We start from the raw sequence: 57671 nt of genomic DNA on the forward strand, positions 1-57671 counted from the left end.
CTTCATTTGCACAATCCCTTCCTCACTTAGGCGTAAAGTACTAGAGATTTGCTGAGTGGTTGTCTCGACATTGTTACTAATTAGGTTGGTCGACTCATTAAGCGTTTCAGCAGCATTAGAAGCCTCATGGGTATTTTGCATTTGCTGTTGAATATGTTGACGGTTTTCAATAACTGAGTGGGAAAGTGAATCTGCTTGTCCTGCAACCCCTTTAGATACTTCGCCTAAGTGTTGGATGATCTGGTGAACATTATCAGTAAAACGGTTAAAGTCGTTAGCAACTAGACCAACTTCATCACGGCTTTTTATATTAATTCTTCGTGTTAAATCTCCATCACCATTAGCAATATCATTTAACGCTTTGCGTAGAGAGAATAGATCTCTAAATAGAATATTGACTAACCAATTAACCATAAAGACAGCAATTAACGTAAAGCCAATACTAATTAGCATTAGGGTATAAAATGTTTCCCAATACTCAGCGAGTTCTGTTGCTTGATCTGCTTCTACACCAAGTACCCATGAAGAATCCTTAATCGGTAAGAAATGAAGAATCTTATTACCTGATTGGCTATTCAAAGTTAAATAAGCGCTTTCATTAAGTGCTGCTTGATACTTCTCTTTGGAGAAGGCTTGATATAAATCAGCGACATCTTTTTGAATGAGATCTTTTTGTTTGTGGGCGATAACTTGGCCTTCGCCATTAAGTAAAAAGATATGGCTATTTTTACCTGTCTCAACATTGGTGATTGCTGAGAATAAATCTTTAATTTTTAAATCGACACCCATAACCCCTTGTACCTTGCCTGACTCGTAAATCGGTCTAGCAATGGTAAAGGTCATTTCTTGTGTATTAACATCTTTATATGGGCCAATCAGCTCTATTTCACCAGAAGATGTTACCTTCTTGTACCAAGGGCGTTGGCGTGGATCATAATTGTTGACGAACTTTGTGAAACCATTGGTTCCAACTCGAGTTCCATCATTTAAACCTGCATAGATAGAAGAAAAGTTACCCGCTGTGATCGCCATTGTAAGCTGCTTTACAAAGACTCCTTCATCTAAGGGTTGCTCAGCAAGAGAGCTAAGTATTTGATGCTTGGAGTTTATCCAGGTTTCGACACTATCACTTACTGTATTGGAGATGCTTCCAATACGTTGGTACATGCTTTGTTCCATCGCAGTTGAAAGTTTTTGCGTAGAAAACAAGGTGAGTACAACACTGGTAAAAAGAACGGCAGCAGTTGCGATTAGACTAATTTTTATTTTTAAAGAATGGCTAAACATATTTCTCTCTAAATAGATCCTTGAGGGAAAGATATAAATAGACCTAATTCACCTTAGAAAAAGTTAATTGCAATTTTTATGGCTGAAAGAGAGTAAATTTAAGCTTTCCTTAGATTAAACTTATTTTGAACTGAACGGTTTTAACTATGAGTTTTTGCTATAGATTTGGCTGGGAAAAACCCTATAAAAAAAGTGTTATTTCATCTAGCAGCCATACTTTATTGTATAAATTTATCTAAATCTACATGATTTCATTAAAATTATAATAAAAGTTATAAGCAACTTAAAAAGTACGTATTTAGCCGCATTTAGGATAAATTATGTAATATTTAGCCTTATTTATTGAAAGCACTTGAATGAAGTTCACTTATTATTTTTATTGATAAATATCAAATAAAAGATGTTTTCTAAGTAGGGTTTTATGAATAAATTCATTTGTAGCCCTTACTATAAAAGGGGTTAGCGATTTTAAAGCCTATTAAAATTGATTTTATTTTTTATATGAGATGTGATTTATAGGTAACAAAATGTAGTTCTTGCTAATACAGTGTTTCGCAAAGAGGAATATGTTAAAAGTAAGAAAAGGTCTCATAATGAATGTCATTAGAGACACTTTATACATATGTCCGTCTGTAGAAGGTTTAATGTAAAAATAATTGTTTAGGTTATTTTAGTATCGTGAATGCCAAGTTTATTTTTGACTGAAGTTGGGAAGTGCACGTTTTTCCAAAGCTGTTGGCAGATATCTTTCGTATTGTGCCACTCTTTGCTTACTATCCAATCGATTAATAAAGCTGGATCGGATTGAAACCCAACTGCTTCAGGCTGATTCTCGGTTAACCAAGCTTTGACTGCGTCTGAATCCAGCGTTGGCATAGTATGACAAAGCCCCATTTTTTGCAGTGATACAATATTTGAGTATTGTTCGAATTGTCCATGCAGTGGTTTTATCAAGAGTTTCTTTCCTAGCTTTAAGCATTCACTTGAAAGCTCAAAGCCTCCATTTGCAATGACGCCACCGCAAGATACTAACTTTTCATGAAAGCCTTCTTTACTGGTTTTACGCCAGTGGATATGGCCTTGATCAAAGTCTTGTTTTAATTCTGGGTGAAAACAATGAAATCGATAGCCTGTAAAAGGGAGCAGTAGTCGGCGGATCTCTTTTAAATTTTCAAATGGGAAATAAACAAGTATATCTTTTTCAGACATCTCATCACTCCCTTGATCATCAACAAAAGGAGGAATGATAGGGTGACCAAAGTGGTAATAATGTACACCTAACTTAATGTCACAAGGAGCAAACTGTTTTAACAACAATTGACTATATAAAAAGTTACCCTTTTGTGGAATTGGATTAAGAAAGGCAGCTTGGTGACTTATTGCTATTGAAGGGATTTTCTGTTTTTTTGCTGCCCAAGCACTAATAGGTTCGAAATCATTTAAGACGAGATCATAACCTGTTAAATCAAGTGCTTTGATGTCATTAAAAAATTGGTTTGGTTTGAAAGACTGTAAGGTTTTCCATTTAGCTATGGTGCCATTTTCAGTCTTAAAACTTAGACCTTGTCGAGTTTGGTAATGGCCAAATACCTGCATATCAAAGTATTTATCCGAATCACGACCTGTAAATAGGTAATCGACTTCTATGTCATCTCTTTGGTTAAAGGCTTTAGCTAATACTCTGGCACGACTGATGTGGCCATTACCTGTACCTTGAACACCATAAAAAATTTTCATATAACTCCGTCATTAAGTCAGGATAACAAATAAGTGAAGGCCTGCGGCTGACATGCTTAAGCCAAGAATGGTTCCAGCGAGAATGTCAGTAGGGTAGTGAACACCGAGCAATACACGTGATAAACCAATCAAACTGGCCCAGGTATAAACTAAATAGGTAACAGATGGGTAATAATGTGCCAGTAAATAGGCCATCAGAAAGGCCGCTGCAGTATGCCCAGATGGCAGGCTAAATTTATCAGAAGGTGAAATATGAGCACTAAGGTTAGCCAAACTGTCGCAGGGTCTATCCCGTTTAAAGAGCTTTTTTAATACCAGATACAGTGGAAGCTCTAGCGCATAAGCTAACAGTGCTGTGTAAAGAAAAATAGCACCATCTTCTTGTTCAAAGAGCCAAAGCACTATCCCTAATATTAAGTAATAGTGGCCATCACCAGTGTGAGAAACTGCTCTAACTAAGGTGCAATTCTTATGGTTTGTTTTTCTAAACAACCAATGAAACAGGTGCATATCTGTACGGCTGATAATATTCATAACCTGTCCTACTCTCTCGATTATATTGGTATATTAAAAAGGCAATATGAATAAAAAGTGACAGTTCTAAGAAGGGTTTATGACAGCCTAAAAAAGCTGACGCCTTTTAAAATAAGCGTCTATAGTTAAGGAACCTGAGAATAAGCCCTCCCGCCTCAGCGTGTGGATAAAAGCCGCTAGATTTATGGCGAGGAGCGTAACTTAATAGTTATTCTATTAATGAGATTCTCAACGTAAAGATAGGGCTTTTAGACCACGCCCTTCGGGTCTTTCAGAAAAAGTAACACCCTGTGTTGTCACTTCTCGAAAGGTAACTACATTACGTCAAAGTAACGCCTTGTGTGATATTTTTTCTGGAAAGACTGAGAAGAGGTGACTTAATCACAGGCTCCTTAAGAGCTTACAAATAAAAATAATAGTTTAACTAACCCAAGGATAAGACGATGTCATTACGTATTAACGATCAAGCGCCAAACTTTAAAGTAGATACAACCCATGGGATGATAGATTTTCATGAATGGATTGGTGATCAGTGGGCGGTTTTATTTTCACACCCTAAGGACTTTACACCAGTGTGTACGACAGAACTTGGTTATATGGCAAATATTCAGGAAGAGTTTAGCAAACGTAATACTAAAATTATTGCGCTAAGTATCGACTCAAAAGAAGACCATGAAAAATGGCTAAAAGATGTTGAGGATGTTGGTGGTGCTGGCGTCAAATACCCAGTTATCGCTGATACAGATTTAAGTGTGGCCAAGTTATATAATATGTTCCCTGCTGATGAAGCTGGCTCTGCTGAAGGTCGTACAGCCATGACAAATGCCACTGTGCGTGCAGTTTATATTGTAGGGCCAGATAAAAACATTAAGTTAATCTTGATTTACCCAATGACCACGGGCCGTAACTTTGACGAAATTTTGAGAGTAATAGACTCAATGCAATTAACTGCAAAACATAAAGTTGCAACTCCCGTTAACTGGCAACAGGGTGAAGATGTGATCATTGTGCCAGCAATAAATAATGAAGAGGCAGCAAAAATTTATCCTAATGGGTGGGAAACGGTAAAACCCTATTTAAGAAAAGTAAAACAACCAGATTAAGTCTATAAAAAATGAGATGTAATTAAAAAAAGGTCGCCTTGTGAGCGACCTTTTTTATGAAGTTTTTAACGTCCTGTTTAAACTTAAAAACTTGTTATGCTACCAAGCATTCTTTTTTTACCTGCCCAACCTTTTAGATTGAGCCGGTGATAGTTTTTAAGCTTTGTACCTAAAGGCAAATGTCTTTGTAAGTAACAGATAGCCTAGGCAACATTTTGAGCTTTATTGGCAATTGTATATTGGTTAACAGTCGCAATTAATGCCTGCATTGATGCTGATACGATATCTTCATCTATCGCGACACCGTTATAGCGTTTACCATTAATGTTAGTTTGAACATAAGTGATAGCTTGAGAGTCTGTGCTACCAGTTAGTGCATGCTCTTGGTATTGAACAACATCTAACTTAAGATTGAAGTGTGTACTCAATGCTTGACTGAAAGCGGATAGGGCGCCATTGCCTTGACCATGAATACTGATAATCTCTCCATCAATAGCCAAGTCTGCACGAACTGTATCTAAACCATCTTTTTGCAGTTCATACTTACCTAGTTTATAAGGTGAATTACCTGTTAAATAAGTATCTTCAAACAATTGCTTCATGGTATCGCCATTTACAACGCCACCGTCTTGCTCAGCAAAAATTTGAACAACAGGGCTGAACTCAACCTGCAACCAACGAGGCAAGGCTAAACCATGCTCTTGTTCTAGGGTGTAAGCAACACCACCTTTACCCGATTGACTGTTTACACGAATCACTTCTTGGTATGTACGACCCAAATCTCTTGGGTCGATTGGTAGATAGGCAACATCCCAAGGCTTATCAGCTGTTTGGTTAGCCAAGCACTTATTGATAGCGTCTTGGTGTGAACCTGAGAAAGCAGTGAAAACTAATTCGCCTGCGTAAGCGTGTCTTGGGTGAACTGGTAAGTTTGTAACTGCTTTAACAACGCTTACTATACGGTCCATATCACCAAGTTGAAGTTCTGGATCAACACCTTGGCTATACATATTCATTGCCATGGTAACAACATCCATATTACCAGTACGTTCACCATTACCTAATAATGTACCTTCAATACGGTCGGCACCCGCCATCATGCCAAGCTCAGCAGCGGCAACGCCACAACCACGGTCATTATGTGTGTGCAAGCTGACATACATACAATCACGCTTCGCAACATTACGGCAAAACCATTCGATTTGATCTGCGTAACGATTAGGCGTAGAGACTTCTACTGTAGCAGGAAGGTTAATAATGATTTTATTTTCAGGTGTTGGTTGCCAAACCTCTGTTACAGCATCAACAACTTCAACCGCATAATCCATTTCTGTACCAGTAAAGCTTTCTGGAGAGTATTGGAAAACCCATTCAGTATCTGGGTACTTCTCTGCGAACTCTTTAACACACTTGGCCCCGTTTACAGCGATGCTTTTTACGCCTTCTTTATCCATGCGGAAAACTTGTTCGCGCTGAGTTGTCGAGGTCGAATTGTAGACGTGTACAATGGCACGACGTGCACCAATCAAAGATTCATATGTACGTTCGATTAACTCTGGGCGAGCTTGAGTTAATACTTGTAAGGTTACATCAGCAGGCACCTGATCTTCTTCAATTAACCAGCGACAAAAGTCAAAATCTAATTGAGAAGCAGCAGGGAATCCAATTTCAATTTCTTTAAAACCAACATCAACCAATAATTTAAACAGTTCTTTCTTCTGTTCTACCGTCATAGGTTCAACCAGGGCTTGGTTACCATCACGTAGATCAACACTGGTCCAAATAGGTGCTTTAGTAATGGTTTTATCAGGCCAAGTACGATCAGGCAAACTGACTGGTGTAAACGGACGGTATTTTGTGTGGTCGAAGTTACTCATTATTTTTCCTTTATCCCTTTAGATAGTCATTCTTGAGATGGATAATCTCTTTAAACTCATATGCTTATGTTGTGTAAGCTAGTTTAACCTTTTTTTATGGATAAAAAATTGCGTTTTTATAAAAATAATAGTTATTTTGGCAATATTATTGCGGTATATTTTTAAATGTTGAAATTTTATGGTGATAACCTATGTTGGATGCAATAGATATACGAATACTTGAGGTACTTCAGCAAGATTCTAGCTTAACTAATCAGGAATTGGCCGATAAGGTAGGTTTATCGCCGTCACCTTGTTTAAGGCGGGTTAAGTCACTCGAAGAGTCTGGTATTATCACTAAATCAGTTACCTTGCTTGACCAGAGAATGCTAGGCTTAAAATTAACTGCATTTATTCAAGTGAGTATGGATCGTCATACTCCAGATAGGTTTGAGCTATTTGAATCAAGTTTAACCTCTTACCCTGAAGTAAAATCTCTTAGTTTGGTTACAGGACATTCTGCTGATTATTTAGTTGAAGTTGTGGTTGAAGATATGGACAAGTATCAGGAATTTCTATTGGTGAGATTACTACGTATTCCTGGTGTGACCGATGTGCATTCAAGTTTTTTGATGCAGAAGGTAATTGATAGAACAAGTTTACCATTGGAGCACTTAACGAAGACAGTCAAGGCAACTCCTTAGTCTAAGTATGATATGCGATGTTTTTATAATGAGCTAAGACCTTATAAAGCTAAGTAAAATGAAATTACGACTTTAAAAACTAAAAATGAACCCCATTATGCCTTCATTAGATTAATTGCATGTCATGGCAATCAAGGTAGAGATGAATATATGAGTGAGTTGAAAGAAAGACGTCGAGTCGTCATTCCGGTCCGTGCAGGTGATGTTATGGCCGAGTTTATTTCCTTTTCTGGTGATGAGACAGGTAAAGAACATATTGCTATTCATTTTGATGGCAAAGAAAAAAACAACGAAACACCCTTAGTAAGAATCCATTCGGAATGCTTAACGGGTGATGTGTTTGGTTCAGGTCGTTGTGATTGCGGCGAACAGTTAGATGAAGCGATAGATAAGATTGACCTTGAAGCTGGCTATATTCTTTATTTACGTCAAGAGGGCCGTGGGATTGGCTTGTATGCAAAACTTGATGCTTATGACCTGCAAGATCAGGGCTATGATACTTACCAAGCTAATGAAATGCTGCATTTACCTCAGGATGACAGGGATTTTGCGATTGCAGCAAAAATGCTTAAAGCTGTTGGTGTTACTAAGATTCGTCTTTTAACCAATAATCCTGATAAAGCAAAGCAAATGGCTGAGAATGGTATTGATGTCGTTGAGATTTTACCAACAGGTGTTCATGTAAACGATCATAACCGTCAGTATCTTGAGACTAAAGCACAGAAAATGAATCACACATTAGATTCAGAAAAGCTAAAGAAATAAGACTTTGCTTTTTAATTAGGTTAAAAGTAAGCAAGTTTAAAAAAGGCACTCAAATATTTTGAGTGCCTTTTTTAGTCATCTCGACCTGAAAAAAACAAGCATTAATTGGCTCTTGCAAGATTACGACACTGCTCTTGGTTCCATTTCTCTATAACGTCATTTTGATGTGTTTCATACCAATTCGATTGACTGATTTTAAGCATTTCATGACGAGTTGAATTGATGACTTTTTTATCAGTATTATGGCTAAACGCCGCCCACAAAGGGTTAGCAAACTCATTAATCGTAAAGTTATACTTTAACCTTTCACTCGGGTAGCCACTTCGACATAAGGTGCCTTTAGCCAAAAACTCTGTTAACGGCAAGAAATCGATACGACCAGCGAATAACATTTTTATTGCAATTAAATAGTGTGTAACAGGGTAAAGCTGCTCATCTAGCATGGCTAAATCCGTTGAAACATAGTTTTGAAGCTGACTACCGGATTGTATGGCAAGTATTCGGTGAGAGTGGACTAGTTCTTGCCAGTTATTAAAGGGCGTTTCTGATTGGTTTTTGCCTGTTTTTTCTAATGAAAAGATCGCTTGGCGATAAGGTGAAACTTCAGCCATCCAGATAAATTTGTTTTCTCGCTGTGGGGTTCTCGATAGAGAGAAAAAGAGGGTGTTTTTATCATTCGAGGCTATTTGAATTGCTCGGCGCCATGGGAAAAACTCAATATTACCTAATTCAATATTATGCTTTTTAAGTAAAATTGGCCTGAGTTTATCTAAAAGGTCTACAACATAGCCTTTTGGGTTGTTATTGCCGTATTGAAGAGGGGCAAACTCTGAAGTGACTAATCGTACTTTTGTCGTTTCTGCGCTAGCTGTAACGGAAAAACATAATGCTAAACAAATTATTAAGTAACGAATCATAGCGATAGAATTAGCTTAAAGTGAGAGTGAAATATCACCCTCACTTATAATTGGTTTATGACTAATCTTTCAGTGCTTTCTTCATTTTTTGAAGATTAATTTTGCGCTGAATTTTACGTTGTTTTTTCTCTTCAGCTGTTGCTGCCGCTTTAATTGCTTTTTTATCAAGTTTCGGCGCTTTTTTCTTTTTGCTTTTTGCAGCAGGAGAACGAACTTTTGTTTTGGCTTCTAAGCCTTCAATGCGACCAAACTTGATAGACGATTGCATGTATCGTTGGATCTTCTCCATCATAGCGAGATCCGTACTATCCACTAAAGATACACAAGTGCCAGGGTTTCCATCACGAGATGCACGACCTGCTCTGTGTACATATGAGTCTGACTTTTGCGGTAAGCGCAGGTTAATGACAGTATTTATCTCAGGTAAATCTATACCTCGCGCTGCGACATCCGTTGCAACCAAAACCTGAAGGCGTCCTTTCTGCATTTGTTTCATATGCTCACTTCGATCGCCTTGCTTCATTTCACCATGTAATCCACTACACATAATGTGAAGGGCTCTGATTTTATTAACCCATACGTCAACGTGGTCTCTATTTGAAACAAAGAGTAATGCTTGCTGAACACCTTCCTGCTTAAGAAGATGTTTTACTATGGCTTCTTTATGAGCATCATCATCAACACGGTAAGCAACTTGCTTGATTTGAGAAGGAACTGTACGTGTTGAGTCATTAATTTGCAGCGTTTCTGGCTCTTGTTGAAAAATCTTATCAGCAAGCTGACCCAGTTTATCGCCATCCAAAGTCGCTGATAACATTGCTGTCTGACGGTTTTTTGGCAATTCTTTAACTAATGCCGTAATAGTGTTAGCAAAGCCCATATCAAGCATACGGTCAGCTTCATCAATGACAAAGTAGCTAACATCACTTAAATCAAGCCATTGTTTGTCATCTAATTCTTTTAATCGACCCGGTGTTGCCACAAGAATGTCGCAGTCTTCACTCAGTTGTTGCTGCTGCATGCCGTAAGGTGTGGCGCCAACGATAAGTTGAGGCTGAATACGAGTATGGATTAATAGCTCACGTACCAAATTAAAAATTTGACGAGCTAGTTCACGACTTGGTGCAAGAATAAGTACCTTAGGTGCATTAGTTGAAGCCTCATCACGATCCAGAATATGCTGTACTGCTGGTGCACAAAAAGACAGGGTTTTACCTGTACCTGTAGGTGCACTCGCCAATAAATCTTCTCCATCCATTAACACAGGAATTGCTTGGTTTTGAATTTCTGTCGGTTCTTTAAAGCCAAGTTGAATGATGGCTTGTTCGATGGTTGGGTCTAATTCTAATTCTGAAAAGGACATTAACGGTCTCTATAATGGTTTGATCTGACTAAATAAGGTTGCGGATAATACCCTTTTTTTTGGGCTAAATCAGCATATCTAATGTAAATGAGGCTGGAGAGTTTACTATTCTATTAAAACCTTACAATTGTTTGAAAGATTATTAGACCCACGTAGGGCAAATCCACTAAAATGCCCACATAAATTTTAGAGGTAATTAAATGCAAAACTCAGATGAGTTGGTTAGCAAGCAAACATTAAAATGGGTGACGTCTTTTATCGTTGATCTTAATGTTTGTCCTTTTGCTAAACGTGAGGTAGAGCGTGACTCTATTCGTCTATCAGTTGTTCGATCAAAAAAGACAGCCTTTGCTCTTGAAGAGTTGATGGCAGAAATTGCATGGTTAGATGAGAACACAGAAACAGAAACTAGTTTAGTTGTGTTCCCAACTTTATTTAGTGATTTTGAAAGCTATTTAGACTTTGTCGCTATGACAGAAGATATTATGTTTGAACAAGGCTACGAAGGTACTTATCAAGTAGCTACTTTCCATCCGGATTACTGTTTTGATGGTGTTGAGCAGGATGATGTCTCAAATTATACCAATCGCTCGCCTTACCCAATGATTCATTTGCTTCGAGAAGCGAGTGTTGAAAAAGCCATAGAATTTTATGGTGATACAACAGGTATTCCAGATGACAATATTGCCTTAATGGAGGAGATGGGTCTTGAGAAAGTAGAAACCATCTTACAATCTTGTCTAAAGCCTGAAAGCGCAGAATAAACGAACATTTGATTGCTAATTAGTAATCAAAATAGATTTAAATTTTAAAAATGCCGGAGAATTCATGGCTGCAACTATTGGTCGTCAACAAACATTGACCGTAATAAGAGAAAAAGATTTTGGTGTGTATCTAGATGCGCACCAGTTTGGCGATGTGTTATTGCCAAAAAGGTATGTGCCACAAGGAACAAAAGTCGGTGATGATTTAGAGGTTTTTATATACCTAGATTCAGAAGATGAGTTAATCGCAACGACGCTTGAACCTAAAGCACAGGTAGGTGAGTTTGCCGCATTAACCTGTGTTGCAAATAACCGTGTTGGTGCATTTTTTGATTGGGGTTTACCTAAAGATTTGTTGGTGCCATTTAGCCAGCAAAAAAATACAATCGAAGAGGGTGAGACCCACTTAATGTTTGTTTATCTTGATCAGAATACAAACCGTTTAGTAGGTACAACTCGTGTTGACGCACTGTTAAACAGAGAGGAACCACCTTATAGAGCAGGCGATAAGGTTCAAGCCATTATCGGTGATAAAACAAATATAGGTTTTAAGTGTGTCATCGATAATCGTTTTTGGGGTGTTTTGTTCTTTGAAGATGCGTTTCGTCAGTTACGCAAAGGCGAGAAAGTTACAGCGTTCATTAAGCGTGTTCGTGATGATGGTAAAATTGATATCAGTCTACAAGAAGTTGGTTATAAGAAGGTAACTGGTATTCTTGGTGATATTTTGCAATATCTTGATGATCATAATGGTGAAATGCCAATTACGGATAAAAGTAGCCCAGAAGCAATTTACGCCGTATTTAAAGTAAGTAAGGCGACTTTTAAAAAGGCCTTAGGAGCACTTTATAAAGATAAGAAAATATTACTGACTAAAGAAAAAGTAACTAAACTCTAGTGCTTTTGTGTTAATAAAAAAGGCTATGTTCATATGACATAGCCTTTTTAGTTTCTGGGCTATTAGCTGCTGTGATTGTACTCATCTAATGCCACTTCTAAATGGCTTGCTGTATCAACTAAAACAACCTTGGAGTTAATAATCTCATTCATATTTTGTAGACAAGATTCAGATCTCTCTTGAATTTGCTTAACATCATGGTACATCTTATCAGACGCTTCCCTTTGCGCTGTTGCTGAACGGGCACTTTCACTATTTAAATCCGCTAATGTTTTAATAAGCTCTGTCATTTGAGTCAGTTTGCTCTTAGAACCGTTTACATTGTCTGAAATATGTTGAACTTCTCTAGCACCACTTTCTACTTTTTGAACAAGCTCTTCAGAGGTTTTTTCTAGGTTTTCAATCATGCTTTGAATTTCAATTGTCGCTTCTTGAGTTCTCACAGACAAACCACGTACCTCATCAGCAACGACTGCAAAGCCACGACCTGCCTCGCCAGCACGTGCAGCTTCTATTGCTGCATTCAGCGCTAATAAGTTAGTTTGTTCGGATATACCATTAATGACATCAAGAACAGATTTAACCTCATGGGAGGTGTTTCTCAGCTCTGTACTGGCTTTTGAGGAGCTTTGCATTTCAGTACTAAGTTGCACCATTAATTTGATAAGCTCCTCTGATTGAGTATTCACTTCCTGCATATTGCCGTGTAAGTTTTGTGCAACCTCATCTGCCTGTTCAGAATATTGAGCGGAATCATTAGCTGTTTGAGTCGACTGTAAAACAGCATCGGAGCAGCGCACCAACTCTTCATGTTGGCCTGACAGGTGAGTTTGAGATGAGTTAGAAAGCCTATCTATTTCTTTTGTTTGGTTAGCGACTTGTTTTGAAGCAATCGAAACCGATTCTATTAATTTCACGAGTTTATTGATTGTACTATCAACGGCACAACCAATAAGGCCAAATGCATCACTTCCAGAAAACCCGATTCTTTGATTCAGATCTCCGGCTTCAATTTGCTGCATTACGCGAATAATATGTTTCAATAAAGGCATGATGTTTTGAGCAATGGATATTGCCAACAAAAAGATAAATACAATTGCTACAGTGCTGAGTACGGCAAGGCTTGATGATGACATAGCATTGTGTGCTATTTGATTTTCTTTTAGTAATGCTTCTAATTGGTAGTGTTGGTAAAGCTGGAAGAGTGTTAGTAACAATGCACAGATGGAAGGTAAAATGAACTTAGTTTCTAAACTAATATTCATTAAAATGCGGTCACGCCACCCAATTTTTACGTCAGCCATAAATCTATTTCAACCTATTTTTAAATATTCTTATCGGTAGTAAATCTGAGTCGTCTTGTTACAGGTCCGTACTCAGATTTACTAACTCTAAATAGACCTATGTTTTTTATCAATTAATAAAGGCGAATATACGGTAAAGAAATTTCATTATGTGAAAGTTGAAATATATTGCTCGCATTCTGAACTGAATTGGTGTTATCCACTTGATAAGTATATGTTTGTTTTTGTTGCTAAAAGGAGATTAAGCCAGATAGATCACTAAGCTTTTTGGTGTGATCCAGCTTTTTCTTGATGCATTCAAGTAAAAACGACTGAATTGGTAGCCGTAATTCAGTTTTATCGACCTCAGCAATTAGAAATCCGCAAATATAGTCAATCTCAGTTTCGCGTTGAGAAGAAAAGTCTTGCAGCATGGATGAACGGTTCTGAGCCGTTTTTTCAACAACTTGATCAATCAGATTAGCTAAGTCTGATTGCACAAAACCCTTAGCAACTAAAAAGTGGCATACCTCATCACGGCAAGCTAGATAGAAGTGGGAATACTGAGCATTCAAAAGTTGACCATTTTTAATATCGAAAAATGCAGTTAATGGATTAATAACTGCATTCACTGCAAGCTTTGAATAAAGCTTCTTAACTATATCGCCTGTATAAAAGCGAGAAAATGGCTGTGGTGGCCGTTTTGAGTGATCTAAAGCACCAATATAAATGTCACCTTCACCTGTTCTTTTAATTTTATTAGGTGCAAGCTTAAGCGCGCCTTCACTTGTCGTTGCAATAAAGAGTGTTTGTGTGGGCTTAAGTATCTCTGCGAGTTGGTGTTGAGAGCCCATGCCGTTACATAGTGTGATAAGTTGGGCGTCAGGGCTAATCTTCGCCATGTTTTCTTTATAGGCATTAATTAGGTCGAAAGATTTGGTGCAAAACAATATACGATTGAACGTCTGCGCAGTGTTGCCATTATTCAACCATGAATTACTTAACTCCTTAAGCGGGTAGCTTTTTGCACCTAGATTATTCTCAAGGATTAATGTTTCAAGCTTTTGTACGCTTCTATGCAATAAGGTAACGCTAATTTTAAGGTCAGCAAGCTTGCTATACCAGAGTAACCCAATGGCACCAGCACCTATGATCAACCAATTTTCGTTGTTGCCTTTCAAAGTTAATAATCCTGTTTAAATCACTGTAATTAATAAGATTTACTGTTATTATCGCCGCAATTAATAAGATTTAAAATGACAGGAGTGAAAAATGCCTTCTTTTGATGTGGTGAATGAACTGGATTGGCACGAAGTGTCAAATGCTGTAGATCAAGCTAATCGTGAGCTTGGAACCCGTTATGACTTTAAAGGTGTAGAAGCTAAGTTTGTTGTCAAAGACAAATCAATTGTAATGGAAGCGCAATTTGAACCGCAGCTTCAACAAATGTTTGAAATGCTTTTTCAAAAAATGGTAAAGCGTGGCATTGACCTTAAAAGCCTTGAAAGAGGTGATGCTACCCTTGGTAATATGCGTGTTAGCCAACCAATTACGGTTAAAGAAGGCATCGAAGCCCCTGCTGCCAAGAAAATGGTTAAGATGATTAAAGACGCCAAACTGAAAGTGCAGGCTCAAATTCAAGGTGAGCAGCTTCGTGTTACAGGTAAGAAGCGTGATGACTTGCAGCAAGTTATGGCGTTATTGAAAGGTGCAGAATTAGATGTACCTGTTCAATTCACAAACTTTAGAGACTAAGTTATTGTGATTTAAAAAAACGCACCATTGGGTGCGTTTTTTTATGCCTTAAAAGAATAGGGTGTTAAGCAAATTTGCGAATAAGTCTTCTCGCTTTATTGCGTTTATAAAATCTTTAAATTTATGGTGAGGGAGGTAACTGAATAGTTATTCTTTTGATAAGGCTACCAACTTTATAGATAAGGCTTTTAGGGAGTGCTTTTTGAGTGCTTGAATAATATCTACGTGAAGCCCCAGAAAAACGACATCTTATGCTGCAGCCTCTCGAAAAGTACCTAGATTACGACAATGCTCCGATTTGTTTGACACTCTTTTTGAGTCGGGCTGTTTTTTATCTCAGTTTCTCTAAGCTTTTTTGATTTTTTGACCTTTTATTAGCCAGCCTTCTTCCTCAAGGTGTGCTTTTTGTCTGTTGTATGCGTCAGAATCTTGTTCAAAAGCGATCTCAAAGTTAGATTTAACGACTCTAAACCAAGGTAGCTCTGTGTCTTTTGGCAACATTTTGAGTATCCTGCCAACTTGCCTCGCATAATTAGCTTGCCCTGAACGTTTTGCTAGACCACCATAAGTAATTAATTCACCTTTGGGTATGTGATGTAATTGAGTGAATAATATTAATTTAAACTGCTCCATCGCTTGATTACTCATGGTTCGGCCTTACATAGAAATAAAGAATGTTTAAGAGAAGGTATATATGCGAATTGCACTGATTGTTTTTATATTATTTCCAATTGTCGAAATGATGCTTTTAATTGAAGTGGGAAGTCAAATTGGAACACTAACAACAATTGCTTTAGTTTTCTTAACTGCCATTTTAGGCGTCAACCTCATTCGAAAGCAAGGTGCGCAAACCATGATGCGTGCTCAAGAAAAAATTCGTCAAGGTGCATTGCCAGCTAATGAAATGTTAGAGGGTCTTATGCTGGGCTTAGCTGGTGTATGTTTACTTGTACCTGGCTTTGTTTCTGACACAATTGGCGCTTTATTGTTGTTGCCAATGTTTCGAAAAAGCATAGCAGCAATATTTTTGGTCAAATTTATTAGTAGCCGTGTCAATATGCACGCTGCTTGGAATAAAAACGGATCTGCCTTTGACCAAGGTGGGGACACCTTTGAAGGTGAATACCGTAATGAAGACAAAGACATGCTAGATAAAAAATAATTTTAACTATGGGGTTGAAAAGTATTTTGGCAGCCTCATTATCAAAAAACAGTAACAAACTCCTGCTTTTAGGTAGGCTTTAAAAAAACCAAGAAAACTTGGTATTGATTTAATATTGGAGAAAAAGATCAATGAATATTCGTCCGTTACACGATCGTGTTGTTGTACGTCGTAAAGAAGAAGAAACAACAACAGCTTCTGGTATTGTTTTACCAGGTTCAGCAACTGAAAAACCAACACAAGGTGAAGTTGTTGCAGTAGGTACTGGTCGTATTCAGTCAAACGGTGAAGTTGCTGCACTAGCTGTAAGCGTTGGCGAAACAGTTGTTTTTGGTCAGTACTCAGGTCAAACCATCAAACTAGATGGTGAAGAACTTTTGATCATGAAAGAAGAAGAGATCTACGGCATTATCGGCTAAGTTTTAAGCCTAACACGTAAATAAATAATAAATAATCGAATTTTAGGAAATAAAGATGTCTGCTAAAGAAGTTAAGTTTAGTGATAGCGCACGCCAGCAAATGCTTAAAGGTGTTAATGTTTTGGCTGATGCTGTAAAAGTTACTCTTGGACCAAAAGGTCGTAACGTAGTAATTGAAAAATCTTTCGGTGCGCCTCTAGTAACTAAAGATGGTGTATCTGTAGCGAAAGAAATCGAATTAGAAAACCGCTTTGAGAACATGGGTGCTCAAATGGTTAAAGAAGTTGCTTCACAAGCAAACGATGTTGCTGGTGATGGTACAACAACTGCGACTGTTCTAGCTCAAGCACTTGTTACTGAAGGTCTTAAGTCTGTTGCTGCGGGTCGTAATCCAATGGATCTTAAGCGTGGTATCGATAAAGCAACTCAAGCTGTTGTAGCGCAAATCGCTTCACAATCTCAACCATGTGCAGATACAAAAGCAGTAGAGCAGGTTGGTACTATTTCTGCTAACTCTGATTCAAGTGTAGGTAAAATCATTGCTGAAGCAATGGAGCGCGTTGGTAAAGAAGGCGTTATCACTGTAGAAGAAGGTTCTGGTTTTGATGATGAGCTAGATGTCGTTGAAGGTATGCAGTTTGACCGCGGTTACCTTTCTCCATACTTCATCAACAACCAAGAAACGATGAGTGCTGATTTGGAAAACCCATTCATCCTTATGGTTGATAAAAAGATCACAAACATTCGTGATTTGCTACCAATTCTAGAAGGTGTTGCTAAAGCGTCACGTCCTCTTTTAATTATTGCTGAAGATGTTGAAGGTGAAGCGTTAGCAACACTAGTTGTAAACAGCATGCGTGGCATTGTTAAAGTTGCAGCCGTTAAAGCACCTGGTTTTGGTGATCGTCGTAAAGCGATGCTTCAAGATATTGCTATCCTAACAGGTGGTGAAGTGATTTCTGAAGAAGTCGGTATGAGCCTAGAAACAGCGACTCTTGAACAACTTGGTACAGCTAAGCGTGTAACTTTGACAAAAGAAAGTTCAACAATTGTTGATGGTGCTGGTAATGAAGCGACAATTCAAGGTCGTGTAGCTCAGATCCGTGCTGAAATTGAATCTTCAACTTCTGAATACGATAAAGAGAAGTTGCAAGAACGTGTTGCTAAGCTTGCTGGTGGCGTTGCAGTTATCAAGATTGGTGCGGCAACTGAAATTGCAATGAAAGAGAAGAAAGCACGTGTTGATGATGCGCTTCACGCAACTCGCGCAGCCGTTGAAGAAGGTGTCGTTGCTGGTGGTGGTGTTGCTCTTGTTCGCGCACTTTCAACTGTTTCAGCTATCGAAACTGACAACGAAGATCAAGAAGTTGGTGCTCAACTAGCGCTACGTGCAATGGAAGCGCCTATGCGTCAGATTGCAACAAATGCGGGTGATGAAGCCTCTGTTGTTGTAGATAAAGTTAAGCAAGGTGAAGGTAACTATGGTTACAACGCTGCAACTGGTAACTACGGCGATATGCTTGAAATGGGTATCCTAGATCCAGCGAAAGTAACTCGTTCAGCACTTCAAGCTGCATCTTCTGTTGCTGGTCTTATGATTACGACTGAAGCTATGATTGCAGATATCCCGAAAGAAGAAGCTGCTGCTATGCCTGATATGGGCGGCATGGGCGGAATGGGTGGTATGGGCGGCATGATGTAAGAGCTAGGCTCTTATTCTGAAACCCAATATCATAATAAAAACCCGAATATCAGTATTCGGGTTTTTTTATGTCTAAATAGTAACTTTATTATTTAAACTCTAGTCAGCCAATGTTGATATTCAGTTATTTCAAAGTGCTTGATCTTTAAGCAAGCTCAGCTTCTAGAGTTGGTTATTTTGTCTTTTTAGCTTGAGTAATAAAGTCTTTTAAATAATTGATATGCTGCTCATCTTTTCGAACACCAACAAAAATCTGTTTGCTGATACCATTTTTCCCAAAGCGAATACTCTTAATGGGCATTGTTTTAGCGTACTCATCTACTAGCCAACCTGGTAAGGCGCAAACACCACGTCCGGCTGCGACCATTTGCAACATGATTTCTGTTGTTTCAATGTATTTATGTTTTTTTACTGTGGACTTTGCTGGACTAAGAAATTGACTGAAAACATCAAGTCTTTCAGGTTCAACAGGGTAGCTAAATAAAACCTCTTGAGTAAGTTGTTCGGGTAAAACATATGCTTGGTCTGCAAGTTTATGGGATTCACTCACAACAAGTTTATGCTCATAGTCAAAAACAGGAATGTACTCAATTTTTGGTTTATAAAGAGGGTCTGGGGTTATAAGTACATCAATCTCATAACTTAGTAATGCGCCTAAAGCACCAAACTGGAATTCTTGTTTTACATCCATATCTATATCTGGCCATTGTTCCAGATAAGGTTGTATCACTCTGAGTAACCATTGATAACAAGGGTGGCACTCCATGCCAATACGCAGAGCACCAGCTTCGCCTTTAGCGATTTGTTTCAGTAATAGCTCTGTGTGCGAAAATTGAGGTAAAACTCTGTTGGCAAGGGTTTGAATGCGCTCACCGGCTGTAGTTAGTCGTAAATTTCGTCCATCTTTTTTCCATATTGGAGTGGCTATCTGGCCTTCTAGTTTTTTTATGCTGTGACTGAGCGCTGATTGAGATAAATATAATGAATCTGCAGCCTTGGTGAGGGTTCCATGTTCTTTAATGGCGGTTAGTATTTCTAAGTGGATTCTTTCAAGCACTGGTTGGCTCCAATATATAATTGTCATGAGTAAAACTCATCGATTCTAAAATACTATCATTTTTATTCATCTTTTAGTTCTTTGAGTGAGAAGGGGGGGGGGTGGTAGCAAAAATTGAAGCGTTCATTTAAGTGGAATTATTTGATCCAACCTTTGTTAAGGGATGGTTCAAGATGTGTACTTGTAAGATAAATTGATTCTATGAAAAAGGCTTGGCTTAATGTTTTTATAAGCCAAGCCATGATGAGTACCTTTATGAGTTTCTAGATAGAATCTCTTTTCTAATTATTTCAGCCCCCGCACTTAGCGCATTTAATTTATCTCTTGCAACCTGTCGAGATAAAGGTGTCATGCCGCAATTTGTTGAAGGATAAAGTTTATCAGCATCAACATATTTGAGTGCTTCACGAAGTGTGTGAGCAACTTCATCTGGCGTCTCTATAGTGTTTGTTGCAACATCAATGACACCAACCATAACTTTTTTGCCACGAACAAGCTCAAGTAACTCTATTGGGACTTTTGAGTTATGGCATTCTAACGAAATGATGTCGATATTAGATGTTTGAAGTTTTGGAAAAACCTCTTCATATTGGCGCCACTCAGTACCTAATGTTTTTTTCCAATCTGTATTTGCTTTAATGCCATAGCCATAACAAATGTGTACGGCTGTTTCACATTTAAGGCCTTCTATGGCTCTTTCTAAGCAATCGATTCCCCAGTCGTTCACTTCTTCGAAAAATACATTAAAAGCAGGTTCATCAAACTGGATAATATCTACTCCGACAGCTTCTAGCTCTTTTGCTTCTTGGTTTAATATCTTTGCAAACTCCCAAGCAAGCTTCTTTCGACTATGATAATGATCGTCATACAGGGTGTCTATCATGGTCATTGGGCCCGGCAAAGCCCATTTGATCGGTTTATTAGTTGGTTGGCGTAAAAATTTAGCATCTTCAATAAAAACAGGCTTAAGTCGAGAAACCTTATCAACAACAGTGGGGACGCTAGCATCATATCTATCTCGTATTTTTACAATTTTACGTCGCTCAAAATCAACGCCTGATAGATGTTCAATAAAAGTGGTTACAAAGTGTTGGCGACTTTGTTCTCCGTCGCTAACTATATCTATACCGGCTTGCTGTTGTTCTTGTAATGAAACACGAAGTGCATCTTTTTTGCCGTCAATTAAGTCTTCCCCATGTAGCTTCCAAGGGGACCAAAGTGCTTCAGGCTGAGCAATCCATGAAGGTTTAGGTAAACTGCCAGCCGTTGATGTTGGTAGCAATGGCAGGGTTTTGTTTGTATTCATAATATAAGTACTCTGTGTCAAGGCAATTAAAGTGCGAAGTTAGCCGACCATTGTTCTAGTTTAGATTGATAAGGTTTAATGAAGTTTTCTTCAGCGAACTTGCCTTGTTTAATCGCTAGCTTGCTTCTTTCTTCACGATCATAAACAATTTGAGTTATTGAATAATCTAGGTTGTTAAGGTTTGGTTGATAGCAGCTACCTGCAACCGCGTTGGCATTATAGATTTCAGGGCGATAGATTTTTTGAAAGGTCTCCATTGTGCTGATAGTGCTAATCAGCTCAAGATTGGAGTAGTCGTTTAGTAAGTCTCCAAAAAAATAAAATGCCAAAGGTGCTGCGCTATTTGGTGGCATGAAATAACGAACTTGTAACCCCATTTTTTTGAAGTATTGCTCAGTTAAAGATGTTTCGTTGGCTTGATATTCATAGCCCAGTAATGGGTGTTGATTTTCGCATCTATGATAGGTCTTACTGTCTGAAACACTAAGGCAAATAACTGGTTGCTTAATAAAATGTTGTTTGTAGGTATCAGAGTTAACAAAATATTTAAAAAGCTTTCCGTGCAAGTCGCCAAAATTATTAGGGACAGTAAATTTGTTTTTGTCTTTATTATGATTGGGTAATAAAACACTGAAATCATAATCTCTAACGTAGGAGGAAAAGTTGTTTCCTACTATGCCTTCAATATATTTATTAGCCTGCTTGTCTAAAATATTGGTTTTTAAAACTTCAATGCTAGGGAAATTATGGTTAATGCCTTCAATATTCATATCAACAGAAACTATTTCAAGTTCAACAGAATAGCGATTGCCATTAGGATTGTCCCAATTGGCTAATGCATTAAAGCTATTGTTGATCATGCTTAGGGCGTTGCGTAAATTTTGCTGACTATGCTCACCTCTAGCCAAGTTGGCAAAGTTTGTTGTAATGCGAGTCTTGTCTGATGGCTGATAGTTCTCATCAAGACAAGCCTTTCTAATTGAAAAATTGAAAGCGTTATTTGTGTTCATCTGGTATCCATTTATCTGCAATATATCCTGAATTTAAAATAAGCCTTTGTGAGGCCTGCTGTACTCTTCTTTGAGCATTTAACTTTATTAGCAATGAACACTTGAAGGAGAAGTGTTGGTTAAATGCGCATTGATTTTCACTTTTGTGTGAAGCGATGAATAATTTATAAGGTTTTTAAAGCATGAAAAAAATCGATTTTATTTCATGGATCTATGATCAAGCTTCATAGGTTTGTGTTTTGAGTGATAAGGAACACAATCTGAATATTTGTTTTGGCTTTCGAAGCAATAACCTCTTGTCACTAATATCGGCCATGTTCTTGTTAAAGTTGTTAGAGAGAAGGTTGGTATAACTTGTAGGTTAAAAAATCACTCACTTTATTGATCTAGCTGATAATGGCGAAACTTAGCAGCGTCTTTTTTCGTGAGAATGAGTGTCATTAAGGTAAGGGTTTGTTACTATCTATAAAGGTAGAATATTGATTTAGTTGGGATTTTGGATGAGTTCATTAAGTAATCAGTTGGTTTTGGATCTGTTACAGAATAAGCGTTATGGCGTTGAGTATCAGCCTATCGTTTGTGTATTAACAGGTGAAATTATTGCTTATGAAGCGCTATCAAGATTTTACACGGCAACTGGTGAGTCATTGAGGCCGGACCTAGTCTATGCTTCATTACATCATAACCTGCTAAGCCTTTATCAGGTTGAATATGAACAAAAGAAGATTCAACTTGAGCATGCTCCATTAGATAAGACTATCTTTGTGAATTTAGATCAGGATGCTTTTTTTGCGAGTGGTGTTACTGGAATAGATAATCCATTCGTGCAATTAATTCGCTCTCACAAGCAAAACCAGGTGATGGTGGAGTTAATCGAAAACTCTGAGCTAAATGATGCGCTAATGAGTTTGTCTATGATCGAAACATTAGCAGCATACGATATAGGGACGGCAATAGATGATTTATGTAATCCAAAATCAATGATATCTGTATCGGTTATGCAGTTAGTTGATGTGATTAAGCTAGATAAGCATGTGGTCAAAAAGGCAGATGACGAACGTTTTATGCTTTTTACTAAGAAAATGATTGAGTTTGGACGTCAATCAGATAAAAAAATTGTACTTGAAGGGATAGAAACCGAGAGTGATCTTGATTTCGCTAGGGAGTTAGGGGTTGATTATGTACAAGGTTATTTGTATCGATCACAGTTTATTCAGCGCCCTTGATTAAAATATCAACAATCAGGCTCAAAAAAGAATGGAAACTGGCTTGTATTTGCTCAATCACAAAGATTAGCCAAACCATTGATTCTAAAGCTATTGATAAATCCCTATCCCTGTAAGATACTTATGATACTTTTGATTAGTAGTTTGGTGAAATAAGGGAAGCTTATGCTCAAGAAGACGCTCGTTAGTATCGCTGTGGCAAGCACACTATCCATTACGTCGGCACATGCTCTAGAACTTGGCGAGCTAACCGCCATATCTAAGGCAGATGAGCCTTTTAAAGCTGAGATCCAATTATTAGATGTTAATTCGCTAAAACCAAACGAAGTTAGAATTCGTCTTGGTAGTGAAAGTGAATTCAGACAAGCCGAAATAGTCCCCAATAGAATTTTATCCCGCTTAAGATTTCAAGTGAGACAGCCAAGTAATGGCAAGTTAGTCATTGATGTTGTTAGTCGCGATAAGCTTGATGTCGATAACTTAGACTTTGTACTTTCTGCTAGATGGCCAAGTGGCAAGGTTGTTCGAGGTTACAAGGTACCATTAAAAGAAAGTGTACTTGTTGAGAGCGGTGGTGGAGAAGTTGTGCAATCTAGTAAGGTTGCAAAAGCCAACAATACGATCAATAGAACAACATTTGTTGATGCGCGTAGTTTATTAGAGTCTATGCCTACTGAAGGCACTTACACAACGTCTCAAGGTAATACTCTTTGGTCGCTTGCCGATAGAAATAAACCAAACAATCAGTTAACTGTTTATCAAACCATGATGGCAATCCAAGCATTAAATGAAGATGCTTTTTATGCCAACAATATTAACTTGATGAAAGAGGGAGCCATCCTAAGGCTTCCTACAAAAGAACAAATTGCTTTATTTAACAAAGCAATGTCTAAGCAAGAGTTTGAAAAACAAAATCAAGCTTGGATGGATTTGAAACGAAATGGCCGTATTGCCAAGCAAATTGAGTCTGCTCAATTAAATACTCAGGCTAATTCAAAACCAGCGAGTAAAGTACGCGGCATTTCAGAGGATACTCTGTCATTAATCGCTGGTGCGAGTGTTTTACCAGAAGGCGCAGCAAGTTCAAATGACGGTGGTTCTGAAAAAATTGCTAAGCTTGAGCAAGAGCTATCTTCAACGAAAGAAAATTTAGATAAAGAAAGCCGTGAAAAAGTAGAGCTTGGTCAGAAGTTAAATGACTTGAACTCACAATTGGCGACTCTTGAAGAGCTCATCAGTCTTAAAGATGCTCAGCTTGCTGAATTGCAGCAACAGTTCATGTCAGCACAAAACGCGCTACAGGAACAGAAAAACACTGTTGATCAACTACTTGAAGCAGATCAATTAAGACGTGAGAAAGAAATGGCCGAAGAAGCCTCTTTTGTTAATCGCTTCTTTGGAAACCCTATATTTGTCTCTATTGCCTCAGTATTGCTTCTCGTATTCGGTTTCTTGATAGGCTTCTTAATAAAGAAGTCTGGAAAAAAAAAGGAAGAGGGTGATGAGTTAAGTGATTTTGATTTAGCAAGCGAATCACTTGCTCCTGTAGCCCTTGCAGAAGCGGCAGTACCTGAAATGACTCCTGAACCAGAGAAAGAAGAGGAAGATGATGATCCTTTCTCTTTCGACTTTGATGGTGCTGTAGATGATGATGCTAATATCGATACTGACTTAGATATGGATATTGCAGATGATCCATTTGCTGAAGACCTTGATGCCAATGAATCAGTTGAAGAAACGCCTGCTGAAGATGAATCGTTCGGTGACGAAGCTTTTGGTGATGACATTTTTGATGATAGTGCTTTTGCGGATGATCTTGATCTAGAAGAAGCGAAAGAAGAAGTTGGAGAAGATTTTGGATTAGATATTGATGATGTTGATGACCTTGAGGTTGTTGATGAAGAAGACATTCCAACAATTGAACCTGAACCAGAGTTAGAAGAAGATATTTTTGATGACGCTCAAAATGTCCTTGAAGAGGATGATGTTGAAGATTCTGAAGAAGCAGATTTTGTTAACAACCTTCTAAATGACACAGAAGAGCAAGACGATATTGATGAAACAGCGATCTTTGATGAAGACCCGAATGAAAGTCTAGCTAATAGCATTGAAGAGTCTTTAACAGAGGCGCAAAGTGATCTAGATGATGATTTAGCTGTTCCTAGCTTCACAGAAGAAGATGCAAAAGAAGATGATGAGGCCAGTGATGAAGAGGAAGAGTTTGACTTCTTCGATGCCAGTGGTGATGAAGTCGCAACAAAATTAGACCTAGCGAGAGCCTATATGGATATGGGTGACGAAGAAGGTGCTCGAGTTATTCTTGAAGATGTTCTTACCTCAGGCAATGAAGCCCAAGTTTCAGAGTCTCAAAGTATGATAGATCGGATGTCACCAAGTGAGTAAAAAGAAAGTCGCGTTAGTTGTTGAATATAAAGGAACAGAATATAAAGGATGGCAAGCTCAAAAATATGACGTACCAACGGTACAAAAATATCTAGAAACTGCTTTATCTAAAATAGCGGCACATACTGTAAAAGTAGTATGTGCCGGTAGAACAGACGCTAGTGTTCACGCCAGTGCGCAAGTGGTTCATTTTGAAACAGATGTTGAGCGTAGTGAAAGGGCTTGGACCCTTGGTGTAAATTCGAATTTACCTAAAGATATTGCTGTTGTAGCGGCAGCGAATATGCATCCAAGCTTCCATGCTCGTTTTAGTGCTGTTAGTCGCCGTTATCGTTATGTGATTTATTCCAATCCCTTACGTCCTGCCATTATGTCTAAAGAGGTGACCTGGACACACAAGACGCTTGATATTACTAAAATGCAACAAGCTGCCAAGGTGTTTGTTGGTAAGCATGATTTTAGTTCTTTTAGAGCGGTTGGTTGTCAGGCTCATACGCCCGTTCGTACTATTTTAAATTTTCAAATTTACCAGTCTGGTCAATACATAGTGTTGGATATAAGGGCGAATGCTTTTTTACATCATATGATACGTAATTTCGCTGGAGTCTTAATGACTATTGGTGCTGGTGAAGAAGAGGTATCATGGGCAAGCGAAGTGCTGGCTGCTAAAGATAGAACAAAAGGTGGGATAACAGGTCCACCAGAAGGGCTCTACTTTGTCGATGCTGAATACCCTAAAGAATTTAAAGTTCCTAAGGTAGCGCTAGGACCGCACTTTTTACCTTATTTTGAAGAGCCAAGTTATGAATTGCCGAGTTAAAATTTGTGGTATTACAAATCTTGAAGATGCCTTACATGCGTGTGAGCAAGGTGCTGATGCCCTGGGTTTCGTTTTTTATAAGAAATCTCCACGCTATATAGAACCTGAAAAAGCAAATGAAATAGTTAAGCAGCTTCCTCCCTTTGTTGTACCCGTTGCGTTATTTGTTAATGCTGAACATGAGCTTATTCACTCAGTGATTGAAAAAAATGATCGATGGGTAATTCAATTTCATGGGGATGAAAGTAATGCAGAGTGTCAGAAGTATAATCGTACTTTTATAAAGGCATTAAGAGTGAAACCTGATGACAATATTAATTTAGAAATTAAAAGCTATCCTGATGCAAGTGCAATTTTACTCGATGCATATAAAGCTGGTGTTCCCGGTGGTACAGGGGAGAGCTTTAACTGGGAGTTGGTGCCAAAAAATACCAACAAATCAATTATATTAGCAGGCGGATTAACGGTAAGTAATATTCGTCAGGCCGTAGAACAAGTACAACCTTATGCAGTCGACGTCAGTGGGGGCGTTGAGTTATCAAAAGGCATTAAGGATCATAATAAAGTACAACAATTTATAACTGGAGCTAAACGTGGACAATAAAATAGCTGATAACCTACCAGATCAAAATGGCCGTTTTGGTCAATATGGTGGTGTTTTTGTATCTGAAACGCTAATGGCTGCGTTGGAAGATCTAACTGAGCTTTATGAGAAAATGTCAAAAGATGAAGAGTTTCAGTCAGCTTTTGATAAAGATCTTGCTCACTATGTTGGTCGTCCGTCACCTCTATATTTTGCTGAACGACTGACTGAAAAAGCTGGCGGAGCAAAAATCTATTTAAAGCGCGAAGACCTTAATCACACAGGTGCGCATAAGATCAATAATACAATTGGCCAGGCGCTTTTAGCTAAGCATATGGGTAAGCCAAATATTATTGCTGAAACAGGTGCTGGACAACATGGTGTTGCATCAGCAACTGTTGCGGCTCGCTTAGGATTAAACTGTAAAGTATTCATGGGTGCTGAAGATATTAAGCGTCAATCCCTGAATGTCTATCGCATGAAATTACTAGGAGCAGAAGTAATCCCTGTTGATTCAGGCACACAGACTCTAAAAGATGCTTTGAATGAGGCAATGCGCCATTGGGTTAGTCATGTTGATGATACCTTTTACATCATAGGTACAGCAGCAGGCCCACACCCGTATCCTAAGTTAGTGAGAGATTTCCAAGCCGTCATTGGTCGTGAAACTAAAGTTCAATGCATTGAGCAGGAAGGTCGTTTACCTGATGCTGTCGTTGCATGTGTTGGCGGTGGTTCAAATGCCATTGGTATGTTCCACCCATTTATACAGGATGAATCTGTTGCTATGTATGGTGTCGAAGCTGGTGGTAATGGTGTTGAAACAGGAGAGCACGCAGCGCCATTAACAGCCGGTAGACCAGGTGTACTTCATGGTAACCGTACTTATATTATGGCTGATGAAGATGGCCAGATTAGCGGTACTCACTCTATTTCAGCAGGTTTGGATTATCCTGGAGTAGGTCCAGAGCATGCTTGGTTAAAAGATATTGGCCGTGCAAACTACGTCGCAATCAATGATGATGAAGCGATGGACGGTTTCCGTGATTTAACGCGTCTAGAAGGAATTATGCCTGCATTAGAATCAAGTCACGCTGTTGCTTATGGAATGAAATTAGCTGCCACTATGGATAAAGATCAAATCGTTGTTGTGAATTTATCTGGTCGTGGTGACAAAGATATTTTAACTGTCGCTGAGCTAGATGGGGTTGAGGTTTAAAATGAATCGTATAAAAAACTGTTTTGCTGAATTAAAGCGTACTAATAAAAAAGCATTGATTCCATTTGTAGAGGCGGGTGATCCGAGTCCAAACCACACAGTTGATATTATGCATGGGTTAGTCGCTTCGGGCAGTAGTATTATTGAGTTAGGAATGGCTTTCTCAGACCCTATGGCAGATGGCCCTGTTATCCAGTTAGCATGCGAAAGAGCTTTGGCCGCTGGTATTACTGTGGCTAAAGTGCTTGAGATTGTGGCGGAGTTTAGAACTAAAGATAATACAACACCTGTTGTTTTAATGGGCTATTTAAACCCAATTGAGTTCTTTGGTTATGAAAAATTTGCAAAAGCAGCAAAAGAAGCGGGTGTAGACGGTATTTTATTGGTCGATCTGACTCCAGAAGAAGCGACAGATGTAGTAGAATGCTTTTCGCAGAATGATATTGATCTGATTTATTTATTAGCGCCGACGACAACAAAAAGCAGAGCTAAAAAAATCTGCGAGCAGGCTTCGGGCTATGTTTATTACGTGTCAGTGAAGGGGGTTACTGGTTCTGCAACTTTAGATGTAGACAGTGTTCGCTCGCACGTAGAAAGTTTAAGAGAAATTACTGACCTACCTATCGGTGTTGGTTTTGGTATTCGTGATGCTGAAACAGCAAAAGCTATTAGCCAATGTGCTGATGGCGTTATTGTTGGTAGTGTTTTGGTGAATGCAATTGCAGATAACCAAACGCAACCCAATGACGTAGTTGTTAAAGCTTTATCAAATATCTTAACGCCTATGCGTACCAGCATGGACAGTGTTTAAGTTAGTTTAAAAGACAGAATTGGAGTTTAAATGAGTAGTTGGCTAGATAAATTTGTTCCTTCAAACTTTAGAAGTGAAGCAAAATCTCGTAGTTCAGTACCAGAAGGCCTTTGGAAAAAGTGTCCAAAATGTGAAAATGTTTTGTACCGTCCAGAGCTAGAAAAGAATTTAGATGTTTGCCCTAAATGCGATCATCATATGCGTATAAGTGCGCGTCGTCGTTTAGACTTATTCTTAGATCAAGAAGGCCGCACTGAAATTGCGTCTGACTTAGAGCCAGAAGATAAGTTGAAATTTAAAGATTCTAAGCGTTATAAAGATCGTTTAGTTGCGGCGCAAAAAAATACTGGTGAAAAAGATGCCTTAGTAGCGATGGAAGGCACACTCAACGGCATGCCTATTGTTGCTGTTGCTTTTGAATTTAGCTTCCTAGGTGGATCAATGGGTTCAATTGTAGGCGAGCGTTTTATTCAAGCTGTTAATGTTTGTTTAGAAAAACGCATTCCATTAGTTTGCTTTTCAGCAAGTGGTGGTGCTCGTATGCAAGAAGCTTTGATCTCTCTAATGCAAATGGCTAAGACAAGTGCTGGTCTTGAGCGTATGAAACAGCAGGGCATTCCATATATTTCTGCTATGACAGATCCAGTCTTCGGTGGTGTTTCAGCCTCTCTTGCTATGTTGGGTGATTTAAATGTTGCAGAACCAAATGCATTGATTGGTTTTGCCGGTCCTCGCGTTATCGAACAAACTGTTCGCGAAAAACTTCCTGAAGGCTTTCAGCGCAGTGAGTTCTTATTAGATAAAGGTGCGCTAGATATGATTATATCGCGTCATGATTTGCGCGATCGTTTATACAACATTCTATCTATCCTTACTAATAAGGCTGCTTGATTTAATGCACCCTAAGTCTCTTTCTGAATGGCTTTCTTATATAGAAAGCCAGCATCCAAATAATATTGAATTGGGTTTAGATCGTTGTTCAGCTGTATTAGATAAGCTGAATTACGATCGACCAAAAAATGATATTTTCACTATCTCTGGTACCAATGGAAAAGGTTCAACCTGTACCTTTTTAACCCATTTTCTAGGCTTGAATAGTTTAACAGTAGGTACTTTTACTTCCCCTCATTTTGTTCGTTTTAATGAGCGAATTGCGATAAATGGTGAACCAGTATCGGATGAAGTTATTTGCCAAGCTTTCTCGCATATTGAAGAAATAAGAGGTGATATAGCGTTAACTTATTTTGAGTTTAATACGCTAGCAGCCATTTATATTTTCTCTAATGCAAACTTGGATTACTGGGTGTTGGAGGTTGGCTTAGGTGGTCGTCTTGATTCAGTGAATATGATAGATGCTGATATTACTGCTGTAACTTCAATATCATTGGATCATATAGATTGGCTAGGCGATTCACTAGAAGTGATTGCAGAAGAGAAGGTAGGTATCGCAAGACGGGGTAAGCTTTTGGTCAGTGGTGTTAACAACCCACCTAAAAGTTTAGCTGCAAAAGCTCAAGAAATAGGTGCAAATTTAAAGCAAAAAGGGAGTGATTTTCACTTTAGCTTAAATACGAATAGCACATGGTCTTGGCAAGGTAATGGGCAAACTGTTACTGATCTGCCTATTCCAAGTTTACCTGTTGAGAATGCAGCTACTGTTTTAGCGATTTTAAGTTACAGTGGTTTTCCATTAGAGTTTGAAACCCTTAGTAAATTAATGCTGGATGCAAAGCTAACCGGGCGTTATCAAACATTAATGACATCACCTAATGTAATTTTAGATGTCGCTCATAACCCTGAGGCTGCTCAAGAACTGCAGCGCAGAATTGAAGCATCTAATAAGGATGCTGTTGCTGTCTGTGGAATGCTACACGATAAAGATATTGAATCAGTATTAACTTGCCTAAAAGGAAGTTTTAAGCGCTGGTACTTAGCTGATTTGGAGGCGCCAAGAGGCGCTAGTGCAGCTCAGTTATCTCAATATTTAAATGTTTCAAAAGAGTTTGAAAATGTTGCTCAAGCATTTGATGCAGCGATTGAAGATGTTGGAACAGATGATACAAATATTATTGTATTCGGTTCGTTTGTAACCGTTGCTGATTGTATTTCTCATCACGAAGATAAATATTAACTCAATTTAAACAGGTTCAGGATTAATGCTGGATAAAAGTTCTACACATAGGCTCATTGGTGCTGGCATTATGCTAGTTGCCGCGGCAGCATTACTTCCCGTTATTCTTGATGGTGAAAGACCGCCTGAACTTGATCAAATTATCAAAGTATCAAAAGCACCAGTTATACCCGAGGTTGTCATTAAACCTGTGCAGCCTCTACCTAGTGTCGATAAGCATGTTGAGTTTAAAAAGCTAGAGAAAGCAAAAGATGTTGAAATAGCTAAAGATGTTGATGCAAAGTCAAATGAGCCTGTTTCTAAGCCTGTTAAACCAGCTAAACAAGAAGAGAAACAGGTTAAGGCGCCTGTCGTTGTAAAAAAATTAGAAAAAACCAGCAAGAAGGCAAAATGGACTCTTCAAATTGCTAGTTTTAAAAGTAGAGAGAATGCTAATGCGCTTGTTAAAAAGCTTCAAGCTGCTAACTATCCTGCCTACACGATCACAACCAAAACTCTGTTTAAAGTTTATGTTGGCCCTGAAATTAAAAGATCAAGATCCGAGTCTTTGAAACAAGAGATTAAGGAGAAATTTTCTCTTGATGGTTTCATCGTTAAATATTCTGCAAATTAGATTTATTTAAAGTTTTATGCCTTGGCATTTAATCGACTTCTGGTAAACTTCACTGCGGATTAGATGAGGCAAATATGGATCAGATTAGTTCTATTGCGACCCTTGATTGGGTTGTTTTCGCAGTCATAACACTATCAACGCTATTAAGCCTGAAACGCGGTTTTATTAAAGAAGTATTATCCTTAATAACATGGGTGTTGGCCTTTGTTATTGCCGTGAAGTTTTCATCTCAAATGCAAAGCCTTATTGTTGATCAAGTACAAAATGATCAAATCCGTTATATAGTCGCATTCGCATCGTTATTTGTTGCAAGCTTATGTGTAGGCGCATTAATTAATTTTTTACTCGGCTCCTTAATCAAGATTACTGGCTTATCCAGTACAGATAGGGTGTTGGGAATGTTGTTTGGATTTGCTAGAGGCACACTTATTTTGGTTGCCTTTACATCTTTGTTAAGTTTAAGTCCTGTTGTAACTGAAACAGACTTTTGGAAAGACTCTAAGTTGGTACCCAAGTTGGTCGTACTTAAAGATTGGGCGCGTGATATGTTAGGCAAGGGTTCGGATTATATAGATCCATCCCTCATAGAACGCGCTCTTGGCAGTTAGAGAAACAGATTCAATAAGTAACAAGTTTGTTGTGATTTATTGAATCCCAACAAACAGCTTAACGAGAACTGTTTCTTGAGTTTTAGGTGAATTTCACCACCCCAAACACGAGGAATTTAAGCATGTGCGGTATAGTTGGTATCGTGGGTACTTCATTGGTTAATCAGGCTATCTATGATGCGTTAACCTTACTACAGCATCGTGGACAAGATGCTGCAGGTATGGTGACAAGCCATAATGGTAAACTTTGTTTACGTAAAGATAATGGCAGTGTTAGTGAAGTTTTTAGAACACGTCACATGAAGAAGCTCCTGGGTAATATAGGCATAGGTCATGCTCGTTATCCAACCGCTGGGACTTCTAGCTCTGCTGAGGCTCAGCCTTTCTATGTCAACTCACCTTATGGTATTTCACTTGCTCATAATGGCAATCTGACTAATACAGAAAAGCTTGGACAAGAAGTTTTTGAATCAGATTTACGTCATATTAATACCACTTCTGACTCAGAAGTATTGTTAAATGTGCTTGCTCATGAATTACATCAAGAAGGTAAATTAATCCCTAAGCCTGATGATATCTTTAATGCGGTTGAACGTGTTTATAATCGAATTGAAGGTGGTTATGCCGTTGTCGCGCTGATTACAGGTTATGGCATACTTGCTTTTCGTGATCCTGATGGCATCCGTCCTCTTATTTATGGTTCACGTATTACTGAAGCTGGTGATACCGAATACATGATAGCTTCAGAGAGCGTTGCTCTTGATGCAGCTGGATTTAAAGTAGAGCGTGATATTAAGCCTGGTGAAGCCATCTTTATGGATCTAAATCAGCAGGTTCACTTCAGACAATGTACACCTGAGAAAATCTCTCGCCCTTGCTTGTTTGAGTATGTTTATTTTGCTCGACCAGATACAGTTATCGACAATATTTCTGTTTATAAAGCTCGTATAAATATGGGTGAAAAACTGGCGAAGAAGATTGCTGTTGAATGGGCTGATTTAGATATAGATGTTGTCATTCCAATTCCAGATACAAGTCGTACTGCGGCACTGCAAATAGCACAAGAAATAGGGGTTCCATTTCGAGAAGGCTTGGTTAAAAATCGCTACATCGGCCGTACTTTCATTATGCCTGGTCAAGAGGTTAGACGTAAATCGGTACGTCAGAAACTAAACCCTGTCCCATTTGAATTTAAAGATAAAGCTGTTTTATTAGTGGATGACTCTATTGTACGAGGCACCACCAGTAAAGAGATTATTGAGATGGCTCGTGATGCCGGCGCTAAGAAAGTTTATATCGCCTCTGCTGCACCTGAAGTTCGTTATCCAAATGTCTATGGTATTGATATGCCTGCGGCAGAAGAGTTAATTGCACATAAGCGTGATGTTGGCGAAATTTGTGAATTAATAGGTGCTGACGGTTTAATCTTCCAAGATCTGAATGATCTTATTGATGCTTGCATCGATGAAAAACATTCGGATGTAAGAGAGTTTGATACATCTGTATTTGACGGTAATTATATAACCGGCAATATTGATGAATCTTATTTAAATCGATTAGAAGCATCAAGAAAAGACACGCAAAAGCAAGAATCACAACCGCAATCAAATGACATGATGCGTCCATTCTAGTAACCTCTTATAAATAAGAGAGTTTTTTGATAACTCTCTTATTTATCTCATTTTTTTTGATTTTCTGGAGATTTTCTACTCTCCATCCCGTGTTAGGAATTTATTATGTCGGAATATAAAGATGCTACCCAAGCAATTCACGCTGGTATCAAACAAACTAATGAGCAGGAAAATAGCGAAGCGATTTTTATGACTTCTAGCTTTGCTTACTCTAGCGCTGAAGAAGCTGCTGCTATGTTTGGTGGTGATATGGATGGCAACGTATATTCTCGATTCACAAACCCAACAGTTGCTTTATTTGAAAAGCGACTTGCCAGCCTAGAAAAAGGTGAAGCCGCGATAGCGACAAGTTCTGGTATGGCAGCATTAATGACACTTGCATATACCTTGCTTAAATCTGGAGACAGAGTTGTCTGCTCTAGAAACATTTTTGGTTCATCAATAAAGTTCTTTGATGCTTACACCACAAAATTTGGTATTGATGTTGTTTATGTTGATGCAACTGATTATGACGGTTGGGCTAAGCTAGTTGATGATAATACACGTCTTTGTTACTTTGAAACGCCTTCAAACCCTCTGTATGAAGTAGTTGATGTGCAAAGAGTCGCAGATATATGTCATGCTAAAAATGCGCTCTTATGTGTCGATACTGTTGTAGCGACACCGGCATTACAAAATCCGCTTACTCAAGGTGCTGATATCGTAATGCAGTCAGCAACTAAATTTATTGATGGTCAAGGGCGCTGTTTAGGTGGTGCTTTAATTTCTAGCCAAGAGATTGTTGATCAATTTACCGGCTTTATGAGAAGTGCAGGGCCTGCAATGAGTCCATTTAATGCATGGACACTACTAAATGGTCTAGAGACCTTGTCATTACGTATGAAGGCTCATTCTGCTAATGCAATGAAGTTAGCTCAATGGTTGGAATCTCACCCCAAAGTGATCAAGGTAAATTACGGTGGCCTTGCTAGTCATAAATACCATGAGTTAGCAAAGCAACAGCAAAAAGATTTTGGTGGTTTATTATCATTTGTTGTTGAGGGTGGAAGAGAGTCTGCTTGGAAGGTAATAAATGGAACTAAGTTGATGTCTATTACTGGTAATCTAGGCGACACAAAAACGCTTGTGACGCATCCAGCGACAACCACTCATGGACGCTTAACTGATGAACAAAAAGCTGCGGCAGGTATTGCTGAAGGTTTGGTACGCATTTCAGTAGGTCTTGAAGATATCGAAGATATTATCAATGATTTAAGAACTGGATTGGATAGCTTGTAAGTTGACAGCTTTAATCAAAAAAACGACCTTATTAGGTCGTTTTTTTATGTCTAAAGAAATTTATTTAGGTTCAAGATCATCATCATCTTGAGCCAAAAATTCGGCTTCTTTTTCAGCAAGCCTTTTTTCAGCTTCTTTTTTAAGTACAATCTTTTGAACTTCTAATACAAACTTTTCAATGAATTCCTGAACGCTTTCTTGGGTCTTAGTAAACTGCCAGCTGGTGGATTCCGTTCTCGCATAAACCATCTTAGCAATAAGTGCGCCGATCTTCTTACCTTTATATGTGACAACAAACTTCATTGAAGTATTTAATTCATATTGAGGGGTGTCTCCTAGAGAGCAGCCAGTAAAACTTAAATCAGTGCAGTTGAAACGAGTGTCACGGTCAATATGAAATACAAGAGGGTAGCCATGTGTATCTACTCTCACTGCATTTCGTTTATTTGAAGATTCATATGTGAATCCAATTTCTTCTAAGTTATCCATTGGTTTAATCGCTTAATTCTTCTCTAAAACAAATTCTACACGCCTGTTGAGGGCTCTATTATCTTCATTATTATTAGGAGCAATAGGGACACTGTCAGCATAACCTGTTGCTGTCATCCTTTGTGGCGCTATTCCTTCTTCTAAAAAGTATCTCAAGACAGTGGTTGCTCTTATTGCTGATAGCTCCCAATTACTAGGGAACTTAACTGTGCGAATTGGAATATTATCCGTATGGCCTTTGATATTGATTGAAAATTCATAATAGAATTGGAACATTCTAATAAGTTCTTCAAAAATATAATCTGCTTGCCAAGAAAGTTCGGATTCACCAGATTCAAATAAGGTTTGGCCATCAACTGTAATGATGAGTTGGTCACCGTTTTGTTGAACAGAGACAACATTGCTTATTTGGGATACCTCCAGCTGTTTGTGAACCTCTGCAGTCATTTCCTCTATTTCTTTTAGCTCTTCTTGCTCCAGTACTTCGGCAGCACCAGCAGTATTAGTTGAGGACGTAATAAAATCATCATTCACACCAATCTGATGCTCCTCTGGTTGTACTACGTTCTCACCACCCGCTGAGTGTTTTTCTGGGTCTTGGGTAACATTAGCACCACTACTGTTCATTGCAATTTGAATGGAAGATAGGGCCGACTCTAACGTATATTTAGAGACTTTTGTCATACTAAAAAGCAAGATAAAGAAGACTAAAAGTAGTGACATTAGATCGGCATAGGTAAAAATCCAATCTGCGACATCTTCTTGTTCAAATAACGGATCATCATTCATTTGCGTGAGCCAGCTGCTTTTTCGTTCTCTTTATCACCTGCCGTTGGTAGTTTTCTTTGTTTGGCCGGTATATATGAAGATAGGCGTTCATAAACCGCTAGGTAGTTATTACTACCCATTAAGCTAACAGTACCATCACGGATGATTTCTAAAGTTTGTATTTCTAGAATTGTTCTTGCTTTAAGTTTACCTGCTATTGGCAAAAAGATAACTGTTGCCATCAAAGAACCATAAAATGTAGTAAGAAGGGCCACCGCCATAGATGGGCCTATCATTTCCGGGTCATCAAGTCTTGATAGCATTTGTATCAAGCCTATCAAGGTGCCAAGCATGCCAAATGCGGGGGCATATGATCCCATTTTTTTGAACACATCTTGTACTACATAATGACGAATTTTTAGTGAATCGATATCCGCTTGTAATGTTTTTCTTATGTAGTCCTCATCATTAGCATCGGACGCCATATTGAGTGCACGTTTTAAGAAAGGTGAATCGGCTTCAACTCGACTTAATGCGATGAGACCTTCACGACGGGCAAGTTTAGTCAATTGAAGCATTGTCGCTATCATGACTTGCGGGTTCTGTTTATCTTGCGAAAAAATGATAAAGCCGGCTTTAAATGCGGCCAAGGTGTCTCGTATCTGAAAGGTAACTAAGGTAGCTGCAAGCGTTCCTCCGATTACAATCATGACACCTGGTATATTGATAAAGATGCTGAAATCATTACTTCCAAGCACAATGGCGTAAAGAATTAAGCCAAAACCCGAAATAATACCAACCAGTGACGTAAAATCCATCTGCAGTGTTACCTTAATAAAATCAAAACGTTAATAATTTAACTCATGTTTTTCTAAAAAACACCTTTGATTAATAAAAGAGTACGAAACTCATGATTTTTTCATCTATTACTGAGTGAATATTAGACAAGAAATGCGAGATAATCGTCAATGTAACAAAGTGTAGTTTTAATGGAGTTTTAAAGCCAAAGAATAATGGCATGCTTTAATTTGGCGTTATCAATCGGCGAATAAAGTTGTGAGGCAGTAGTCTTGATAGAGTGGGGCTTGATACTAAGTAGAGTTAACTGATTAGAGCCCACCAAATCTTTGATAAAAGCTATCATCTGCTGGAGGTAGTTTACCCATTTCATTTTCTAAATGTTTATCTAGCCAACTATCTGCTTGTGCATATAAAGACTGATACAAACTTCGGCACAATTGTCTTGCTTGATAACCTTCCCATTCATTTGGAAGCAGAGGGTCTGGTAACTGAGGGTCTTTCAAAACAATTTTACGATACTCGTGTATCAGTAATGTTCTTGCGAGATGACACTCTTGATCGGTCAGATTCATATTTTGTTTTATTGTTTGATACAAAGGGGTGAATCTAGCAATAAACTGATGGTATCTTTGCGCTAGTTGATCTAAATTCCAACTTTCGTTTACTTGCTTATATAAAGCTTGTGGGCTTTTTTCAGAAATTGCTTCGGTTTGCATGACGATGACATCTTGCTGACAATTTAATTCGTTTAGTAAAGCGGTAATGTCATGACGGTTAATTCTAGGATGTAAAAGCACATCATTACCCATTGAACCAAAGCTTAGCCATTCAAGTTCATCTCTAACCTGCTTACGCATATCATTTTTTAACTGATTAAGAAAAACAAGACACCAGCTACCATGCCAATGGGGGGTCTTCATCTGATAAACATGCTCGAAAGCATTGTGAAAGCGTTTAGAGCCAGATTGAGTTAGAGAGTAATAACTGCGTCTGCCTTGTTTATCCGCATTCAGCCAATTTTCATTTACTAATCGATAAACGGATGTTCGTACAAGCCTCTCATTAATACCAAAAGGCGAGAGCAATTCAAATAAACTACCTAACCATACCTTATCTGCTCTTGGAGTAATTGCATCACCAAATAAGCTAATAATAAGAGAGCCTGCACGCAAAGGTCTTTGCTTTTTAAAGTCATCTAACAAAAGTGTTAACTCAATTTGTGCTGACATCTATATATCTCATATTATTGGCGTTAAAAGTCTATGATGAAGCATTATATAGTTCACTAAAGTGCTAAAGCTAATAGAATCATGTATTTACTTCTCATTCGACTCTATTTTTGGTGCCAAAGATGTACTTTTTATAAACTCATCCATACGCACTCTCTTTTCTTCTACGTGCGCAAGAGGTTGGCATTCTTCTAAGCTTTGAAGGCAGCGTTGGGCTAAGTGTTGATATTCTTCTGTACCAAGATACTTCCATTTTATCTCTTTATCTCTAAGTTTACGTATCACTTTTGCTGGTGAGCCAATGATAAGCGAGGCTTCTTCACACTGAAAGCCTGCTTTGACTATTGCACCGGCTCCTACGAGAGAGAATGCCGCAATTTCTGCATTATCCAGGATAACAGCATTCATTCCAATAAGGCTGTCAGTACCAACAATGCAACCATGTAACACTGCGCCATGCCCCACATGTCCGTTTTCTTTAATGACAGTATCTGACTTAGGAAACCCATGTACGACACAGTTGTCTTGTATGTTTGATCCTTTATTCATAACGATACGACCAAAATCTCCCCTTAGAGATGCATTTGGACCAACATAACATTGTTCACCTACATGAACGTCACCAATGAGTACAGCTGTTGGGTGGACAAATGCATTTGGATGTACCACAGGGCAAATACCATCCAATTTATAACATGGCATAAAAACTCCCAAGATTTTGTTAAGTTGAAGGTTAATTTAATCTTAATAATATGACACAAAAAATCATTAGTCTATAAGTTGACCTGTATCATAAAGTTATTATAATCGAAATAAGCGAACGAATAAAACTAGAGCATAAACCATGATGGTTTAGCCATTAATGAAAGTGATTCTATGATGACAAAAGATCCTGAAGCAGTACTGATTGTTGAAAAAATTGAACAGCACATATGTCTATTAACATTAAATAGATCTAAGCAATTAAATGCGCTCAATAATGAGTTATTGGGTCAAATTGCTAAGCAGGTTTCGATTGTTGATGAGGACGATGATATTCATTGCATTGTCATAACTGGCAATAGCAAGGTGTTCGCAGCAGGTGCGGATATTAATGAAATGTCGAATATGAATATGCAGGGACTTTTGTTTGATCAAAGAGTCGATTATTGGCAAACAATTTCAAATTGTAAAAAACCGATTGTCGCAGTGATAAATGGTTATGCCTACGGCGGTGGATGCGAGCTTGCCATGCACGCAGACATTCTTATTGCAGGTGATAACGCCAAATTTGCGCAACCTGAAATTAAGCTTGGCATCATGCCAGGAGCAGGAGGAACCCAAAGGCTTTTACATGCAGTTGGTAAATCCTTAGCAATGCAAATGGCCCTGACTGGCGATCCCATAAATGCAAGACAGGCACTTAATTCAGGTTTAATAAGTGAAGTGTGTGTACCTGAATTAAGTTTAGAAAGGGGGTTATCCATTGCAAAGCGTATATCAGAGCAAGCTCAAATAGCGGTAAAACAGATCAAGCAAAGTATTCTCAAAGCACAAGATTGTGATTTATCTACCGGGCTTGCTTTTGAGCGGCAGGCTTTCTGCCTTCTTGCTGCAACGGAAGATAGACAAGAAGGTTTACATGCTTTCAAAGAAAAAAGAAAACCAATATTTAAAGGTCGCTAACACTAAGTATTCACATTAATGCTTTTTATAGGCTTTGAATATTGCTTACGAGCCGACTTCCAGTCAATAAGATAAAGGAATCATTCATGAAAGATAATGCTCAACCGTTCGAAACAATATTGCTTGAAATTAATCAGGGCATCGCGGTTCTAACACTCAATAGACCTGAGCAGTTGAATAGCTTTAATGGGCTTATGCATGAAGAGGTGCGCTCTGCGCTTAAGTTAATAGAGACAAACAGCAGTATTCGGGTTCTTGTCATTACTGGTGCTGGTAGAGGCTTTTGTGCAGGACAAGACTTATCAGATAGAAATGTTGCTCCTGGGAGTGAGGCGCCAGATTTAGGTGAATCGTTGGTATTAAGATACAACCCTATGATTCGTAAAATTAGAGCCTTGCCTATGCCTGTGATATGCGCCGTTAATGGTGTCGCAGCAGGAGCAGGTGCGAACATTGCACTAGCTTGCGATATTGTTTTAGCGGCAAAATCAGCAAGCTTTATACAAGCTTTTTGTAAGCTAGGTTTAATACCAGACTCAGGTGGTACTTGGAGCTTACCCAAATCAATTGGTATGGCACGAGCGAAAGGTTTAGCGCTGTTAGGGGAAAAACTATCTGCTGAAAAAGCTGAATCTTGGGGTTTAATCTGGCGAGCTGTTGAAAATGAATCTCTAATGGATGAGGTAATGTCTATGGCTCAACACTTTTCAGAACAACCAACAAAGGGCTTGGCATTAATAAAACGTGCTTTACATGCGAGTGAGGAGCAAAGCTTTGATGCTCAACTTGATTTAGAACGAGATTTGCAGAGATTAGCAGGCCGATCTGATGATTATCGTGAAGGTGTTAGTGCTTTTATTGAAAAAAGACCAGCGAAGTTCACTGGTAAGTAGCAGAAATGGAGACTAACACTATGACACTATCTAAAGCATTGATAGCAAAGTTTGATAGCACCAGCGTTGTTGCTGTTATAGGTGCTGGCGCTATGGGAGCAGGTATTGCTCAAATTACGGCGCAATCAGGCCATAGGGTATTACTTTTTGATCAGAATGAAGCTGCAATTTTCAAAGCTAAAGAGTCGGTTGCTTTACAGTTACATAAGCGAGTTTTAAAGGGGAAGTTAAGTCAGGAAAATTATGATTTATGTTTAGAAAATATTATCCCGACATATTCAATGGATGAGTTGGCAAGTGCCGATTTAGTCATAGAAGCAATCATAGAGAGCCTAGAAGTTAAGCAGTCTTTATTTCTTGAGTTAGAGTCGATTTGCAAAGAAACCTGCATATTTACCTCAAATACCTCATCTATTTCTATAACATCCATCGCGTCTAAGCTTTCTAGGCCAGAGCGCTTCTTAGGGCTTCACTTTTTTAATCCTGCACCAGTCATGTCATTAGTCGAAGTCATTAGTGGATTAGCAAGCGATCAAGCACTCGCCAAAGTTTTATACCAAGCGTGTATTCGTTGGGGTAAAAACCCTGTTTACGCCAAAAGTAGTCCAGGTTTTATTGTCAACCGAGTTGCACGTCCATTTTATGCAGAAGCATTAAGAATATTAGATGAACAGGGAGCCAGTATTTCGCAAATAGATGAACTAATGCGAGAGTGTGGCCGTTTTAAAATGGGGCCGTTTGAGTTGATGGATCTAATTGGACATGATGTTAATTATGCTGTGACGGAGTCTGTATTTCGCGCCTATTACCAAGATCCCAAGTTTAAACCATCTCTGAGTCAAAAAAGTTTATTAGAAGCAGGGTTTCTTGGAAGAAAAACAGGACGAGGCTTTTATCAATATAATTCCAATGGAGAGAAATACTTACAGAACAATATTACGGATTTACCAATAGATAGAAATTGGAGTGAAAGCAAAGCGCCAGATGGGCTCATAAAACAAATACAAGTCATATCAAAACAAGAAAATCAGCCAAGTCAGATGAGTCCAACCAAGGGTTTAATTGAGCGCTTTCTAAGTAATAATTTTTATTTTGATAATGAAACCAATCAAGACTTAGAGCAGCAAATAATTACCATTTTTAAATTCGGCGAGGCACATATAGCGTTAACAAATGGCCTTACTGCAACCGAAAGAGCGAAAGAAGAAAAGCTAAATAATTTGGTGTTATTTGACTTGGCATTTGATTACTCAAGCATTACTAAGTTAGCAATTAGTGCTTCAGATAATTGTTCATCACAAGCTCTAGATGATGCCTTTACCTTATTCGATTTAATTGGAATAACGCTAATTAAACTCGATGACATTCCAGGCTTAGTATTAATGAGAACATTGGCAATGTTAACCAATGAAGCGGTAGAAACCCGCTTACAAGGCGTTGCGACAGGTGAAGATATAGATAAGGCAATGTGTGCTGGAGTTAATTACCCTCAAGGGCCAATAGCCTGGGGGCAAAGAGTTGGGTTAACTCTTATTCATCAAGTGCTTACAAATCTCCAACTTAGTTATGGCGAAGATAGGTATCGACCCTCATCTTTGTTAAGACGTTTAAGTGTTAGCGGTAAAAAAATAGTAAATGAGCTCGCTCAATAAACTAAAATTATAAAAATTACTTTTGGTGTTATAAATGAATCAATTACAAAATGCTTATATTATCGATGCAATTAGAACCCCAATTGGACGATATGCTGGATCACTTTCGAGTGTGAGAGCCGATGATTTAGGTGCTATTCCAATCAAATCGCTCATGTCTCGTAATCATACTGTGAATTGGAGCAAAGTGGACGATGTTATATTAGGCTGCGCTAACCAAGCTGGAGAAGATAATAGAGATGTAGCAAGAATGAGCGCCTTATTAGCAGGCCTTCCTATTTCTGTTTCAGGTACCACTATTAACCGATTATGCGGCTCGGGTATGGATGCCGTTGGGTATGCTGCTAGGGCGTTAAAGACAAATGAAAGTGCTTTGATGATAGCTGGTGGCGTTGAGTCAATGTCTAGAGCACCTATGGTCATGGGGAAAGCTGAAAGCGCTTTTAGTCGACAAGCTGAACTTTTTGATACTACGATAGGCTGGCGTTTTATAAACCCCTTAATGGAAGAAAAGTATGGTGTAGATTCTATGCCAGAAACGGCTGAAAATTTAGCGCAAAAATACCAAATAAGTCGCCATGATCAAGATATTTTTGCTTATTTAAGCCAAGAAAAAACAGCTAAAGCGCAAGCTGAAGGGCGCTTTGAACAAGAAATCACGCCAGTCTTGATTAAACAGAGAAAGAAAGAAGACAGGGTGATTGATCAAGATGAGCACCCAAGGTTAACCAGCTTAGACAAGTTAGCTCAACTTAAAGCACCCTTTAGGAATGAAGGCAGTGTAACAGCAGGAAATGCGTCTGGTGTAAACGATGGCGCTTGTGCTTTGCTTTTGGCTAATGATGAAGCCATCACTGAGCATGGCTTGAAGCCAAGAGCAAAGATACTTGCTATGGCGACTACAGGTGTTGAACCTAAGTTTATGGGGATTGGTCCAGTACCAGCAACACAAAAAGTATTGAGGCAACTTGGTTTATCATTAGATGACATGGATGTCATTGAATTGAACGAAGCCTTTGCGGTTCAAGCTCTTGCTGTTATTCGTAACTTAGACTTAGACGAAAATGATTCTAGGATTAATCCCAATGGTGGCGCAATTGCATTAGGGCATCCTTTAGGTATGAGTGGTGCTCGTTTAATTACCACTGCGTTACATGAACTAGAATTAAGAGCTAGCAAGGGTGAGAGGTCAAAATATGCGCTTTGTACAATGTGTGTAGGTGTCGGTCAGGGGATTGCAATTGTGATAGAGCGAATTTAGTTTGCTTTTCTGCGGTTAAACCTTAAGTGATAAAACAATGCCTTTAATGATTAGTTCTGACCTTTAAAGGCATTCATATAAGAAGCAAAATATTATGATTTGAGGGATGATTTGTATAAATATAATCGTCTTTATTGAGAGGTTAAGTATAAAAGCTTCAATTTTATGCTTTGAACAAATTTCTTCACTAAATTTTATGCGTGTATTTTTCATTATTATTTCTGTCGACAACTTATTAGTTAAGGTATTCCTTAAATAATTGCTAAGCGCCTAACCTACACTTTCCCTGCCAAAAGCATTCATTGCTTTGTGATAATTATTTATGATTTTTAAAAAGCTAAAACCAACTTATCTTATTATTTGTTGCTTGACGAATAGGTGTTGAGAGAACCGATAGAAGTAATAAAATTACGTGCTTTTTCGCTGGAAATGAAAAAAAACAAGTATGAAATATGAGTAAAACAGTATGATTTTCAGTGCTTTAAGGGCTTTATGATTACTTTTAGTTATTTTTACTTGTTTGACTATAACCCAAATAGAGGCTCTTTACGGGGATTAATAGGTGCTTTCGAAACTATGAGAAGAGACGATTCTAGATAGCAATTTACTCAGATTCTAAAGCACATTTATTTTAACAACTTTTCCGATGTTAATCCTATAATCTAAGTTATACAGGGATGCCTTGTTATAAAATTAGTTATAGATAAAATGCATTTATATTCCAAAAAGAAATAAAAAAACTCCATTTATATTTCAAAATACTTTGTAAATTTAAAGTAAATGCGGATAGTATGGCCACCGGTCCTCGAGATCGACAATAGATGGCCAATTTAGCGCTTAAGTATTTACTCTACTTAAATTGCCATTATTTCAATAAACAATCTAGGGTGATCAAAGATCAAAGTCGCCAACTTGATAGCCGCCCACTTCGGGCTTAAAACTTATTGCTATACGGTTCCAGCTATTTATCGTGGTAATAACCAACGTCAAATCTACCAGCTGCTCTTCTGAGAAATGCTCTCTCGTTGACTTATATAGTTGATCATCAATTTCATTTTGATGAATTAATGTATTTGCTTCAGCCCAAGCTAGCGCTGCACGTTCTTTTTCACTAAAGAAGTTTGTTTCTCTCCATGCTATCAAACTATGTAACCTTTGCTCTGTTTCACCCAATGCTCTTGCATCCTTACAGTGCATATCAAGACAGTAAGCGCAGCCATTAATCTGTGATACACGTATTTTTACTAATTCTGATAGGGTGCTATCCAAAGTATTTTTGATTTTGTAACAGCTAGAAATATACTTTTCAGCTTCAATTAAAGTGTTCATTGCGCCAGGGGATGCTTGAAAATGGTTAAGTCTTTGTGACATGGTATTGCTCCTTAATGGATTGATCGTATGAAGCAAGATTAGACTTAGCGCTTTATTAAAAATTGGATAAAAACGACTTAATGCCAACACTTGATGATATTAATTATCTTAAAATCTCTCCAGAACCGCCTTTGGCTGATTATGTACAAGCCATATGGTTGGCACGGCATGATAAGAACAAAGAGGTATTAGCCTTTCGCTTGTTAAGCGATTGTGGTTCTTGCATTTTGTTTAACTATGGTGATGAGATTAGATTAACAAGAAATAATCACTCGCACAGGCTTTCAAAACAGGCCGCGGTAGTAGGACCAAGCAAAGCGCTTTTTGAGATTGGTTTTAATAATCAAATTTGCACACTCGGTATTAATTTTCACCCCGGTACTGGTTGTGCTTTCTTAGAGAGTGGAATGGAGCAATTGATTGATAGAATAGACATTTCTAATGAAACACATTTTGCAAATACTCATCATATGTACATCAAATTTGAAACTGAAATTAAAGCAGTAACAGGTGAAAGCTTACTGAGAAAAGTAGAAGAAAGTTTAATTCGTAACTTGTCTAATTATCACTTACAAGCTTGGGATAAATTAGAATCTCTCATTACTCTTTTTAAGCGCGAACAGGATATGCCATTAGAGTTATTAGCGGATATGTCTGGTGTTTCCGCTAGAGAAATTCAAAGAAAATTTAAACAGTACGTTGGTATCAGCCCAAAAGTTTATCAAAGGCTCATGAAGCTAAATAAGGTTAAAGCTAGGCTATCAAGTGGGGATTATGAAAGCTTAACTCAGTTAGCAATTGATAATGGCTATTATGATCAAGCCCATTTTATACGAGAGTTTAAATACTTTATGAAACTCACGCCAAAACAGTACCGAAAATTAATGGAAAACAACTAAATTGAGCGCGCTCAATTAATTCGTCTTGTTAATAAGACATCAAAATGGAAGCTTTCATGTTAAACACGCTATCGATTTCAAATTATCGCTCATTAGTTAAGTTAGTTATCCCTTTAGGTCGACTTAATTTGATAACGGGCGCCAATGCTAGTGGTAAGTCTAATCTATATAAAGCCTTGAGATTATTAGCTGAAACTGCCCAAGGAGGGGTTGTCAACGCTCTCGCAAAAGAAGGAGGGCTTGAGGCTTGTTTTTGGGCTGGGCCAGAAGTTATTTCAGATAGAATGAGACGAAGTGAGATCCCTATACAGGGTGGACCAAGAAGCAAGGCGAAACGTTTAAGGCTAGGCTTCACAGGAGATGACTTTGGATATTCAATTTCTTTAGGTTTGCCTAAACCGAGTAATTCTGCTTTTTCATTAGATCCTGAGATTAAAAGAGAATGTATTTGGGCTTGTCACTCTGGCTCAAGTACATATCGTCCAGCATCGTCTCTCATCGACAGAGATGCAAGCTTGATTAAAATTAGAGAAAAGCGTAATTGGCAGGTAATGAGTCAAAATATAGCTACTTTCGATAGTATTTTTAGTCAGATATCAGACCCAGATAAAACGCCAGAAGTAATCACTCTAAGAGATAATATTAGACATTGGCGTTTTTATGATCATTTTAGAAGTGACATGGATGCGCCTGCAAGGCATGCTCAATTAGGGACAAGAACGCCAGTTTTACATCATGATGGTCGAGATCTTGCTGCTGCACTGCAAACGATTAATGAAATTGGGAGTCATGAGGCTTTGGCTGACGCCATTAGTGATGCTTTTCCTGGAGCGCACTTAAAGATAGCGATAAAAGAAGATGCTCGTTTCGCGATTGAGTTTTACCAATATGGCTTGTTAAGGCCTTTATCCGGGCATGAGTTATCAGATGGTACTTTACGGTACTTGTTATGGGTGGCAGCACTATTAACACCAAGACCTCCACCATTAATGGTGCTTAATGAGCCTGAAACAAGTTTACATCCAGATTTATTGCCTGCTTTGGCAAGGCTTATCATCAGCGCCTCTGAGCGAACTCAAGTCTGGGTCGTATCTCATGCTTCAAGGCTTATTGCTGCCCTTGAAGAGCATGAAGAATGTCACAGTATCTGCTTAAAAAAAGAGTTGGGGGAAACAAGCGTTGTGGGTCAAGGTATGCTTGATGAGCCACATTGGGTATGGCCAGATGCGAGTAAATAATGTCAAGTTTGATGAACCTGACACAAATATTAATTGTTAGTCATGGTGTTCCTGATGTGGCATTTGATAATGACTTGAGTTTGTTATCATAAGCTCAACATGGGCGTATCAAACCGGCCATGTTTGCCGTATTAACTCTTAATTTAGCGAACCCGTTTTCTGCCACATCGTGATGGAATTTATGTACAGATACTAGAATATCAGCATTGAGAGTGAAGTTTTTGTCAAAAGACTCTTCAGAAAATACCATATTTACAGAGTCACGAATGTCATTAATAAGAGTCAGATATTTATCTATATTCTTACGTGAACCTATGTTCTCGAATCCTGTGTTGAGATACTTCCAATCCATCTCTTTAACCTTCTTATAATTATTCTCAAGTGGTGATATATCAAGTGCGCCGACTAATCTGAAGTAAGGGATAAAGTCCTCTGGTTTAATCGCATCAGGGTAATGACGTACACCTTTACCTTCCAATAAGAGCATTTAATTTTCAATACTATGAGTATCCGCACTATTAGGGAGTGGGCATTACGCTATTCAAACGGATTGATTCACTACAAATGATGTCTAGTTGAGTGATGAAGTATCAAGCTTTGCTAGTCCTTTTACTTCAACTAGCTTTTCTTAACCAGATGACACTTCTTTTTCGGGAGGTGGATTTTAGGGCTAAATATGTTCTTTTTTTCACGCATATCTAGCTGATATCCATTTCATAAAACTCTCCGATACAACTTCTTAAGTCTTGTTTCAACGTGATACTTGTTTGGCATAGGAGGCTTAATTTTACACTTTAAAACACTCGTTAGGATACGTAATAAACACTTTTTTTATGATTGTTGTGTTGTATTTTTATCATTCTAAAACAATTAGTTATCTAATTAATAGTTAAATTTAGCTATGTAAAATCAATTAACGACACATAATTTTATTGTTTTTGATCTTTATTGTGTCATAAACTTAATGCAAGTTAGTCAAACCTAATAGCCAAAATTAGTAGTTATAGAGGTGGTAATGTACGCTCAACTTGTCGAAACAGGGGTTAAAAAAGTCAAAAGTCAGGATGAAATGAGTCAGGACGAGAGTGACTTTCAAGCAAAAATAGATGCTGAAATTAAAATTGAAGCTAAGAATTGGATGCCCGAAGCTTATAGAAAGACTTTGATAAGGCAGATCTCTCAGCATGCCCATTCTGAAATTGTTGGTATGTTACCAGAGGGGAATTGGCTAACGCGTGCGCCAACTTTAAAGCGTAAATTGCAGCTATTAGCAAAAATACAAGATGAGGCCGGTCATGGCCTATATCTATACAGTGCAATGGAAACACTAGGTGCAGATAGGGATGTAGAAGTAGAAAAGCTGCATACAGGAAAAGCAAAGTATTCGAGTATTTTTAATTATCCAACCCTAAATTGGACAGATATGGGAGCGATAGGCTGGCTGGTGGACGGCGCAGCCATAGTCAATCAAGTGGTATTACAAAGAACCTCTTATGGCCCTTATTCACGTGCCATGGTGCGAATTTGCAAAGAAGAAAGCTTTCATCAGCGCCAAGGTTACGAAATTTTATTAACTATTATGCAGCATGGTACAGATGCACAAAAAGCCATGGTTCAGGATTCAATTAATCGTTTGTGGTGGCCGTCTCTTATGATGTTTGGCCCTACAGATGATGACTCTCCTAATTCTAAGCAATCCTTAGCTTGGAAGATTAAACGTAAATCAAATGATGAATTACGCCAAATGTTTATCGATCAAACGATTCCTCAACTTGAATTTCTAGGCTGTACCGCACCTGATCCGGACTTAAAGTGGAATGAAGAAACGGGGCACTATGATTTTGGTGAAATTGATTGGAGTGAGTTTTACGCCGTGTTAAAGGGCAATGGTCCTTGTAACCAAGAAAGATTAGCTAAACGTAAAAGTGCGATTGATAAGGGTGCTTGGGTAAGAGAAGCCGCTGTTGCCTATGCTAAAAAACAAGAATCAATGAAGGGAGCTTAAGATGTCAGAGTATCCATTATATGAAGTGTTTGTACGAAGTAAACATGGTCTGAACCACAAGCATGTAGGTAGTGTTCATGCGATAGATGATGCTATGGCAATGGAAAATGCAAGAGAGCTTTACACCAGACGTTGCGAAGGTGTCAGTATTTGGGTTGTTCCTTCAAAAATGATTACAGCCTCTGCACTAGATGATAAAGAGGCCTTGTTTGATCCATCTGAAGACAAGATATATCGCCATGCTTCTTTTTATGAGTTACCTGATGAAGTCGGTCACATGTAAGGATGAATACCATGATTAAAAATACCAAGCCTGTTGATACTTTATTTATTTACCTGTTGCGACTGGCTGACTCTAATTTAATTCTATCGCAAAGGTTATGCGAACTTTGCGGTGATGCACCTTCTTTAGAAGAAGAGTTAGCAATTAGTAATGTTGCGCTAGATTTAATTGGACAAGCAAAAAATTGGTATGAGTACGCCAGTGAATTAGATCCATTAAAGCGCACAGCAGACCATTTAGCCTTTCGACGTGATGCCCATGAGTTTTATAACGTCCTTTTAGTTGAACAAAAAAATGGCAACTTTGCTGAAACAATTACTAGACAGTTTTTCTTCGATGCCTGGCATTTATCGATATTAGAGTCGTTACAGGACTCAAAAGATGAGCGTATTAAGTCTATTGCTAGTAAAGCAGTGAAAGAAGTTTCTTATCACCTAAGGCGTTCGAGTCAATGGATGATTCGATTAGGTGATGGAACTGAACTAAGTCATGAAAAAATGCAATCAGCGATAAATCAATTATGGCGATTTACTGGTGAACTTATAACGAGTGATCACCTTGAAGATGCTTTAGAGCGAGATGGGCTTATCCCTGACCCCCGTAAAATATTTGGTTTGTGGAAGCATTCAATCGAGACAGTGCTATCTCAAGCTAAGTTAGTTAACCCTGATTATGATGCTTGGATGTACAAAGGTGGTAAACAAGGGGAGCACACCGAGTTGTTGGGTTTTATTTTAGCTGAAATGCAATATCTGCAGAGGGCATATCCAGATGCAAAAGTATGGTAGACCTTCACCTAAATCATTGATAGATAACACTCCTTATCAAAACTCGACTAAGAAGCAAATTTTAGCTACAGACATTCTAGGCGATCTTAGTAAACCTCTTGAGTATGACGAGACATCTATCTGGCAAGTTCTAACTCAAGTACAGGATCCAGAAATTCCGACAGTTAGTATTGTTGATTTAGGCATTGTTCGTAGTGTAAGTCTTAGCTTAAGACAAATTTCTGTTGAGGTAACACCTACTTATTCAGGTTGTCCTGCAACTGATCTAATCAATGATTTGATTTTAGAGGCATTGAGTCATGCTGGTTATTGGAACATTAAAATAGAACAGGTTTTGTCTCCCGCTTGGACGAGTGATTTTATTACAAGCACAGGGCGAAAAAAGCTGGTAGACGCAGGAATTGCACCTCCTAAAGGGCTTGTTTCTAAATCAAGTTTAATAGACCGAGAGATTTCGTGTCCCCATTGTAATAGTGAAAATACTAGATTATTAAGCGAATTTGGTTCGACTGCATGTAAGGCATTATATCAATGCCATGATTGTCGCGAGGCCTTTGATTATTTTAAGTGTATTTAACACTGGATGAGTATTAAATGTTATGAACAAATTTTACCCGCTAACAATTAGTAAGATACAAAGAGAGACGCGCGATGCTGTCTCTATTCATTTTTCAGTGCCTGACGAATTAGAAGACAAATTCAATTATGAACAAGGTCAGTATCTAGTTTTTAAAAAACACATTGAGGGTACTGATGTAAGGCGCTCTTATTCTATTTGTTCAAGTGTTAACGATGAGCAGCTTAGAGTAGGTATAAAGCAGGTTCAGAATGGTCTCTTTTCTAGTTTTGCAAATCATGATCTTAAAGAAGGGGATACACTTGAAGTAATGCCTCCTCAAGGTAGGTTTGGTGCCGGTTTGAGTCTAGCTCTTGATTCAAAAACACCTGAGAGTAAACATATTTTAGCTGTTGCCGCCGGTAGTGGTATTACTCCTATTTTATCTATTATAAAAACCTGCTTAGAACAAGATGCAAAGAGTCAAGTGACTCTACTGTATGGTAATCGTTCAACAGCCAGCTCCATGTTTCGTAACGAATTAGAAGATTTAAAAAATGCCTACATGGATAGATTTAATCTTGTGTTTATCTTTAGTCGTGAGACGCAAGATATAGATCTTTATAACGGGCGTATCGATGCGAACAAGTGTCAATTGCTATTGAAAAGGTTAATGCAGGTTAGCGAATTATCAGGAGCTTTCATTTGCGGCCCTCAATCCATGACAGAACAAGTGGCCAATAGCCTTATTGAGCAAGGCCTTGATAAGGATAAAGTACATTTTGAATTATTTCACACAGAATCAGATTCGACAGAAAGGCGTCAAAAAAATCAAGAAAACCTAGCCGTTCAAACCTTTGAGAAGAGCGATATTACCGTGATTCATGACGGTAGAGAAATGCAGTTTGAATTAGCTCATAACTCAAAAACAATTCTTGAAGCAGGTAATGATATTGGTGCAGATTTACCATATTCCTGCACCGCTGGTGTTTGCTCTACCTGTAAAGCAAAAGTCATTGAAGGTGAAGTAGAAATGGATGTGAATTTCGCACTTGAAGACTATGAAGTTGAAGCTGGCTATGTGCTCTCGTGCCAATGTTATCCCATTACGAACAAAGTCGTGCTGAGTTACGACCAGTAGGCTTTTATCCCCAAAATAATAATTAGTTTAATTGCTAAACGAATAAGCAAATAGAGGTTTTCATGAAGATAATCCAAAGTTTTTTAAATGGCCAATGGATAGGTGAAGAAAAGAAGAGCGCATTAAAAAGTGCCATTAATGGTGATGTAATTGGTTATATCCATGCCGAGCGGCCTGATTTCGAAGAAGCAACTGACTACGCAAGAAAAAAAGGCCAAGCGTCATTAATGCATATGGATTTTCAGCAAAGAGCTACCTGTCTTAGAAATCTCGCCAAGTACCTACTAGAGCATAAAGAGTCACTCTATTTATTATCTCGTGAAACTGGTGCAACACGTGGCGATAGCTGGATAGATATTGAAGGTGGTTTCGGTACCTTGTTCGCTTATGCCAGTATGGGGAGAAATCAGCTTCCATCAGGCAACCTAATTCATCAAGGAAGTGCTATGCCTTTGGGCAAAAACAATGATTTTGCAGGTACTCATATTTTAGTGCCAAAAGGTGGCGTTGCTGTACATATTAATGCATTTAACTTTCCTATCTGGGGGATGCTTGAAAAGTTTGCGCCTTGCTTCCTTGCTGGCATGCCTTGCATTGTTAAACCTGCCAGTGCAACAAGTTATTTAACTGAGGCCACGGTTCGTTTAATGAATGAATCTGGACTGCTCCCCGAGGGGGCTTTACAACTTATTATTGGTAGTACAGGAAACCTATTAGACCATCTTATCGAACAAGATGTTGTAACATTCACAGGTTCCGCACAAACCGCTCGTCTATTAAAAAACAATGACAATATTATAAAACGTTCAATTCCATTTAATGCCGAGGCGGATTCTCTTAACGCAGCTATTCTCGCTCCAGATATTAATCTAGAAGATACTGAAATAGACTTGTTCGTTCGTGAAGTCTTTAAAGAGATGACAACAAAAGTTGGTCAAAAATGTACGGCTATCAGACGCATAATTGTGCCAAGAGAAATTATGCCTCACGTTATCGATAAGTTAAGCCAGAAACTTGCCAAAGTGACTTACGGTGATCCTGATGTAGAAGGCGTTAGAATGGGAGCGTTAGCATCAATTGAACAGCTTGAAGATGTTAAAGCAAAAATAGCAGAGTTACGTGAAACGAGTGAACTTGTTTATTCTCAGGATGCCAAGCCTCAAGGTATTGGCTGTCAGAAAGGTGCGTTTATCTCTCCACATCTATTTGTTAATCATCAACCTTTAATCAATTGTGCAGCACATGATGTTGAAGCATTTGGTCCAGTTGCGACCATGATGCCTTACGACACAATTGATGAGGCGATTGCGATTGCAGCCTTAGGTAAAGGGAGTTTGGTAACGACGCTATGTACTAAAGACCCAATAATAGCGGCTCAAATGATTCCACAATTAGCTGCTTTGCATGGCAGGCTGCATATTCTTGATGCGCAGGCCGCACTTGAATCGACTGGTCATGGTTCTCCTTTGCCATTTTTGAAGCACGGTGGTCCAGGGAGAGCTGGTGGAGGAGAGGAGTTAGCAGGTATTAATGCTGTATATCATTATATGCAGAAGGCCGCGATTCAAGGTTCACCAACCATGTTAAGTGCTGTTACTGGCGAATATGTAAGAGGTTCGAACATAATTGAAACTGACGTACACCCGTTTAAGCGTAGTTTTGAGTCGGTTCAAATCGGTGAGTCATTGTTGACCCATAGACGTACGGTGACCGAAGCGGACATTGTTAATTTTGGCTCCTTATCGGGTGATCACTTTTATATGCATTTTGATGATATTGCTGCCAAAGAATCACAATTCGGTGAGCGTATTGCTCATGGGTACTTTGTTCTATCCGCTGCTGCTGGGTTATTTGTCGACCCAGGTGTGGGCCCTGTACTTGCTAACTATGGGCTTGATAATTTGCGTTTTATTGAGCCTGTTCCAATTGGGACAACAATACGTGCAAGGCTAACGTGTAAACGTAAAATAGACCAAGGAAAAGAGTCAAAGGACGGAAAGCCTCAAGGGGTTGTCGTTTGGGATGTACAAGTCACTGATCAAGATGATGTGCTGGTGGCGAGTTATGACATTTTAACTCTAGTGGCGAAAGAGATGAGCGAGTCAATAAATATGCATCCATAGTATCAAAGACTCAAAATTATACAGTATGGTTTCTTTAATATTAGACGAACTGTACTGTATATTTATACAGTTACTTTAATCCTTACATAAAAACCGCACTAAAATTTGCATTTTTTAAAGATTCTGTTCATTAAATATACTAATAAGAACAGAATTAATGACTTTTCTTAAAGAAATTAAAAATACCGATACTGTTTTTTTATACAGTATTTCGTTTGTATGGATAATTTCGACTCAGTCAATTCTATAATTCGAATTACTTATTCAAGATCAATCTCTTGGTGAATGTGATAAATTGATACTTTAAAAATTAATAGGGTATCAATGTGAGTCAGGTAATTAATAAAAATCTTTTTTTAGTCAAAGAACATATAGGCTTATTCAAAGCGGCTAATAACTTTGATATTTATGATCCTGAGAATGGCGAATTGATCATGGAGTGTCGCGAGCCTAACTTAGGCTGGATTACTAAATTATTACGTTTTACTGATTATAAAAGGATGACTCCTTTTGATGTGCAAATCAGAACGCCTGATGATCAAAGAGTCGTCCGCATCACCCGTGGCATCTCCTTCTTTTTATCTAAAGTTGAAGTAAGAGATGAAAACAATGAACTAATAGGTGGATTTAAGCAGAAGTTTTTATCCATTGGTGGTCGCTTTGATGTTCTTGATAAACAAGATAACGTGATTTGTACTTTATCTGGAAAATGGACTGGTTGGGACTTTTACTTTAAACGTGATGATCAAGAATTTGCTCATGTATCAAAAAAATGGGCTGGGATTGGACAAGAGCTTTTTTCAAGTGCAGATAATTACATACTAAAAATAGCAGAGGAAATAGAAGCAGATCATGACGTGAGAAAGCTAATTCTAGCTGCTGTTATGTGTATAGATATGGTTCTAAAAGAATAAAGGTGTTTTACAAACAGAGCCCAGTAAACAAGAATTAATGAAACCTCTAATAAAGGGTAAGCTGATGAGAATAACGAAAATTTCAGACAAACAACTTCTCGTAAAACTCGCTGAGCTTAATTTTGATGATGAGGTTCAATGGTTCATAAAAGACGAAAAGTTAACTAAAAATTTTAAGTTTAGTCATTTTCAATCTGCATTTAGTTTTATGACAATGTGTGCTCTGTATTGTGAAAAGATTGATCATCACCCTGAGTGGACAAACAGTTTCAATCAAGTTGATGTTCAGTTGAGCACGCATTCAGCGAAAGGAATAACCTCAAAAGATTTTGAATTAGCCGAATATATGGACAATGCGTTTAAACACTTTTCAATTTAGGTCCTTATTAGCTTGAAAACTGGTCTTATAAAATTAATTTATCTAATAACAGCGAAATTCTCTCTTTGTGGCTATAGTGTTTCTTGATTACGAAAATATGACAGAAAGGCGTCAAGGAGAGAGAAATGGAATTTATATCGCCAACAAGCGTACTCGAAAGTGCTTTCTTACGTTTTTACAAAGACTTCGAGTCTAGTGATCCTATTAATTCACTAAATTATGAAACAGCTCGTATTGGTTTCAAATCTTATATTAATCAATTAAAAGACGAAGCGCAGGGAATCTATAACGCAGAAGGTAAAGTGCGCTGTAACCATTATTGGTTGATAAATAAGCATGATGAAATCATGGCTGTATTGAGAATACGACACCATATCGACACACCATTCCTAGCTTCAGAAGGTGGGCATATTAGTTTGGATGTTTCGCCTCGTTTTAGAAACCAAGGCATTGCTAAACATGCCCTAAACCTAGCGAAACAAAAGTTAAAGCGTTTAGATATAGAAGAAGCGCTTATCACTGCTCCAGAATCTAATGTAGCCGCTCGTAAAGCAATTGAAGCAAGCGGAGGTAAATTAGAGTCGATAATAAAGAGTAAAGTTAGCTTTAAACCTGTTGTAAGGTACTGGATCAGCACAAAAACCAAACAAACTAATCAGGAGATTAAGTTTGCCGAATTGGTTTAATTAATCTCATACCCTTCATTTGCGGAAGCTGGCTAGAAAATTAGCTTGCTTCTGTATCTTCTTTTATTCTTTCTAAACCTCTCTATAGACTCTTATATTAATAGGCCTTCACTATTTGAGTCTCAAATTGAGAATCACATCACAAAAAACACAGTCTTTAAATTGTTAATCAAAAGCAAAAACGACTTAACTTATTGTTATTATAGCTTAAAATTAAACTGGCTTAAAAACTGCTGAATAGTAATAGCAATAAACAAATAACAGACTTTATATGTTGAGTAGCTCAAGAGTGAGTTATATAAAGTCGGTATAGGAGGCTATATGGAATCTATTGATCCGTTTTTAATCGCATTTTTGCCTAAAGAAATTCAATCAATGTTTTTCCCATTCGCAAGTGTTCAGCTTGTGTCATTACTTTTCAATTTGATACTGGGTTTTATCCTTGCGACAGGCATAGGACTTCATTTTAGAAAGTACTCTTCAGCATTTTGTAATAGACAAGACTTCTCTCGATTATTCCCTTTGCTCATGTTGTTCGTGATTTTAATTATCACTGTTGTTAAGGCATCTCTGGCTTTGGCGTTAGGATTAGTTGGAGCCTTATCTATTGTAAGGTTTAGAACCCCAATTAAAGAGCCAGAAGAATTACTCTACTTATTCTTGAATATAGGTATCGCGGTTGCATTAGGTGCAGGGCAAACACTCGCTGCGCTGGTTGCGTGTATTTCAACGCTAGGCTTGGTTACGCTTGCTAAAAAACAACAAGTTAAAAGCTATGATGAAAGTGGCTTGTTCCTATCATTAAATTACCGACCTAAACTTAACTTTAACTCAGATACCTGCTTAACCAAGGTAAAAGAGACCGTACTTAAACATGTTGAACGTATGGAGATGAGGCGCTTTGATGTTGGTGAAAAACATTTTGATGCCACTTTCTTTGTATCCGTCATAGATTCAGAGCAAGTAGACTCATTAATATCTGATTTAAAGGCGCAATACCCAGAGATCAATACATCGTTACTCGAGCAACATAATATAGCAGGGGTGTAATTATGAAGCTTGATAAGACGGAAAGTAAAACCTCTAAGACAGAGAAATGGTTAAGTATTATCGGCATATGCTTACTTGTTGTTTTTGTCTTGCCTTCACCTACGTTTGTGACAACAAGCCTTTTACATTTAGGTTTTGTGTCACATCATGAGTCAGCTAAAGATAAGCTAATTCAACTTGGACAAGAGTTAGCGGCTAGCCCTAAGCGTTATCTTGCTTCTGACTCAGACATGCCATTACTTAAAGTTGATGTTAGTTATCAAGATTGGCAAGTATTGGCTCAAGATAGAGCATTAGCCTTTGAAACAGGCATGATAGCCGAGAAAAGAAATATGGTTAATGGTGTCATTCATTTCAGAGGCGATGCACTTGAGCATATTGTCGGTGCAAAAAGGTGGTCCTTACGGTTTGACCTTAAAAACAACAAATCAATTCTTAATAATAGGCGTTTTGCACTACTAAGTTCCAATGTACGTATACATCAAGGACCTTACTTATTTGATCAAACACTTCAAAAGTCCGGCTTTGATATTGT

Annotated in this window: 57 protein-coding genes (2 of these 57 cut by a window edge); 38 read left to right on the forward strand and 19 right to left on the reverse strand. The window is 38.3% G+C overall.

Annotated features, from left to right (window positions below):
• The 3 genes from OA91_RS03360 to OA91_RS03370 all read right to left on the reverse strand — a co-directional run.
• Nucleotides 1-1287, reverse strand: partial view of a methyl-accepting chemotaxis protein gene (locus tag OA91_RS03360; RefSeq protein WP_063337157.1) — the 5' portion only. Its footprint begins 603 nt before the window's first position; only the first 1287 of its 1890 coding nucleotides appear in the window; it begins with the start codon at nucleotides 1285-1287; its stop codon lies off the left edge, out of view.
• Between the two features lie 660 nt (nucleotides 1288-1947).
• A complete protein-coding gene (locus OA91_RS03365) occupies nucleotides 1948-3024 on the reverse strand; it encodes an MJ1255/VC2487 family glycosyltransferase (protein ID WP_063337158.1) in 1077 nt (358 codons plus the stop codon).
• A 12-nt stretch (nucleotides 3025-3036) separates the two neighbouring features.
• Nucleotides 3037-3558 carry a phosphatase PAP2 family protein gene (locus OA91_RS03370; RefSeq protein WP_063337159.1) on the reverse strand — a complete coding sequence of 174 codons (522 nt, stop codon included), beginning with the start codon at nucleotides 3556-3558 and terminating at the stop codon, nucleotides 3037-3039.
• Nucleotides 3559-4001: 443 nt separating this feature from the next.
• On the opposite strand from OA91_RS03370, the gene OA91_RS03375 reads away from it, so the two are divergent.
• Nucleotides 4002-4661 (forward strand): peroxiredoxin, encoded by a 660-nt coding sequence (locus tag OA91_RS03375; RefSeq protein WP_063337160.1) that lies wholly within the window; start codon nucleotides 4002-4004, stop codon nucleotides 4659-4661.
• 203 nt (nucleotides 4662-4864) lie between these two features.
• On the opposite strand, the gene leuA is transcribed toward OA91_RS03375, so the two are convergent.
• Nucleotides 4865-6538 carry a 2-isopropylmalate synthase gene (gene leuA / locus OA91_RS03380; protein ID WP_063337161.1) on the reverse strand — a complete coding sequence of 558 codons (1674 nt, stop codon included), beginning with the start codon at nucleotides 6536-6538 and terminating at the stop codon, nucleotides 4865-4867.
• Between the two features lie 191 nt (nucleotides 6539-6729).
• Here leuA and OA91_RS03385 point away from each other — a divergent pair, with 191 nt between their 5' ends.
• Both OA91_RS03385 and ribA read left to right on the forward strand, forming a co-directional pair.
• On the forward strand, nucleotides 6730-7221 hold the full coding sequence (locus OA91_RS03385) for an Lrp/AsnC family transcriptional regulator (protein ID WP_063337162.1): 492 nt from the start codon (nucleotides 6730-6732) through the stop codon (nucleotides 7219-7221).
• Nucleotides 7222-7371: 150 nt separating this feature from the next.
• Nucleotides 7372-7986, forward strand: coding sequence for a GTP cyclohydrolase II (gene ribA, locus OA91_RS03390; RefSeq protein ID WP_063337163.1), 615 nt, complete (start codon nucleotides 7372-7374; stop codon nucleotides 7984-7986).
• Nucleotides 7987-8087: 101 nt separating this feature from the next.
• Here the strand turns inward: ribA and OA91_RS03395 are convergent, their stop codons facing one another.
• Nucleotides 8088-8903: a substrate-binding periplasmic protein gene (locus OA91_RS03395; protein ID WP_063337164.1), complete on the reverse strand. Its 816-nt coding sequence runs from the start codon at nucleotides 8901-8903 to the stop codon at nucleotides 8088-8090.
• A 61-nt stretch (nucleotides 8904-8964) separates the two neighbouring features.
• Entirely contained in the window at nucleotides 8965-10266 is a 1302-nt protein-coding gene (locus OA91_RS03400) for a DEAD/DEAH box helicase (RefSeq protein WP_063337165.1), read from the reverse strand.
• Between the two features lie 200 nt (nucleotides 10267-10466).
• Between OA91_RS03400 and OA91_RS03405 the strand changes: the two genes are divergently transcribed.
• Complete coding sequence (locus OA91_RS03405) at nucleotides 10467-11030, forward strand: DUF1415 domain-containing protein (protein WP_063337166.1); 564 nt, start codon at nucleotides 10467-10469, stop codon at nucleotides 11028-11030.
• Between the two features lie 64 nt (nucleotides 11031-11094).
• On the forward strand, nucleotides 11095-11928 hold the full coding sequence (locus OA91_RS03410; protein ID WP_046017357.1) for a CvfB family protein: 834 nt from the start codon (nucleotides 11095-11097) through the stop codon (nucleotides 11926-11928).
• A 62-nt stretch (nucleotides 11929-11990) separates the two neighbouring features.
• Here OA91_RS03410 and OA91_RS03415 read toward each other — a convergent pair whose 3' ends face one another.
• Together OA91_RS03415 and OA91_RS03420 are read right to left on the reverse strand one after the other, a co-directional pair.
• The gene (locus OA91_RS03415; RefSeq protein ID WP_063337167.1) at nucleotides 11991-13232 is read right to left on the reverse strand and encodes a methyl-accepting chemotaxis protein; all 1242 of its coding nucleotides are present in this window, start codon (nucleotides 13230-13232) and stop codon (nucleotides 11991-11993) included.
• 230 nt (nucleotides 13233-13462) lie between these two features.
• Nucleotides 13463-14392, reverse strand: coding sequence for a ketopantoate reductase family protein (locus OA91_RS03420; RefSeq protein WP_063337168.1), 930 nt, complete (start codon nucleotides 14390-14392; stop codon nucleotides 13463-13465).
• Nucleotides 14393-14483: 91 nt separating this feature from the next.
• Here OA91_RS03420 and OA91_RS03425 point away from each other — a divergent pair, with 91 nt between their 5' ends.
• Complete coding sequence (locus tag OA91_RS03425) at nucleotides 14484-14966, forward strand: YajQ family cyclic di-GMP-binding protein (RefSeq protein WP_046017360.1); 483 nt, start codon at nucleotides 14484-14486, stop codon at nucleotides 14964-14966.
• 345 nt (nucleotides 14967-15311) lie between these two features.
• Here the strand turns inward: OA91_RS03425 and OA91_RS03430 are convergent, their stop codons facing one another.
• The gene (locus OA91_RS03430; RefSeq protein WP_052702124.1) at nucleotides 15312-15614 is read right to left on the reverse strand and encodes an MGMT family protein; all 303 of its coding nucleotides are present in this window, start codon (nucleotides 15612-15614) and stop codon (nucleotides 15312-15314) included.
• A gap of 46 nt (nucleotides 15615-15660) precedes the next feature.
• On the opposite strand from OA91_RS03430, the gene OA91_RS03435 reads away from it, so the two are divergent.
• The 3 genes from OA91_RS03435 to groL all read left to right on the forward strand — a co-directional run bounded on the left by OA91_RS03435 (nucleotide 15661) and on the right by groL (nucleotide 18249).
• On the forward strand, nucleotides 15661-16128 hold the full coding sequence (locus OA91_RS03435) for an FxsA family protein (RefSeq protein WP_046017361.1): 468 nt from the start codon (nucleotides 15661-15663) through the stop codon (nucleotides 16126-16128).
• A gap of 131 nt (nucleotides 16129-16259) precedes the next feature.
• Nucleotides 16260-16547 (forward strand): co-chaperone GroES, encoded by a 288-nt coding sequence (locus tag OA91_RS03440; protein WP_046017362.1) that lies wholly within the window; start codon nucleotides 16260-16262, stop codon nucleotides 16545-16547.
• A 55-nt stretch (nucleotides 16548-16602) separates the two neighbouring features.
• On the forward strand, nucleotides 16603-18249 hold the full coding sequence (gene groL / locus OA91_RS03445) for a chaperonin GroEL (protein ID WP_046017363.1): 1647 nt from the start codon (nucleotides 16603-16605) through the stop codon (nucleotides 18247-18249).
• A gap of 172 nt (nucleotides 18250-18421) precedes the next feature.
• On the opposite strand, the gene OA91_RS03450 is transcribed toward groL, so the two are convergent.
• The 3 genes from OA91_RS03450 to OA91_RS03460 all read right to left on the reverse strand — a co-directional run bounded on the left by OA91_RS03450 (nucleotide 18422) and on the right by OA91_RS03460 (nucleotide 21622).
• Entirely contained in the window at nucleotides 18422-19333 is a 912-nt protein-coding gene (locus OA91_RS03450; protein WP_231870303.1) for a LysR family transcriptional regulator, read from the reverse strand.
• 226 nt (nucleotides 19334-19559) lie between these two features.
• Nucleotides 19560-20612: a methionine synthase gene (locus OA91_RS03455; RefSeq protein WP_063337169.1), complete on the reverse strand. Its 1053-nt coding sequence runs from the start codon at nucleotides 20610-20612 to the stop codon at nucleotides 19560-19562.
• 26 nt (nucleotides 20613-20638) lie between these two features.
• The gene (locus OA91_RS03460; RefSeq protein WP_063337170.1) at nucleotides 20639-21622 is read right to left on the reverse strand and encodes a DUF1852 domain-containing protein; all 984 of its coding nucleotides are present in this window, start codon (nucleotides 21620-21622) and stop codon (nucleotides 20639-20641) included.
• 500 nt (nucleotides 21623-22122) lie between these two features.
• On the opposite strand from OA91_RS03460, the gene OA91_RS03465 reads away from it, so the two are divergent.
• From OA91_RS03465 to OA91_RS03520, 12 genes are all read left to right on the forward strand, one after another.
• Nucleotides 22123-22848, forward strand: coding sequence for an EAL domain-containing protein (locus OA91_RS03465; RefSeq protein WP_046017366.1), 726 nt, complete (start codon nucleotides 22123-22125; stop codon nucleotides 22846-22848).
• A 165-nt stretch (nucleotides 22849-23013) separates the two neighbouring features.
• Nucleotides 23014-25251: a FimV/HubP family polar landmark protein gene (locus OA91_RS03470; RefSeq protein ID WP_063337171.1), complete on the forward strand. Its 2238-nt coding sequence runs from the start codon at nucleotides 23014-23016 to the stop codon at nucleotides 25249-25251.
• Nucleotides 25244-26071, forward strand: coding sequence for a tRNA pseudouridine(38-40) synthase TruA (truA, locus tag OA91_RS03475; protein ID WP_046017368.1), 828 nt, complete (start codon nucleotides 25244-25246; stop codon nucleotides 26069-26071). Before OA91_RS03470 ends, truA begins: the two co-directional genes overlap by 8 nt.
• A complete protein-coding gene (locus OA91_RS03480; protein ID WP_063337172.1) occupies nucleotides 26055-26675 on the forward strand; it encodes a phosphoribosylanthranilate isomerase in 621 nt (206 codons plus the stop codon). The genes truA and OA91_RS03480 overlap by 17 nt, the downstream gene beginning before the upstream one ends.
• On the forward strand, nucleotides 26665-27873 hold the full coding sequence (gene trpB, locus OA91_RS03485; protein WP_046017370.1) for a tryptophan synthase subunit beta: 1209 nt from the start codon (nucleotides 26665-26667) through the stop codon (nucleotides 27871-27873). Before OA91_RS03480 ends, trpB begins: the two co-directional genes overlap by 11 nt.
• Before the next feature lies 1 nt (nucleotide 27874).
• A complete protein-coding gene (gene trpA / locus OA91_RS03490) occupies nucleotides 27875-28684 on the forward strand; it encodes a tryptophan synthase subunit alpha (protein WP_063337173.1) in 810 nt (269 codons plus the stop codon).
• A 30-nt stretch (nucleotides 28685-28714) separates the two neighbouring features.
• On the forward strand, nucleotides 28715-29575 hold the full coding sequence (gene accD, locus OA91_RS03495; RefSeq protein WP_063337174.1) for an acetyl-CoA carboxylase, carboxyltransferase subunit beta: 861 nt from the start codon (nucleotides 28715-28717) through the stop codon (nucleotides 29573-29575).
• Between the two features lie 4 nt (nucleotides 29576-29579).
• Entirely contained in the window at nucleotides 29580-30815 is a 1236-nt protein-coding gene (folC, locus tag OA91_RS03500) for a bifunctional tetrahydrofolate synthase/dihydrofolate synthase (RefSeq protein ID WP_063337175.1), read from the forward strand.
• A gap of 25 nt (nucleotides 30816-30840) precedes the next feature.
• Nucleotides 30841-31428 carry an SPOR domain-containing protein gene (locus OA91_RS03505; RefSeq protein ID WP_063337176.1) on the forward strand — a complete coding sequence of 196 codons (588 nt, stop codon included), beginning with the start codon at nucleotides 30841-30843 and terminating at the stop codon, nucleotides 31426-31428.
• Between the two features lie 74 nt (nucleotides 31429-31502).
• Nucleotides 31503-32036, forward strand: a complete 534-nt coding sequence (locus OA91_RS03510; RefSeq protein ID WP_063337177.1) for a CvpA family protein — start codon at nucleotides 31503-31505, stop codon at nucleotides 32034-32036.
• 122 nt (nucleotides 32037-32158) lie between these two features.
• The gene (purF, locus tag OA91_RS03515) at nucleotides 32159-33667 is read left to right on the forward strand and encodes an amidophosphoribosyltransferase (protein WP_063337178.1); all 1509 of its coding nucleotides are present in this window, start codon (nucleotides 32159-32161) and stop codon (nucleotides 33665-33667) included.
• Between the two features lie 105 nt (nucleotides 33668-33772).
• On the forward strand, nucleotides 33773-34945 hold the full coding sequence (locus OA91_RS03520) for an O-succinylhomoserine sulfhydrylase (RefSeq protein WP_063337179.1): 1173 nt from the start codon (nucleotides 33773-33775) through the stop codon (nucleotides 34943-34945).
• Between the two features lie 60 nt (nucleotides 34946-35005).
• Here OA91_RS03520 and OA91_RS03525 read toward each other — a convergent pair whose 3' ends face one another.
• The 5 genes from OA91_RS03525 to OA91_RS03545 all read right to left on the reverse strand — a co-directional run bounded on the left by OA91_RS03525 (nucleotide 35006) and on the right by OA91_RS03545 (nucleotide 38934).
• The gene (locus OA91_RS03525) at nucleotides 35006-35434 is read right to left on the reverse strand and encodes a PilZ domain-containing protein (protein WP_063337180.1); all 429 of its coding nucleotides are present in this window, start codon (nucleotides 35432-35434) and stop codon (nucleotides 35006-35008) included.
• A 12-nt stretch (nucleotides 35435-35446) separates the two neighbouring features.
• Nucleotides 35447-36223 (reverse strand): OmpA/MotB family protein, encoded by a 777-nt coding sequence (locus OA91_RS03530; protein WP_046017379.1) that lies wholly within the window; start codon nucleotides 36221-36223, stop codon nucleotides 35447-35449.
• On the reverse strand, nucleotides 36220-37020 hold the full coding sequence (locus OA91_RS03535) for a motility protein A (protein WP_046017380.1): 801 nt from the start codon (nucleotides 37018-37020) through the stop codon (nucleotides 36220-36222). The genes OA91_RS03530 and OA91_RS03535 overlap by 4 nt, the downstream gene beginning before the upstream one ends.
• 291 nt (nucleotides 37021-37311) lie before the next feature.
• Nucleotides 37312-38232, reverse strand: a complete 921-nt coding sequence (paaX, locus tag OA91_RS03540; RefSeq protein ID WP_063337181.1) for a phenylacetic acid degradation operon negative regulatory protein PaaX — start codon at nucleotides 38230-38232, stop codon at nucleotides 37312-37314.
• A gap of 87 nt (nucleotides 38233-38319) precedes the next feature.
• Entirely contained in the window at nucleotides 38320-38934 is a 615-nt protein-coding gene (locus OA91_RS03545) for a phenylacetic acid degradation protein PaaY (protein WP_063337182.1), read from the reverse strand.
• 177 nt (nucleotides 38935-39111) lie between these two features.
• Here OA91_RS03545 and OA91_RS03550 point away from each other — a divergent pair, with 177 nt between their 5' ends.
• The 4 genes from OA91_RS03550 (at nucleotide 39112) to pcaF (ending at nucleotide 43703) form a co-directional block, all read left to right on the forward strand.
• The gene (locus tag OA91_RS03550) at nucleotides 39112-39897 is read left to right on the forward strand and encodes an enoyl-CoA hydratase-related protein (RefSeq protein WP_063337282.1); all 786 of its coding nucleotides are present in this window, start codon (nucleotides 39112-39114) and stop codon (nucleotides 39895-39897) included.
• Nucleotides 39898-39983: 86 nt separating this feature from the next.
• Nucleotides 39984-40790: a 2-(1,2-epoxy-1,2-dihydrophenyl)acetyl-CoA isomerase PaaG gene (gene paaG, locus OA91_RS03555; protein ID WP_063337183.1), complete on the forward strand. Its 807-nt coding sequence runs from the start codon at nucleotides 39984-39986 to the stop codon at nucleotides 40788-40790.
• Nucleotides 40791-40810: 20 nt separating this feature from the next.
• A complete protein-coding gene (locus OA91_RS03560; RefSeq protein WP_063337184.1) occupies nucleotides 40811-42442 on the forward strand; it encodes a 3-hydroxyacyl-CoA dehydrogenase in 1632 nt (543 codons plus the stop codon).
• Nucleotides 42443-42476: 34 nt separating this feature from the next.
• The gene (pcaF, locus tag OA91_RS03565; protein ID WP_063337185.1) at nucleotides 42477-43703 is read left to right on the forward strand and encodes a 3-oxoadipyl-CoA thiolase; all 1227 of its coding nucleotides are present in this window, start codon (nucleotides 42477-42479) and stop codon (nucleotides 43701-43703) included.
• A gap of 891 nt (nucleotides 43704-44594) precedes the next feature.
• Here the strand turns inward: pcaF and OA91_RS03570 are convergent.
• Entirely contained in the window at nucleotides 44595-45074 is a 480-nt protein-coding gene (locus tag OA91_RS03570) for a carboxymuconolactone decarboxylase family protein (RefSeq protein ID WP_063337186.1), read from the reverse strand.
• Nucleotides 45075-45154: 80 nt separating this feature from the next.
• Here OA91_RS03570 and OA91_RS03575 point away from each other — a divergent pair, with 80 nt between their 5' ends.
• Together OA91_RS03575 and OA91_RS03580 are read left to right on the forward strand one after the other, a co-directional pair.
• A complete protein-coding gene (locus OA91_RS03575; protein ID WP_063337187.1) occupies nucleotides 45155-45973 on the forward strand; it encodes a helix-turn-helix domain-containing protein in 819 nt (272 codons plus the stop codon).
• A gap of 56 nt (nucleotides 45974-46029) precedes the next feature.
• Nucleotides 46030-47211, forward strand: a complete 1182-nt coding sequence (locus OA91_RS03580; RefSeq protein WP_063337283.1) for an AAA family ATPase — start codon at nucleotides 46030-46032, stop codon at nucleotides 47209-47211.
• Between the two features lie 94 nt (nucleotides 47212-47305).
• On the opposite strand, the gene OA91_RS03585 is transcribed toward OA91_RS03580, so the two are convergent.
• Nucleotides 47306-47698: a hypothetical protein gene (locus OA91_RS03585; RefSeq protein ID WP_063337188.1), complete on the reverse strand. Its 393-nt coding sequence runs from the start codon at nucleotides 47696-47698 to the stop codon at nucleotides 47306-47308.
• Nucleotides 47699-48226: 528 nt separating this feature from the next.
• Between OA91_RS03585 and paaA the strand changes: the two genes are divergently transcribed.
• The 11 genes from paaA to OA91_RS03640 all read left to right on the forward strand — a co-directional run.
• A complete protein-coding gene (paaA, locus tag OA91_RS03590; protein ID WP_063337189.1) occupies nucleotides 48227-49216 on the forward strand; it encodes a 1,2-phenylacetyl-CoA epoxidase subunit PaaA in 990 nt (329 codons plus the stop codon).
• Nucleotide 49217: 1 nt separating this feature from the next.
• Complete coding sequence (gene paaB, locus OA91_RS03595) at nucleotides 49218-49499, forward strand: 1,2-phenylacetyl-CoA epoxidase subunit PaaB (RefSeq protein ID WP_063337190.1); 282 nt, start codon at nucleotides 49218-49220, stop codon at nucleotides 49497-49499.
• A gap of 11 nt (nucleotides 49500-49510) precedes the next feature.
• Nucleotides 49511-50287, forward strand: a complete 777-nt coding sequence (gene paaC, locus OA91_RS03600) for a 1,2-phenylacetyl-CoA epoxidase subunit PaaC (RefSeq protein WP_063337191.1) — start codon at nucleotides 49511-49513, stop codon at nucleotides 50285-50287.
• On the forward strand, nucleotides 50271-50864 hold the full coding sequence (paaD, locus tag OA91_RS03605) for a 1,2-phenylacetyl-CoA epoxidase subunit PaaD (protein WP_082827765.1): 594 nt from the start codon (nucleotides 50271-50273) through the stop codon (nucleotides 50862-50864). Before paaC ends, paaD begins: the two co-directional genes overlap by 17 nt.
• Before the next feature lie 22 nt (nucleotides 50865-50886).
• On the forward strand, nucleotides 50887-51984 hold the full coding sequence (gene paaE / locus OA91_RS03610) for a 1,2-phenylacetyl-CoA epoxidase subunit PaaE (RefSeq protein WP_063337192.1): 1098 nt from the start codon (nucleotides 50887-50889) through the stop codon (nucleotides 51982-51984).
• 62 nt (nucleotides 51985-52046) lie between these two features.
• Complete coding sequence (paaZ, locus tag OA91_RS03615; protein ID WP_063337193.1) at nucleotides 52047-54107, forward strand: phenylacetic acid degradation bifunctional protein PaaZ; 2061 nt, start codon at nucleotides 52047-52049, stop codon at nucleotides 54105-54107.
• 326 nt (nucleotides 54108-54433) lie between these two features.
• Complete coding sequence (locus OA91_RS03620) at nucleotides 54434-55021, forward strand: phospholipid scramblase-related protein (RefSeq protein ID WP_063337194.1); 588 nt, start codon at nucleotides 54434-54436, stop codon at nucleotides 55019-55021.
• A 64-nt stretch (nucleotides 55022-55085) separates the two neighbouring features.
• Nucleotides 55086-55400, forward strand: a complete 315-nt coding sequence (locus tag OA91_RS03625; RefSeq protein ID WP_063337285.1) for a 4a-hydroxytetrahydrobiopterin dehydratase — start codon at nucleotides 55086-55088, stop codon at nucleotides 55398-55400.
• A 125-nt stretch (nucleotides 55401-55525) separates the two neighbouring features.
• Nucleotides 55526-56086 carry a GNAT family N-acetyltransferase gene (locus OA91_RS03630; protein WP_063337195.1) on the forward strand — a complete coding sequence of 187 codons (561 nt, stop codon included), beginning with the start codon at nucleotides 55526-55528 and terminating at the stop codon, nucleotides 56084-56086.
• Nucleotides 56087-56407: 321 nt separating this feature from the next.
• Nucleotides 56408-57136 (forward strand): DUF4956 domain-containing protein, encoded by a 729-nt coding sequence (locus OA91_RS03635; RefSeq protein WP_063337196.1) that lies wholly within the window; start codon nucleotides 56408-56410, stop codon nucleotides 57134-57136.
• A gap of 2 nt (nucleotides 57137-57138) precedes the next feature.
• Nucleotides 57139-57671, forward strand: the start of a protein-coding gene (locus tag OA91_RS03640) for a hypothetical protein (protein ID WP_063337197.1). Its footprint extends 1171 nt past the window's final position; only the first 533 of its 1704 coding nucleotides appear in the window; the start codon lies at nucleotides 57139-57141; its stop codon lies off the right edge, out of view.

This window comes from Marinomonas sp. SBI8L, assembly GCF_001624705.1.
Classification (GTDB): domain Bacteria; phylum Pseudomonadota; class Gammaproteobacteria; order Pseudomonadales; family Marinomonadaceae; genus Marinomonas.

What these genes read in the sequence shown, in the direction of transcription:
- folC (WP_063337175.1), top strand. Translation starts at nt 29,580, where the DNA reads ATGCACCCTAAGTCTCTTTCTGAATGGCTTTCTTATATAGAAAGCCAG.
- OA91_RS03460 (WP_063337170.1), bottom strand. Translation starts at nt 21,622, where the DNA reads ATGAACACAAATAACGCTTTCAATTTTTCAATTAGAAAGGCTTGTCTT.
- OA91_RS03570 (WP_063337186.1), bottom strand. Translation starts at nt 45,074, where the DNA reads ATGTCACAAAGACTTAACCATTTTCAAGCATCCCCTGGCGCAATGAAC.
- leuA (WP_063337161.1), bottom strand. Translation starts at nt 6,538, where the DNA reads ATGAGTAACTTCGACCACACAAAATACCGTCCGTTTACACCAGTCAGT.
- OA91_RS03430 (WP_052702124.1), bottom strand. Translation starts at nt 15,614, where the DNA reads ATGAGTAATCAAGCGATGGAGCAGTTTAAATTAATATTATTCACTCAA.
- OA91_RS03410 (WP_046017357.1), top strand. Translation starts at nt 11,095, where the DNA reads ATGGCTGCAACTATTGGTCGTCAACAAACATTGACCGTAATAAGAGAA.
- OA91_RS03400 (WP_063337165.1), bottom strand. Translation starts at nt 10,266, where the DNA reads ATGTCCTTTTCAGAATTAGAATTAGACCCAACCATCGAACAAGCCATC.
- OA91_RS03635 (WP_063337196.1), top strand. Translation starts at nt 56,408, where the DNA reads ATGGAATCTATTGATCCGTTTTTAATCGCATTTTTGCCTAAAGAAATT.
- paaZ (WP_063337193.1), top strand. Translation starts at nt 52,047, where the DNA reads ATGAAGATAATCCAAAGTTTTTTAAATGGCCAATGGATAGGTGAAGAA.
- paaX (WP_063337181.1), bottom strand. Translation starts at nt 38,232, where the DNA reads ATGTCAGCACAAATTGAGTTAACACTTTTGTTAGATGACTTTAAAAAG.
- pcaF (WP_063337185.1), top strand. Translation starts at nt 42,477, where the DNA reads ATGAATCAATTACAAAATGCTTATATTATCGATGCAATTAGAACCCCA.
- OA91_RS03510 (WP_063337177.1), top strand. Translation starts at nt 31,503, where the DNA reads ATGGATCAGATTAGTTCTATTGCGACCCTTGATTGGGTTGTTTTCGCA.
- OA91_RS03505 (WP_063337176.1), top strand. Translation starts at nt 30,841, where the DNA reads ATGCTGGATAAAAGTTCTACACATAGGCTCATTGGTGCTGGCATTATG.
- OA91_RS03525 (WP_063337180.1), bottom strand. Translation starts at nt 35,434, where the DNA reads ATGGATAACTTAGAAGAAATTGGATTCACATATGAATCTTCAAATAAA.
- OA91_RS03550 (WP_063337282.1), top strand. Translation starts at nt 39,112, where the DNA reads ATGACAAAAGATCCTGAAGCAGTACTGATTGTTGAAAAAATTGAACAG.
- OA91_RS03415 (WP_063337167.1), bottom strand. Translation starts at nt 13,232, where the DNA reads ATGGCTGACGTAAAAATTGGGTGGCGTGACCGCATTTTAATGAATATT.
- OA91_RS03535 (WP_046017380.1), bottom strand. Translation starts at nt 37,020, where the DNA reads ATGGATTTTACGTCACTGGTTGGTATTATTTCGGGTTTTGGCTTAATT.
- paaA (WP_063337189.1), top strand. Translation starts at nt 48,227, where the DNA reads ATGTACGCTCAACTTGTCGAAACAGGGGTTAAAAAAGTCAAAAGTCAG.
- OA91_RS03440 (WP_046017362.1), top strand. Translation starts at nt 16,260, where the DNA reads ATGAATATTCGTCCGTTACACGATCGTGTTGTTGTACGTCGTAAAGAA.
- OA91_RS03480 (WP_063337172.1), top strand. Translation starts at nt 26,055, where the DNA reads ATGAATTGCCGAGTTAAAATTTGTGGTATTACAAATCTTGAAGATGCC.
- OA91_RS03520 (WP_063337179.1), top strand. Translation starts at nt 33,773, where the DNA reads ATGTCGGAATATAAAGATGCTACCCAAGCAATTCACGCTGGTATCAAA.
- paaD (WP_082827765.1), top strand. Translation starts at nt 50,271, where the DNA reads ATGCAAAAGTATGGTAGACCTTCACCTAAATCATTGATAGATAACACT.
- paaE (WP_063337192.1), top strand. Translation starts at nt 50,887, where the DNA reads ATGAACAAATTTTACCCGCTAACAATTAGTAAGATACAAAGAGAGACG.
- ribA (WP_063337163.1), top strand. Translation starts at nt 7,372, where the DNA reads ATGAGTGAGTTGAAAGAAAGACGTCGAGTCGTCATTCCGGTCCGTGCA.
- accD (WP_063337174.1), top strand. Translation starts at nt 28,715, where the DNA reads ATGAGTAGTTGGCTAGATAAATTTGTTCCTTCAAACTTTAGAAGTGAA.
- OA91_RS03580 (WP_063337283.1), top strand. Translation starts at nt 46,030, where the DNA reads ATGTTAAACACGCTATCGATTTCAAATTATCGCTCATTAGTTAAGTTA.
- OA91_RS03435 (WP_046017361.1), top strand. Translation starts at nt 15,661, where the DNA reads ATGCGAATTGCACTGATTGTTTTTATATTATTTCCAATTGTCGAAATG.
- OA91_RS03630 (WP_063337195.1), top strand. Translation starts at nt 55,526, where the DNA reads ATGGAATTTATATCGCCAACAAGCGTACTCGAAAGTGCTTTCTTACGT.
- OA91_RS03450 (WP_231870303.1), bottom strand. Translation starts at nt 19,333, where the DNA reads ATGACAATTATATATTGGAGCCAACCAGTGCTTGAAAGAATCCACTTA.
- OA91_RS03545 (WP_063337182.1), bottom strand. Translation starts at nt 38,934, where the DNA reads ATGCCATGTTATAAATTGGATGGTATTTGCCCTGTGGTACATCCAAAT.
- groL (WP_046017363.1), top strand. Translation starts at nt 16,603, where the DNA reads ATGTCTGCTAAAGAAGTTAAGTTTAGTGATAGCGCACGCCAGCAAATG.
- OA91_RS03530 (WP_046017379.1), bottom strand. Translation starts at nt 36,223, where the DNA reads ATGAATGATGATCCGTTATTTGAACAAGAAGATGTCGCAGATTGGATT.
- OA91_RS03575 (WP_063337187.1), top strand. Translation starts at nt 45,155, where the DNA reads ATGCCAACACTTGATGATATTAATTATCTTAAAATCTCTCCAGAACCG.
- OA91_RS03455 (WP_063337169.1), bottom strand. Translation starts at nt 20,612, where the DNA reads ATGAATACAAACAAAACCCTGCCATTGCTACCAACATCAACGGCTGGC.
- OA91_RS03375 (WP_063337160.1), top strand. Translation starts at nt 4,002, where the DNA reads ATGTCATTACGTATTAACGATCAAGCGCCAAACTTTAAAGTAGATACA.
- OA91_RS03560 (WP_063337184.1), top strand. Translation starts at nt 40,811, where the DNA reads ATGACACTATCTAAAGCATTGATAGCAAAGTTTGATAGCACCAGCGTT.
- trpA (WP_063337173.1), top strand. Translation starts at nt 27,875, where the DNA reads ATGAATCGTATAAAAAACTGTTTTGCTGAATTAAAGCGTACTAATAAA.
- OA91_RS03405 (WP_063337166.1), top strand. Translation starts at nt 10,467, where the DNA reads ATGCAAAACTCAGATGAGTTGGTTAGCAAGCAAACATTAAAATGGGTG.
- purF (WP_063337178.1), top strand. Translation starts at nt 32,159, where the DNA reads ATGTGCGGTATAGTTGGTATCGTGGGTACTTCATTGGTTAATCAGGCT.
- OA91_RS03385 (WP_063337162.1), top strand. Translation starts at nt 6,730, where the DNA reads ATGTTGGATGCAATAGATATACGAATACTTGAGGTACTTCAGCAAGAT.
- OA91_RS03425 (WP_046017360.1), top strand. Translation starts at nt 14,484, where the DNA reads ATGCCTTCTTTTGATGTGGTGAATGAACTGGATTGGCACGAAGTGTCA.
- paaC (WP_063337191.1), top strand. Translation starts at nt 49,511, where the DNA reads ATGATTAAAAATACCAAGCCTGTTGATACTTTATTTATTTACCTGTTG.
- OA91_RS03465 (WP_046017366.1), top strand. Translation starts at nt 22,123, where the DNA reads ATGAGTTCATTAAGTAATCAGTTGGTTTTGGATCTGTTACAGAATAAG.
- OA91_RS03395 (WP_063337164.1), bottom strand. Translation starts at nt 8,903, where the DNA reads ATGATTCGTTACTTAATAATTTGTTTAGCATTATGTTTTTCCGTTACA.
- paaG (WP_063337183.1), top strand. Translation starts at nt 39,984, where the DNA reads ATGAAAGATAATGCTCAACCGTTCGAAACAATATTGCTTGAAATTAAT.
- OA91_RS03470 (WP_063337171.1), top strand. Translation starts at nt 23,014, where the DNA reads ATGCTCAAGAAGACGCTCGTTAGTATCGCTGTGGCAAGCACACTATCC.
- paaB (WP_063337190.1), top strand. Translation starts at nt 49,218, where the DNA reads ATGTCAGAGTATCCATTATATGAAGTGTTTGTACGAAGTAAACATGGT.
- OA91_RS03365 (WP_063337158.1), bottom strand. Translation starts at nt 3,024, where the DNA reads ATGAAAATTTTTTATGGTGTTCAAGGTACAGGTAATGGCCACATCAGT.
- OA91_RS03585 (WP_063337188.1), bottom strand. Translation starts at nt 47,698, where the DNA reads ATGCTCTTATTGGAAGGTAAAGGTGTACGTCATTACCCTGATGCGATT.
- OA91_RS03625 (WP_063337285.1), top strand. Translation starts at nt 55,086, where the DNA reads ATGAGAATAACGAAAATTTCAGACAAACAACTTCTCGTAAAACTCGCT.
- OA91_RS03370 (WP_063337159.1), bottom strand. Translation starts at nt 3,558, where the DNA reads ATGAATATTATCAGCCGTACAGATATGCACCTGTTTCATTGGTTGTTT.